A 46,976-nucleotide genomic window follows, 5' to 3' on the forward strand; every position below is an offset into this window, starting at 1 on the left:
CGAGTTTGTAGCAATCCTTGATTTAAAAGAAACAGTTACAACATTAGCTCCACGTACAGTTGGAATCGTTACAGTATTCTTAATTAGCTTCGCAAGTATTAGCCAAATTGGTGCAATTGTTGGTACAATCCGTGCCCTTTCTGAAAAACAAGGAAGCGTCGTATCTAAATTTGGTTGGAAAATGCTATTCGCGTCAACACTTGCTTCTATTTTATCTGCGACAATCGCTGGATTGTTTATCTAATAAAAAACTCCACCTTACTTCTATTTTTCTAAATGAAGTTTGAGTGGAGTTTTTTACTATCTTCTATATGTAAACTACTCCAAAAAAACGTAAGACTCCTTTCCGAATTATTCCAAAAATGTATTCCCCTATATATTCTATGATGATATGATGGACAAGGGTATAAGTGACTATAATTAAAACACAATAGAAGGATGATAGAATGAAAAAATATACATATATCGCTTTACTTTCCTCTGCTATTCTCGTAGGTTGTAACACTAGTAATGCTAGTGATAAACAAATAAAAGAAACAACAGCGGAACAAGCAGTTGAACCAAAAAAAGCACAAGCAAAAACAGTAGAAATCCCTTTAACGCAAGGGGCTATCACATGGGATTCGTATGAATATAACGCACAAAACACCACGCTTTATACAAAAAACTTAAGAGATTCATTTAAACAAGTACGTTACAATATTTGGCGTACTGCCGATGGACCTGAAAGCAAACAAACTTTTACTTCACAAGAAAAAGATCGTGATTTTGCCCTCCCACTTCATTTAAAAACATTTCATTTAAAACGTGGAGAATTTCAAATTGAAACAGTAGGGATTAAAGAAGATAATACGGAAACAAATCTAGTAACATCTAAAATTACATTCCAGCAACATGTACCATTTTTGATGTATCATGCGATTGAAAAATACCCTGGACCAGGTGATGGTGATTACGGCTTATACGTACCGCCTGAACAATTCGAAAAACATATGCAGTATTTAAAAGATAACGGTTATACGATGCTTACATTTGAACGTTGGAATGATATAAACCATGTTAATAAACCTATTTTTATAACAATGGATGATGGTCGAAAAAATAATATGAATGCTCTTCATGTTTTACAAAAATTAAAAGATGATACATTCCAACCTGCAGCAACTGAATTTCTTACTTCAAATGAGATAGACAAACCGAACCGTCTATCAACAGATGATATAAAACAAATGATAGATTCAGGTATTTTTTCTATTCAATCTCATACTGCAAATCATACAATGATGGCTCATTCAGGTAATTATGATGAGGAATTACGCGGTTCTAAAGAAAAAATCGAAACTCTTACCGGTAAAAAGATCATCGCTCTCGCCTACCCAGTAGGCTCTTATAATGACGCCGCTGTCGAAGAAACAAAAAAACATTATGAGTTCGCAGTAACTACTGATCACGGCAATCACATTACAAAAGGTACCCCAAACGAGCAACTCTTAATTAAACGCCATTTTGTAGGACCTGATATGTCCATGGAAAAATTCGCATCTCTTATAAAGTAAACCATAAGATATTTTAAATCTTACTAAAAAACGAAAGAAGAGATCTGTTTACAGTCACTAACCTATCCCCCATCTAAAAATGATACGATAAACAAGGGTAATTCCCCACCGCTCTTACAGCGGTGGGGATTTTAAATATAAGTAATGCAACATACTACACAATAGAAGGTGATTTTATGAGAAAATACGCAGCAATTGCTTTATGTACGTCTGCTATTCTAGCAGGATGTAATACTAGCACTGTAAGTCCAGAACCTAAAAAAGAGAAAAAGGTTCAAGAAGTTAAAAAACAAGAGGAGACTGTGCAAGAACAAGGTAAAATTTCTTATAATCCGATTACACACGATTCTACAAACACAAGTATCCATATTACAGAAATAAAAGATTCTCTAACCGAAGTACAATATAAAATTTGGCGCACTGCGGATGGAAAGGAACATGCTAAATCTTTTTCTTCTAAAGAAAAGGAGAAACAATTTACACTTCCATTTGACATAAAAGAATTTGAAGGAAAACGCGGTGAGTTCCAAATTGAAGCAACAGGAGTCAAGGAAGATGGAAAAATCATCTCACTCACAAAATCTGCTATTACTTTCGAGCAAAAGGTTCCCGTTCTTATGTACCATGCAATCGATGATTATCATGGACAAGGCATTAAAGATTTATTCGTATCACCTGCTAACTTTGAAGGCCAAATGAAATATTTAAAAGATAACGGTTATACATTATTAACGTTTGAACGCTGGGGCGATATTAATAAAGTCAACAAACCAATTTTTGTTACATTTGACGATGGTATGAAAAATAATATGAATGCATTTCATATTTTGCAAAAACTAAAAGACGATACTTTCAAGCCGACAGCAACAGAATATATGATTGTTGATAATGTCGATGTTGAAGGCTCTCTCTCTACAAATGAAATAAAGGAAATTGTTGATTCCGGTATTTTCTCAGTGCAGTCTCATACAGCAACACATGCTGATTTACCGAAGATTACAAACTACGAAGAAGAATTAAAAGAATCGAAAGAAAAGCTAGAAAAAATAACAGGTAAGCCTGTTATCGCAATTGCTTATCCATTTGGCCATGTAGATGATAAAGTCATTACAGAAACGAAGAAATATTATCAATTTGCGACGACAACAAAGCCTGGAAAGTTTATTACGAAAGGTGAACCAGATGAGTTGCTAAAAATGAAACGTGTTCGTATACACCATACAACTACAGTTGAACAGTTTGCTTCTTCCATTAAATAAATGTGAGAGCTCAATACATTTTGAGCTCTCTTTTTACTTTATATTTATATATATTTTTAGAATTTTCTTGTATTATATATAGTAAGAAATCTTTCAAACTAAAGGAGATTATACATATGTCATTTGAACAAACGTTAGAGAAGTATGCTGCCCTTGCAGTTAATGTTGGTGTTAATATTCAACCCGGACAAACTTTATCAATTAGCGCACCTCTTGAAGCTGTACAATTCGTACGCCTCGTTACAGAAAAAGCATATAAATCTGGTGCAAAACACGTATATGTTGATTGGAATGACGAGACGTTAACACGCTTAAAGTTCGATCTAGCTCCTGAAGAAGCATTCGCTGAATTCCCTTCTTGGAAAGCACATGCTCGTGAAGAATTAGCAAAAGAAGGCGCTGCATTTATGTCTATCTATGCAGAAAACCCTGATTTATTAAAAGGTGTAGAAGCAACACGTATCGCAACAGCTCATAAAGTAGCTGGTGAAGCGACGAAAGTATACCGTGATTACGTACAAGCCGATAAAGTAAGTTGGTGTGTAATTTCTGTTCCTACGAAAGAATGGGCTGCGAAAGTATTCCCTGACGTAGCGCCAGATGAACAAGAAGCAAAGTTATGGGATGCTATTTTCAAAGCTACTCGTGCTGATTTAGAAAATCCTGTAGAAGCATGGAAAGAACATGATGAAACATTACATACAAAAGTGGATTACTTAAACGAAAAGCATTATAAAGCTCTTCACTATACAGGTCCTGGAACAGATTTAACAATCGAACTTCCAGAAAAACATATATGGGCTGGTGCTGGTAGCTTAAATGAAAAGAACGTACCATTTATGGCTAATATTCCAACTGAAGAAGTATTTACAATGCCACTTAAAACAGGTGTAAACGGCCAAGTTTCTAGTACAAAACCGTTAGTATTTGCAGGTAATATTATCGATAATTTCACGTTAACATTTGAAAACGGACGTATCGTAGACTATAAAGCTGAAGCTGGTGAAGAAGCTTTAAAACATTTAGTAGAAACAGATGAAGGTTCTCACTTCTTAGGAGAAGTAGCTTTAGTACCTCATGACTCACCAATTTCAAACACAAATGTTTTATTCTACAATACACTATTTGACGAAAATGCATCTTGCCACCTTGCAATCGGAAATGCTTATGCATTTAACTTAGTTGGCGGAAAAACAATGTCTAAAGAAGAACTTGCTGAAAACGGAGCAAACGCTAGTATCACACACAACGACTTCATGATTGGATCAGCTGAGCTTGATATTGACGGTATTACAGCTGACGGCAGACATGAGCCTATCTTCCGTAAAGGTAACTGGGCGTTTTAAATTAATTACCATAAAGAAACACATTGGATAATCCAATGTGTTTCTTTATTTATTTATTTGGTTTCAATTCAAATTTTATCGTTCTATTTTCACGCGTAAACTCCGGTCTATACGTAGCGATATACGTATTTTCTTTCGCTACGTCAAATAGCATGATATCTTGAATTTTTTCATCTGGTGCTAATTTTTTACTAATAAAGCTATCAGGGTTATTATATTCTTTAAATCTTGTACCTTTCTTATCGGTAATCTCAAATTCATAAAATGCAAAAGGTATTTCCTTTTTACTATTATTTTCCACTTTGAAAATAATCCCCAAAATCTCTTCTTTCTTTTTATCCTCATCATAATCCGGATATCCTAATTTAACTGAATCTATAGTTACTTGCAAACCATCTACGTCTACTGTCTCCCCTATTTTATACACTTTATCTTGAACATCTTCTTGTTTACTTTCATTACTATCTTTAGTCTCAGTGCAAGCACTTAAACTAAAAGCTATGCCAAAAATTAAAACAATTTGACTCACCTTTTTTAACATACTCTTTCCTCCACATAAGACAATATTTCATATGTATCATAACAAAACGCTTTACTCTTTCTTGTCATATTTTGTCGTATTAATTGCTAACTGCACAAATAGAAAAAAGCTATCTTCTACAAAAGATAGCTTTCATGATGCCGATGAAACCTTAAGACCAATGACACCCAAAACAATAAAGAGAATACAAAATGCTTGGAATAAACTAATATGCTCTTTAAAAAAGTACACACTAATGATTGTAATAAGTAACGTTCCAACGCCAGACCAAATGGCATAAGCAATACTTAAATGAATCTTTTTAACGACGATAGCAAAGATACTGAAACAAATACCATAACAAACGAAAATAAGTACACTTGGAACAAGCTTTGTTAAGCCATTCGATAATTTCATCGCAATCGTTCCAGCTACTTCAAAAATAATTGTAACAAGTAATAATAGCCAATATATCATACTGGAATCTCCTTCTCTGTTACCTTATAGAGATTCTAGTGTATTACTTATAATCCTAATGAAATGTATTTGATTTCTAAATATTCCTCGATGCCGAAATGACCGCCTTCACGCCCGATACCACTTTCTTTAAATCCACCGAACGGTGCTTGTGCAACTGACGGAAGACCATCATTTAAACCGATAATACCGTACTCTAGCGCTTCACTAATTTGGAACGCTTGGCTAATATCCTTCGTAAAAATATACGCAGCTAAACCGTATGGTGTATTGTTTGCACGTTCAATTACTTCTTCAACTGTTTTAAATTTCGCAACTGGTGCAACTGGTCCAAATGTTTCTTCAGTCATACAAAGCATTGTATCATTTGCCAATCCAATTACAGTCGGCTGAATGAAATGTCCATCTAGCTCTGTAACCTGTTGGCCTCCATATAAGAGTTCTCCACCTTTTTGAACTGCATCTTCAATATGTTCTTGTACTTTTGAAACTGCACTCTCATCAATAAGTGGTCCTACAGTAGTTCCCGCACCGAATCCGTCTCCGACTTTAAGTTGCCCTACTGCCTTTTGGAACTTCTCTACAAATACTTCGTATACTTCTTCTTGAACGAATACTCGGTTTGTACATATACACGTTTGTCCTGCGTTACGGAATTTCGAACCAATAACGGCTTCTACCGCTTTATCTAAATCTGCATCATTCATTACGATAAATGGAGCGTGACCACCTAATTCTAATGAAACTTTTTTCATCGTTTGCGCAGCGCTAGCCATTAGCTCTTTCCCAATTTCCGTTGATCCTGTAAAGGACACTTTTCGAACGCGCTCATCTTCCATCCACGTATCAGCAATTGCTTTTGCACTACCTGTTACAATGTTTATTACACCTTTTGGAATGTCCGCTTCGTGTGCTAATTCAGCTAATTTCAATGCAGTTAACGGTGTTTGACTTGCAGGCTTTACAACGGCTGTACAACCTGCTGCAAGCGCTGGAGCTACCTTTCTCGTAATCATAGCCGCTGGGAAGTTCCACGGTGTAATAGCTGCCATAACCCCAACTGGTTGCTTCATAACTAAAATACGTTTGTTCGGATGAGAAGCAGGAATCATTTCACCGTATACGCGCTTCCCTTCTTCTGCATACCATTCAACAAAGCTATTTGCATAATTCACTTCACCAAGCGCTTCTGCAAACGGCTTTCCTTGCTCCTTCGTCATAATCGCTGCGATTTCTTCTTTATTTTCATCAATAAGTGTGAACCACTTTTTTAATTTCGTTGCACGATCCGCGGCTGTTAATTTTGACCATGTTTTAAAAGCCTCATGCGCCGCATCAACAGCTTGCTTTGCCTCTGTTATCCCGCCCTTTGGTACAGTTGCAAATATTTCTTTCGTTGCTGGATTGTTTACTTCAATTTGCTCTTGCAGTGTAATCCACTCACCATTTATATACATCGCTTTTTTCTCTACATTTACAAACGTCGCTTTTTTATCCAATGTTTTCTTCCTCCTCTATGAACTTCTTAATCTTCCTAGTAGCAGCAGATTGACTTATTTTTAGAAACTCTGCTACTTTATAGCTTGATCCACATGTTTTATACGCTTTTAAAATAATATTTCGTTCCACTTCTTCCAACATTTTATAGAGACTTTGACCTGACTGTTCAACTGTTGATTCCTGCATTGCTATTGGTAAATCCTCTATCGTAACGATATCGTCAGCAGTAATAACAATTCTTTCAATTACATTCTCTATTTCTCTATTGTTTCCTTCCCACGGGTATCCAACAAACATTTGTAACGTACTAGGTGCTAACTTTACATCACGTCCGTACTTTTTATTAAAGTGCTGTAAATAATGATAAACGAGTGGTAAAATGTCTTCTGTTCTTTCCCGAAGTGGTGGAATTGAAATCGGAATGACATTCAGACGATAATATAAATCTTTCCGAAATGTTCCTCGTTTCACCATCTCACTTAAATCTCTATTTGTTGCCGATACAATTCGAACGTCCACCTTTTTTAATTCTCTTCCGCCTATAGGACGAAATGTTTTTTCTTGCAATACTTGCAGAAGCTTCGCTTGAATTTCAAGCGGCATTTCACCAATTTCATCTAAAAAAAGAGTCCCTTTATGTGCTGACTCTAATAATCCCTTTTTCCCTTCACGATTTGCACCTGTAAAAGACCCACCTGAATATCCAAAAAGCTCCGATTCAATTAAATTTGTTGGCAAAGCCGCACAATTAATTTCATAGAAACTTTCATTCTTCCGGCGACTTACTTCATGTAGATGACGTACTAAGCGGCTTTTTCCCACGCCTGTCTCACCTAAAACGAGAACAGTACTATCTACCACAGATACTTTTTTAATCGTTTCTATTATTTTTTGCATAGCAATGCTTTTAAAAATAAGTCCTTCATGTTCATATGTTTCTCTTAATTCTTTTTTGTATGTTTTTAACTGATTATCCATTTCCTCTACCTTTTGTCGTAATTGATAGAGTTCAGTAAGATCTCGAGAATAACTAATCACTCTTCTTAAATTTCCCTCATCATCAAAAACTGGCCTCGTCCGAACATGTAAATACTCTCCCGATTTCGTCGTTTGAACGAGTTCAATCGGTCTCTTTTTTTCAATTACTTCTAATGTTGCGGATGGATAAAAGATCCCATCCTTTTGTAGTTCCTTTACATGTTTACCTACTAACTCTTCAGCAGCTAGTTGATAGTGCCTTTCGCATGTACTATTTACACGTACAACGATTCCCTGCTCATCTGTAACAAAAATTTCGTCAAACGCATATTCAAATACATCTTTTAAATCCATTAACACTCGTTCCTTTTCTGCAACCATCCTAGCCACCCCTAACTTCAGATCCATCGATTCACTTCACTACCTTTATTATAAAGTGAATTTTCTGCATTTTATATAGAGTCAGCTAGAATGTTTGCGATTTATCATTCAGTTTTTATACACGGGCGATATTTGCTTGCTCATAACAAGCTTGTAATGATTCTTCAATAATCGTTAAACCTTCCTCAAGTTGCTCATCTGTAATAACCAATGGCATTAATACACGGACAACATTTCCATATGTCCCCGCAGATAATAAAAGTAATCCTCGTTTATTTGCTTCCGCACACAAATTAGCTGTTAATGTTTTGTCAGGCACTTTCGTCTTACGATCTTGAACGATCTCAAATGCACACATTGCCCCTAATCCGCGCACATCACCGATGCAATTATATTTATTTTTCATCTCTTGGAATCGGTCCATTACGACTTTTCCTAATTCTATCGCTCTATCATTTAATGTTTCTTTTTCTATTACATCCAGAACCGCTAATGCAGCCGCACATCCTAATGGACTTCCTGCATACGTTCCACCGAGCTCTCCAGGTGCAGACTCATTCATAATTTCTTTACGTCCAATAACACCGCTTATCGGTACACCAGCTCCTAATGACTTAGACACTGTAATTAAATCTGGAACGACATCATAATGATCAATTGCAAAGTATTTTCCTGTACGGCTAAATCCAGTTTGAATTTCATCCGCTACAAATAAGATGCCATGTTCTGAACAAATATTGCGTACTTCTTGAACAAATTTCTTACTTGGGACGATAAATCCGCCTTCCCCTTGAACCGGCTCCATAACAACAGCTGCAATTGTTTCTGGTGCTACTTCTGATATAAAGAAGTTCTTAAACTCTTCAATGATAAAATCATCGTACTGCTCTTCCGTTAACCCCTCTGGACGACGGTATTCATATGGGAATGGCGCTTTATATACTTCTGGAGCAAATGGACCGAATCCAAATTTATATGGCTTTACTTTACTTGTCATCGTCATTGTCATCAATGTACGCCCGTGGAAACCTTTAGAAAACGCAATAATACCTGATCTTTTCGTATATTTACGGGCGATTTTCACTGCATTCTCTACGGCTTCAGCACCACTGTTTAAAAATAGTACTTGTTTATCAAAACTTCCTGGCGCTAATGCAGCAAGCTTTTCCGCTAATTCAATGTATGGCTCATACATCATGACATTAAATCCCGTATGAATGTATTGATCTACTTGTTTATGAAGTGCTTCTTTAACAGCCGGATGACAATGCCCTACATTAATTGTCCCTATTGCCCCAGCAAAATCAATATACTGATTACCATCAACATCTGTTACAAGAGCTCCATTTGCAGATTGTACAAACGTTGATATGCCATTACTTACTCCTTTTGGTACTATATTTTGGCGGCGCTCTAATAAAGTTGCTGCTTTTGGTCCTGGAATTTGTTCATTTACTTTAGCAAATTTTTTTGTGTTCATTGCGTACCCCATCCTTTTCTTTACATTGTTTTCTCTTTTTATTGCAAAATACATGCCAACTTTCCGTTCTAGTATTCATCCTATACTCTTTGTATCCAGGCATAAAAAATAAGTCTATAAAGACTCATCAAGAGTCTTTATAGACTTATTTCCCTTGCATACTAGACTTTCCTTGTTCCCAAATAAACTCACCTGAATGAGAAATAAACTCACCAACAGATTCTACGACTAAGTCCGCAAGTGGTTCTAAAGTTTTACGGTCTCCCGTACCAGATAGTACTCCAATAGCATAACAATCACCACCGTTTTTAGCTAAATATAGATCGGTTGGCGTATCTCCAACGACTGCCACCTCACATGCCTCTAAATGAAACCTTTCACAAAAGGATTCTATAATTCTTTTATCAGGTTTCTGTGCCGGAAACGTATCAGAAGCTACAATATAATCAAAAAAGGATTCTAATTGATATTGTTTTAAAAATAATTCTGTCGGCGCAAAATCATCAGCTGTAACAACACCTAAAATAACTCCTTTATCTTTTAAACTTTGTAAAATTCTTGGTAGATCTGCCGTCATTTTCATATAGGAACGATGCTCGTACATAAGCGAAAATAATTTTTCACTTACCCATTCATGCATCTCCTCTTCCTTAGATGACTTAATATACTTACAAAGCCCCTTTGCTACATCGAGGCTTGTTCCAGCCGCTAGTGCGCTACTTGGATGAACAAATACCCCATCCACACCAATCTCTTTTAATAAAGCTTGCTGCATTGACTCTGGTAATTGATATAAATTTATACATTCCGCTACAAGCTCTTCCGCTACTTTTATCCAAATTGAGTGAAAATCCATTAATGTCCCATCTTTATCAAATAGTATTGCTTTTACCTTCTCCATAGCACCCTACCTCTCATTTCTTATCCTCTTAAGTGTATCAATAAAATATGGATATAAAATAAACGAATTGTAAAAATACCATAAAAATCAAACTAACTTCCAATTTACAATTCTAATAAAAAAAGATGCCCTTACAGGGCATCCTCTTGATGTTCAGGAACAAATAATTCCAGACAATGATATATGTTTTCGAATTCCATCGGTGCATCCCCACCGTACTCACCATCTAAATTAATCATTAGTTTATCTGGTGAATGCACTTTAATTCGATTCGCTTGTGTGTATAGTACTTTCGGATTGTTAATATGTTCCCCACGTTGCGCTTGTGTTGCTGCTTTAATTAAATCAGCGATAGAACCTTTTTTCAGCACTAATAAGTCAAATAATCCATCGTTAATCGATGCATACGGTGCTACTTTTTCAAATCCACCAACTGAACGAGTATTTGTAATTAAAAACATCGTAATTTCTTCTTGTAATAACTTCCCATCATACTCGATTTCAACATATGTTGGATGTAATGATGGTAACATTTCTATTCCTTTTAAATAGTAAGCAAGTTGGCCTAATACTGTCTTTAGCTTGCTTGGTACTTCATATGTTAATTCTGTAATACGGCCGCCACCAGCAATATTAATGAAATATGTATCATTCGCTCTACCAAGATCTAAAGGAACTGTTTTCCCTTCACAAATAATATCGGCTGCCTCTTCTATAGCGCGAGGTACACCGATCGCACGTGCGAAGTCATTTGTCGTTCCAACTGGAATAATTCCAAACTTCGGACGATGCTCATGTCCTACTAAACCATTTACCACTTCGTTTAACGTACCGTCACCACCAGCGGCGATAACAACATCAAACTTACGATCTGCAGCTTGTCTCGCCGCTACAGTTGCATCTCCAGGACCAGTTGTCGCATGACAAGACGCTTCATATCCAGCTTGTTCTAATTTTTGTAATACTTCTGGTAAGCTCTTCTTAAATAGCTCACGCCCAGAAGTAGGGTTATAAATAATCCTTGCTCGTTTCATCATTTATTAGCACAGGAAATTCCTTATTCATTGAAAAAAAGAATACACCGAATTCTTATTCAGTATCCCTATGCCTACCTCCTCTCATCTTCCTATCCTTCTTTTATCCCGCTCAAACAGGCAGTAAGAACCCGATTGGTGAAGGCTAATAATCAACGGGGGATGAACACCCCCACTACTGATTAAAGTTTCACTTTATGTCTATCCATTCTTCCATAAAAATTTAAATATAACGAATAATAATTATCTATTATTTCATGAGATGAAAAAAAACCTCTATGTCTAGATTTATCATTATTCCCACCTTTTTGCAACTATCATACCATAGTTGCTATACAAACATTTTTTCACTTTTGACAGTTAATCAAACGTTTATTTAAATTATTTTTCACCATTTAAACAAACGTTTGATTAACTCAGAAAAAACACCCAAATAAGGGTGTTTTTCTGTTTAATCTTTAAGAATCTATACTATTTTAGCGTTCAAAAATAAGAATCTCTCTCTTATTTTATCGCTTATTAATCTCTTCAAGTAAGATTTTGTTAACAAGCGGTGGGTTTGCTTGTCCTTTTGTCGCTTTCATAATTTGACCAACTAAGAAGCCAATTGCACGGTCTTTACCGTTTTTGAAGTCTTCAATAGATTGTTCATTATTATCAAGGATTTCTGTTACGACTTTACGAAGTGTACCTTCGTCAGAAATTTGAACAAGACCTTTCGCTTTAACGATTTCTTCTGGATCTCCACCTTTTTCAATTAACTCGTTAAATACTTTCTTCGCGATTTTAGAAGAAATTGTACCTTTTTCAATTAATTGAACCATTTTAGATAAACCAGCAGGCGTTAATGCAACATCTTTTAATTCTTTTTGTTGTTTGTTTAAGTATGCAAGTACTTCACCCATTAACCAGTTTGATGTTAATTTCGCATCTGCTCCATCTGCAATTGTTGCTTCAAAGAAATCAGACATCTCTTTCGTTAATGTTAATACGTGTGCATCATAAGCTGGTAATCCAATTTCAGCAACGTAGCGAGCTTTACGTGCATCTGGAAGTTCTGGAATAGAAGCACGCACTTCTTCTTTCCACGCATCATCGATATAAAGTTCAACTAAATCTGGCTCTGGGAAGTAACGGTAATCGTCAGATCCTTCTTTTATACGCATTAAGATTGTTTTCTTCGTTGCTTCATCATAACGACGTGTTTCTTGTTGGATGATACCACCAGATAACAATTCTTTTTCTTGACGCACTTGTTCGTGCTCAAGACCTTTTTGTACGTAAGTGAATGAGTTTAAGTTTTTCAGTTCTGCTTTTGTACCGAATTTCTCTTGTCCAACTGGACGAAGGGAAATATTCGCATCACAACGTAGAGAACCTTCTTCCATCTTACAATCAGATACGCCAGTGTATTGAATGATTGATTTCAACTTCTCTAAGTATGCGTATGCTTCTTCTGGCGTACGCATATCTGGCTCAGACACGATTTCGATTAAAGGCATACCTTGACGGTTATAGTCTACTAATGACCCGTCAGCTGTATGCGTTGATTTACCAGCATCTTCTTCTAAATGAAGACGTGTAATACCGATACGTTTCTTTTTGCCATCTACTTCGATTTCAATCCAACCATTTTCTCCAATTGGCTTATCAAACTGAGAGATTTGGTAAGCTTTCGGATTATCTGGATAGAAATAGTTTTTACGGTCGAACTTCGTTTCCGTTGCGATTTCACAGTTTAATGCCATTGCAGCTTTCATTGCAAAGTTAACTGCTTCTTTATTTAAAGTTGGAAGTACCCCTGGGTATCCTAAGTCAATTACACTCGTTTGTGTATTTGGCTCTGCTCCGAATTCTGTTGGACTCGCAGAGAAAATTTTCGAATTTGTTTTTAACTCAACGTGAACCTCTAAACCAATAATTGTTTCTAAATTCATCTATGCTCGCCTCCTTACAGACTTGCTTTTTTTGTATGATAGTCTGTTGCTTGCTCAAACGCATGTGCAACGCGGTAAATTGTCGCTTCATCGAAGTGTTTACCAATGATTTGTAATCCAAGTGGCATACTATTAGCACCGAATCCACATGGAACAGAAATCGCTGGAACACCTGCTAAGTTTACTGGGATTGTTAAAATGTCGTTTGCATACATTGTCATTGGATCATCCACTTTTTCGCCTACTTTAAATGCTGGAGTTGGCGTTGTTGGTGCAATAATAACATCGTAGTTAGCAAATACATTTTCAAAGTCGTTTTTAATTAATGTACGTACTTGTTGTGCTTTTTTGTAATATGCATCATAGTAACCAGAGCTAAGTGCAAATGTACCCAGCATAATACGGCGTTTTACTTCGTCACCGAAACCTTCGCTACGTGTGTTTTTGTAAAGATCTAATAAGTTATTTACATTATCAGAACGAACACCGTAACGTACGCCATCAAAGCGTGAAAGGTTAGCAGATGCTTCAGAAGAAGATAATAAGTAATACGTTGCTAGAGCGTATTTAGAGTGTGGAAGAGATACTTCCTCCCAAGTTGCGCCCATACCTTCTAATACTTTTAAAGCAGCTAGTACTGACTCACGAGCTTCTTCGCCAACACCTTCGCCTAAGTATTCTTTCGGTACAGCAATGCGTAAACCTTTAACATCGCCTGTTAAACCAGCTAAGTAGTTTCCAACTTCAACATTTGCAGAAGTTGCATCCATGCGGTCAATACCTGAAATAGCTTGTAATAAGTATGCATTGTCTTCTACTGTACGTGTAATCGGTCCGATTTGGTCAAGTGAAGATGCGAATGCTACTAATCCGTAACGAGATACGCGTCCGTAAGTTGGTTTTAAACCTACAACACCGCAATATGCAGCTGGCTGACGAATAGAACCACCCGTATCAGAACCTAGAGAGAATAATACTTCTCCTGCTGCTACAGCTGCTGCAGAACCACCACTAGATCCGCCTGGAACGTAATCTAAGTTCCATGGATTTTTTGTAGCGTAGAAACCTGAGTTTTCATTTGAAGAACCCATTGCGAACTCGTCCATATTTAATTTACCGATTGTAACTGTGTCAGCAGCTTTTAACTTTTGCACAACTGTCGCATCGTAAATTGGATCAAAGTTTGCTAACATTTTGCTCGCACAAGTAGTACGAAGACCGTTAGTTACAATGTTATCTTTTACACCGATTGGCATACCGAATAACAAACCATTATCTTCAGCGCCGATCTTAGCATCTAATTCTTTCGCTTTCGCGCGTGCATTTTCTTCATCTAATGTAAGAAAAGCTTTTACGTTATCTTCAACATCCGCAATACGTTTGTAAGATTCTTCTACTAAATCCGTAACGGAAATTTCTTTGTTGTTTAACTTCTTATGTAACTCTGATACAGAATGATCAAATAATGACATCGAAATTCCCCTCCTCTATTCTAATACTGCTGGAACACGGATTTGATTATCTTTGTGATCCGGTGCATTTTTTAATACTTCTTCTACTGGTAAACCTTTTTCTGGCACATCTTCACGCATAACATTTTTCATAGTTAATACATGAGTTGTTGGTTTTACATCTGTTGTATCTAATTCATTTAACTGTTCTGCAAATGTAACAATTGCATCTAGTTGTTTTTGAAATTTTTCTGCTTCTTGATCAGTAATTGCAAGACGTGCTAAATGTGCTACGTGCTTTACATTCTCAACGGAAATTCTTGACACGGCTAGGCCACCTCCATAATATATCGTTCAATCTACAATACTATTGATGATACCAAATTTTCAGTACTTCAAGCAAGTCAACACATGGCACTTACGGCATTTTTACATAAAAAAAGAAAGGCAAACGCCTTTCTTTACAATTTACTCTTTATCTAACGGTTTATTTTTTGGAAATCTCTCGTTATCTTCTTCATTATCACGAATTGTTTTTTGTAATACAAAACAAGACATCGTTAAAAATAACGTTCCAATTAAATAGTACCCTTTTACACTAAGCGTTTCATCTAACGTGTAAATCCCAATTAGCATCCCTGAAAGCGCACAAACAAATGAAGTCCATGCTAAAAACGTGAACGCTTGCGTATTTCTTCTTCTCATCATTATCCCCCTTGTTAGATGCACATCCATTATAGATAAATATATTTACCGTTATGGATTTTTATGTAAAATTATTTTTCTATTTATTAATCTATCATAAAAAAATGCCATTTTAAAGATTGTTTTCTTTCTAATCTGAAAAATTAATTAAAATTATTGACATTTATTTCTATTCTGCATAAAATAAAAATAAATATTACGAACCTCGAAATATACGGGAGTGGAATTAATTGTTGCAATATGAACATTTTTTAGACTTACTGCTAGATAACGCCAAGAAACTTTTCTATCCTGAAGAATGGGTAAGCCTTGATTTAACACTTTCAAAGACAGAAGTATTTTGTTTACTTTGGATGGAGCGAAATACAGATATTACAATGACAAAAATTGCTGACCTTCTTGATATACCGATGAGTACAACGACAGGTGTTGTAAATCGCCTTGTAAAAAAGGGGTATATTGAACGGTACCGTGATGAAAACGATCGACGTATTGTATTAATTCGTTTAACAGAAAACGGCGTAATGCTCGTTCAAGAAGTAAAACAAAATGCAGCCCATTACTTTAGCTTAGTGACAGAAGCATTGTCAGAAGAAGAAAAAGCATTCTTACTACAAATCTTCCAAAAGATTATGAATCACATTGCTACGACACAGCAAAAAACAGAAGAAAAGGTTTCTACACCTAGAATGAAAAACATTCCGATTGAATAAAGTGAAACTTTAATCAGTGAGGGGTTTTCTCATCCCTCACTGATTATTAGTTGAACCAATCGGGCATTTACGGGCAGTTGACCTCCCACCTAATTTCTTTGCTCCAGCCGAATTTTTGGACGGAAGTCTTACTGCCCGTTAATGTGGGATAAAGCCCTAACTGGGTTTTTATTCACTTAAATACTTCGATGTTCGTAATATTTGATAACCGAAATAAAGGGGATAGAATGATGAGAGTTATTTTGTATACAGGTAAAGGCGGCGTAGGAAAAACTAGCATTTCAGCAGCAACAGCACTTCAAAGCGCAAAACAAGGATTAAAAACATTAGTAATGAGTACAGATCCTGCTCATAGTTTAGGAGATTCATTTGGTATAAAGCTATCTTCTGAGCCATTAGAAATTCGCGAAAACTTGTGGGCACAAGAGATTAATACGATTTATGAAATGGAAAAAGGCTGGGGAAAGTTACAGAAATACATTACCTTGTTATTCACTTCCAAAGCAGCTGATGATATTACAACAGAAGAATTAACGATGTTTCCTGGTATGGAAGATTTAATTAGCTTACTTCGCGTGCTCGATTATTATAAAAAAAACACATACGACGTTATCATCATTGATTGCGCTCCAACAGGAGAAACATTAGCAATGCTTAGTTTTCCAGACATGCTCGGCTGGTGGATGGAAAAAATATTTCCTATTAAAAGAAAAGTTTTAAAAGTCGTTCGTCCTGTAGCTCAACCACTTCTTGGTGTCCCCCTTCCAACCGATGATATTATGGACGAATTAACAAATACACTTGAACAGCTTGGAGAAATGAGAGATATTTTATCGAACCGAGAAATAACAAGTATCCGCATCGTTGTAAATCCCGAAAAAATGGTCATTAAAGAAGCTCAGCGTAGTTTTACTTATTTAAATTTATACGATTATAACGTAGATGCCATCATGATTAACCGTGTCATCCCTAACACTGTCACCGATCCTTATTTTCAAGCATGGAAAGATACGCAAAAGAAATATAAAACATTAATTCAAGATAGTTTTCAGCCGCTTCCTATTTACGAAGCTCCCATGTTTGAACAAGAAGTTGTTGGTTTACCTATGTTAGAGCGTGTAGGCAATGCTTTATTTAAATCCGATTCCTCTCCTACTAAAGTGAAATTCAATGGTCGCACACAATATGTGAAAAAAGATGGCGATGAATATATTTTCGTTCTATCCATCCCCTTCTCAAACAAAAGTGAACTTTCATTAAATCAAAAAGGTGATGAGCTTATTATTCGAGCCGGCTCTGTTAAACGGAACATCACATTACCAAAAACATTAACACACCTTTCTATTCAAGGAGCCAAGTTTGAAGAGGATGTACTAAACATTCGATTTGGAGGTGTGGTGCATGCATGAGGAATTACTACGAAAAGTAATTCGGACAAAAGTAAGATTCGGTATGCGTATATTAGAAGAGCTACCTACTCCAATCCAGCAATCAGCTAAGCAAATGCTAAGTATTTTGCAAGAGGAGCTAGCTGCTTATCCGAAAGAACGAGAGCATCATGAAGATAATTTAAAAAGTATCATAATTGAATAATCATCTCTGTATAGAGGGCCTTTTTAGGCTTTCTATACTTTATTGGAGTGATATAAGTTGCTAAAAAAACATTCCACTATTACGCTTTGGATCATTCCTTTATTATTTTTCATTCATAACCTTGAAGAAGCTTTCCAAATGCCACAATATCTTGCTAATCAATTTTCAATTCATCTTATAACTAGCCAACAATTTTTCATTGCCATTTCCATATTAACAATCTTCGTCGTACTTATCGTCTTTCTATATCAACTAAACTTCTTGTCTTCTATACACTGGATTATTTTTATACAAGGAGCCATTTTCTTTAACGCTGTGCAACATATTATTTTGTTTTTGATTTATCGCTCCTATAATCCTGGCGTAATATCCTCAGTTTTCATTGTTATCTTTTCTATTTTCTTTTTTTCATCCAAAAAACAATTAATTCATAAAAAGCAATTCGTAATTACACTCATTTTCAGCTTACTTTCTTATCCCATTATAATTTGGATTACCTTACTATTCGCTAGCTGCTTTCAGTAATAAAAAAAGACCAGGAAAACTCCCGGTCCATCACTCTACTTAACAAACATTGGATTCTACGTTATACAAAATTGGAAGGTACAAAATTAGGGTTTTGTTTGTTAAGTAGATTATATGTTGAACGAACTAACAGCGGAGGGGTTCCTTCTGTTAGTTCATTAAACCCAATGATTATTTTACGATTTTTTCAAGCTCCTCAAGTGAAAGATCTACTGAAATTGAACCATCCTTTGTTTCTTTCTTAACTGCATCTGTTACTTCTTTTGAATGATATAATTCAATTACTTTTTTCAGTGTTGGATCGTCTTTATCTTTCGTACGAGCTGCGAAAATATTAATATAAGGCTTCGCATTTTCATTCTTTGGATCTTCTAAGAAAATAGGATCCTTCGCTGGATCTAATCCAGCTTGACCAGCCACACCGTTATTAATAACTGAAGCTGCTACATCTTTTAATACACGAGGTGTTTGCTGTGCAATAACCGGTGTAATTTTTAACTTCTTCGGATTTTCAGCGATACCACTTGGATCCCCAAATAGACCAAAATCTTTTTTAAGTTTCAATAACCCCGCTGCATCAAGAAGTTTTAATGCACGTGCTTGGTTCGTTGGATCATTTGGAATAGCAATTTCTGAACCATCTGGGATTTCATTTGCTTTCTTATATTTTTCAGAGAATAAGCCCATTGGTGCAATTTGTGTTGTACCGACAGCTGTAATATCTAACTTATGCTCCTTTTTAAATTGCTCTAAGAAAGCAATATGCTGGAATGAGTTTAATTCAATATCTCCATCAGCTAACGCTTTATTTGGCGTTGTATAATCAGAGAACTCAACCAGTTTAATTTTAATCCCTTCTTTTTCAGCTTTTTTCTTCAAAATTTCCCAAACGTCTCCATCCGTTCCAGTTACACCGACGCGAACTACTTTCTCTTTTGCTCCTGCACCTGTGTCTCCACCTGAGCAGCCGCTTAGTGCTGAAATTCCTACAATCGCTGATAATGCAAATGCTAAAATTTTCTTCATTTTCTTTTCCCCTCTTCCTTTTTATGATCTGCGTAAAAAGACTTTCGCAAAGTAGTTTCCTAAATTTTGAGCTATCTGTACAAGAATAATAAGTAAAACGACCGTTACGAACATAACTGATGTATCAAAACGTTGATAACCATATGTCATTGCTAAGTCACCAAGACCACCACCACCGACAAGCCCAGCAACTGCAGAAAATTCAATTAAACCAACTGTCATAAACGTAACACCTAAGATCAATGGTGCTAACGCTTCTGGCACGAGAATTTCAAAAACAATTCTAAGTGGTGAAGCGCCCATCGCTTGTGCAGCTTCAATTACTCCTTTCGGAACTGAGACAAGATTTGTTTCAACCATTCTAGCAATACCAATAGATGCCACTAACGTCATTGGGAAGATTGCTGCCGCTGTTCCAATCGTCGTTCCGATCACGCTTCTTGTTAGTGGGCTTAAAGCTACTAAAAAGATAATGAATGGAACTGGACGAATTGTATTAATGATGACGTTAAGAATAGAAAAAACCCATTTATTTTCTAAAAAATTACCTTTTCTCGTTACATATAAAAGTAAACCTAGAGGTATACCAAGAATTGTAGCGAATATAAGGGTTACAATTACCATTAAGAGGGTGTCCCCCGTCGCATCTAATATACGAGGCCAAAATATACTCCAATCAACTCGCATGAGCTTCTACCTCCTTCAGCTTCACTTGCAGTCTTAGATGTTGTAATGCTTTTTGAATTTCCTTCTGTTCACCTTGCAATTCTACAAGAAGATTTCCAAATAGCACATTTTGAAGTTCAATAATATTTCCGTACAGTACATTTACATCGACGTTATAGTTTTTTGCGATATATGATAGTACCGGCTGTCCAGTCTCCTCACCAGTAAAAGTTAAGCGATAGATCTGACCACCATTTTGAATTTTCGCTAGAACACTTTCTGGCAAGTGGTCATTAATAACAGAACGTACAAAGTTTTGAGTTGTCTTTGTTTTTGGTTGTGTGAAAACATCAAACAGTTTTCCTTCTTCAATAACTTTTCCCTTCTCCATTACAGCTACACGGTGACAAATTTCTTTCACAACATGCATTTCATGTGTAATAAGAAGAATTGTTAAATTATATTCACGATTGACTTTCTTTAATAAGTTTAAAATCTCTGTCGTTGTTTCTGGATCTAAGGCTGATGTTGCCTCATCACATATAAGTATATCTGGTGATGTTGCAAGTGCCCTAGCAATCCCAACACGTTGCTTTTGTCCGCCTGATAACTGCTCCGGATAATAGTTTGCTTTATCTTCTAGCCCTACAAACTTCAGCAGTTCATTGACTCTTTCTTTTATTTCATTCTTTGGTACTTTCGCTAACTTTAATGGATACGCAATATTCCCAAACACTGTTCTTGAATTAAATAAATTAAAACTTTGGAAAATCATCCCAATTCTTTGTCTAAGTTTCCGTAATTCTTTCGTTGATAATGATGTAATATCTTTATCATCTATTGAGATCGTTCCTGCAGTCGGTCTCTCTAACATGTTTACTAGGCGTAATAAAGTACTCTTTCCAGCACCACTAAATCCGATAATGCCAAAAATTTCGCCCTTCTCAACTGATAATGTTACATCCTCCACAGCATGAACAGATTGCCCACCTGATTCATATACTTTACTTACGTTATTAAAAGAAATCATTTTCTTCCCTCCTATATGCTGTAAAAACTAGAAGTAGAGCTTTCGAGGTAAAATAAAAAGTGCTCTCCTTCTTATCAGTAATAAAAGATAAGAAGGAGAGCACTTATATGTACTCGTTCACATCTTCTCATCTTCCAAGCCTATAAAGACTTGCTGGAGTTAGCACGGTATTAAAAAACCCGTTGCTGAGGTATCGTAGGGCCAGTCCCTCCACCTCTCTGGATAAGAATGTATCGATTTAATTGTCGTTTAATTAATTCTCATTATAGAACTCAGAATAGTGAGAGTCAATACATTTTTTAGAAAAATATTAATTATTTCTTTATTAAAATTTTCAAATAAAAATTCATAATTAAATAGTAATCTTGAAGGTTATGTAAAATTCTTCTCCCTCATATTTTTTAAAAGGATTATTTTTTCTATGAATTGAATACTATTATTTGAATATGAAATCAGAGGAAGGTGAATATATGAAAACAGCTCTATTACTCGTTGATATCCAAAATGATTATTTTCCAAATGGAAAGATGGAATTGCGCAATCCGGTAGAAGCAAGTGAGTATGCCAGTGAGCTACTAAAACACTTTAGAATGAACGACGAACCTATTTTTCATATCCAGCATGTAGCAATAAAAGATGATGCTACTTTTTTCCTACCTAATACAGAAGGTGTCCATATTCACGAGAATGTCCGTCCGCTTAGAGAAGAAACTGTTATACTCAAACATTATCCAAATAGCTTCCGAGAAACTAATCTTTTAGAACAATTACAACGTTTAGACATTGAACACATCGTCATATGCGGGATGATGACTCATATGTGTATTGATGCTACCGTAAGAGCTGCTTTTGATTTCGGCTTTCATTGTACCGTTATACACGATGCTTGTGCTACAAAAGATCTTTCTTTTAAGAATGCTACTATACCAGCTGTTTATATTCACAATACAATTTTGGCCAGTTTAAATGGAGTATATGCAAATGCAATGAGTACAGAGGAATTTTTGGTTACAAAAAAACACTCCATTCAGTGAGCAAAACCGAAAAGAGTGTTTCTTGTCAAACCATAGATTTTCTTTCAAATTGTATTATACAGGAAATTCTTAAAATGAATACTAAAAAATGCGACTAATAAATCAACTTTTCCCGTCACTTTATTTCTATTTACATGTTTGTCCCGCTATTAATAGGGTTTAGCTCGTCCTCTTCGCATAATAGTAATATATGGGATTCTAATTTAAAAAGGAGCTCTTCACATTCTGTGAAAAGCTCCTCTACTATTTCTTATAAAGTTTCAGAAGTAGTTTTTGCTTGCATGTGAAGTGCTAAGTAATCTGGGCCACCAGCTTTAGAGTCTGTACCAGACATGTTAAAGCCACCGAATGGTTGGTAACCTACGATTGCACCAGTACATCCACGGTTGAAGTATAAGTTACCTACATGGAAGTCTTCACGTGCTTTTTCAATATGGTCGCGGTTATTAGAAACAACTGCTCCTGTTAAACCGTATTCTGTATTGTTTGCAATTGCAAGTGCATGATCGAAGTCTTTTGCTTTACAGAATGCTACTACTGGTCCGAAGATTTCTTCTTTCATTAAGCGAGCATCTTCTGCAACATCAGCAACGATTGTTGGTTGGATGAACCAGCCTTTAGAATCGTCTCCTTCGCCACCTGCTAGGATTCTACCTTCTTCTTTACCAATTGCAACATAGCTCATTACTTTATCGAATGCAGCTTGGTCATTAACAGGACCCATATTTGTACCTAATACAGCTGGGTTATCAACTGTTAATTCTTTTGTTAATTCAACAGCACGATTTAATACGTGATCATATACATCTTCGTGGATTACAGCACGAGAACATGCAGAACATTTTTGTCCTGAGAATCCGAATGCTGATGCAACGATAGATTTAGCTGCTAATTCAAGATCTGCTTCTTTATCAACAACGATTGTATCTTTACCGCCCATTTCAGCGATAACACGTTTTAACCAGATTTGACCTGGATTTACTTTCGCTGCACGCTCATAAATGCGGATACCTACATCACGAGATCCAGTGAAGCTTACGAAACGTGTACGAGGATGATCTACTAAGTAGTCACCAACTTCAGAACCATTACCTGGCACGAAGTTTACTACGCCAGCTGGTAAGCCAGCTTCTTCTAATACTTCCATGAATTTCGCAGCTACTACAGGAGTTGTACTAGCTGGTTTTAGTAATACTGTGTTACCAGAAACTAAAGCAGCTGTTGTCATACCTGCCATAATTGCGAATGGGAAGTTCCAAGGAGAAATGATAACACCTACTCCTAATGGAATGTAAGAGAAACGATTATATTCAATTGGACGGCTTTCTACTGGAATACCGTCTTTCAATTTCAACATTTGACGAGCATAATATTCCATAAAGTCGATTGCTTCCGCTGTATCAGCATCTGCCTCATTCCATGGTTTACCTGCTTCTTTTACAAGGATAGCAGAGAACTCATGTTTTCTACGACGAACAATTGCTGCAGCACGGAATAAAATGTCTGCACGCATTTCTGGTTTTGACTTTCTCCAAGTTTGGAATGTTGCATCCGCTACTTGCATTGCTTTTTCAGCTAATTCACGGCTTGCTTTTGAAACACGACCAACAAGTTCCTCTTTATTTGCAGGGTTTACAGAAACAATTTTATCTTCTGTAGTGATTTTTTCTCCCCCAATAATTAATGGATAGTCTTGTCCAAGATAAGATTCTACTTTCTTTAAACCTTCTTCAAACGCTAATTTGTTAGCCTCTACTGAAAAATCTGTAAATGGCTCATGTTTGTATGCTACTACCATTCTTTTTAGCCTCCCCTTAGAAAAACGTTTACATTTTACAACATTATTCTACACGATAATTTAGATTTATTCAAATATTCCTAGACTTATATTTTAAAAATTAATAAATTTTTAAAATATAATAAAAAAAAGAGATTCATACATGCGTATGAATCTACAAAATATGAGTATATTCCAAAACATTTTTTCCGATCAATAATATAGTAACTAATAAAAATAAAGTCCTTACATATCCAACGCCTTTTTGAACTGCAAACTTCGATCCAAAATAAGCACCTAAAATCATTGATAATCCCATAATAATACCGTATTCAAAATGAATTATATCTAAAAATAAAAAAGTAATTAAAGATACGATATTACTAACAAAGTTCAAAAGTTTTCCAGATGCCGCTGCTTGAATAAAATCCAAACCTATTAATAAAAATGCAAAAATTAAAAAGGATCCTGTCCCTGGTCCAAAAAAACCATCATAAAACCCTATCATTAAAATAACAAAGAAAAATATTAATGTTTTCCTTTTCGTCATCTTCTTATAGGTAGATACGCTTCCCCAATCCTTTTTTGCAATAATATAAATGGCAATAAACACCAACATTACAAGTACTAATGGACGTAAAATATCCGGTGGAATAAATTTTACCACTAAAGCACCTGCGACCGCTCCAATAATAGTTAACGGGATTAACTTTCCTACAATTTTAAAATCGACTTTTCCTGATCGAATAAAATAAATTGCACTCGTAAACGTCCCCATCGTTGCAGCTAATTTATTCGTTGCAATTGCCGAAGCTGGTGACAAACCGACAAACATTAGTGCAGGAAGCGAAATTAATCCTCCACCTCCAACAACTGAATCAATAAAAGCTGCTAAAAATCCGAATGCAATTAATAAAATAATGACTTGAAGACTTAGTTCGTCCATGACCTTTACCCCTTATCCCCTTATTTATAACATTTAAAATTATAACAAAATTCCTCAAGAAAAAAAGCTGTTCCTTCGTGGAACAGCTTTTATCTTTAATCTAAAATTTTTACGAGTGGCTCATCTTGCTTCGCTTCACGTATAATAATCGCTTCTGGACGTTCTACAGATTTAATCGTTACTTGTACTCTCATATAATTTGGGAAGTATTCCATAACAAGCCCTGCTACATATTGTGTAAAACCAATTATTTCCGCTTTTCCATTAAACTGGACAGGAATATCCAGCTTCATTTCTTTTAATTCCTCGTCTCTATACATACCAGTACCGATAACAGCGGAATAATCGCCTTGGAAATAATCGCTTAGTTTTGCTTTGAAGTTAGATACCCTTGCAAGATCTTCACGCTTATTGTCTGTTTTTGCTTGTTCAGACGGGAACAAATAGTATTTCTCGTTAATTTGTTTCCAATCTTCAACCGTTTCACTACCTTTTTCCACATTAGCATAAGAAACATAGTTTCCTGGCACAAGTGCAGACTTTGGAGATTGACGATAAATCGCAAATGTAATCGGAACGTTTTTTATGTCGGGCTTTTTTTGGTGCATAACTTTCAAGATTTCTTGCGCCATTTTTTTCCCTTCAGCTAACATTTTTTCGTCCTCGATTTTAGCCTCACGCGGATAACCATGCTCTTCATTAAAATATTGAACAGAATTCATTGCTAAACCAACTACAATACCACCAAGTTCAACATCTTTATCGCCTTTTTTCACATAATAATTATGCTCTAAAATATTTGAAATATATATTGGATTTTTTTTATTTTTCACTTCTAGTGATTCTGATCCTTCGCCTAACGCTGGATTGAGCCCTATATTCGGAAATTTAACTGCATCTTTTTTTAATTTGCTCTCTAGTTCCTTTTGTTCGGCATCTGTACGCTTTCTTTTTACAAGCATTTTTACGGTTTGATCATCTAGAGTACTTCCACCTTTAAAGAAATAATCTTTCGTATTAAATGATTCTTTTGCAATACGCATTAATCCTGTTTCAAATTCATCTATATCAAGACGATTATTTAATCCCTGCACAACTAATCCACGTGCAGATCCTGCATCAAATGGAACAGTCGTCTTATAATATTCATCCGAAATAGCATACTTCGGAACGACTGCTTGCTCTTTTGCTTTCCCTGATTTCTCAGCCACTTTTTCATCTTTGTCGGCACCTGCGCTACAACCACTTACAAGTAGGCCAAGACTTAATACCGCTAATGCTATTTTTTTCATGGTAAGTTTGCACCTCTTACTTATTTAGCTCTTGTAAGAACCTCTCTTCATTCCAAACTTCAACATTGTGCTTCTCTGCTTGCGCTAATTTTGAGCCAGCAGCTTCACCAGCAACAACTAAATCCGTACTTTTACTAACACTTCCTGTTACTTTTCCACCTAATGCCTCAATCTTCTTCTTCGCTTCACTGCGTCCCATCACTTCTAATTTCCCAGTTAAGACGACAGTTTTCCCTGCAAAGTAAGATTCAACATTTTGTAAATCTGCACTTTTTATGCCTTTGTATGTCATGTTCACGCCATACTCTTTAAACTGTTGTAATAGCTCTAATACATCTTCATTATCAAAATATGTTACAACGGATTGCGCCATTTTTTCACCAATTTCATTAATTGATTTTAGCTCCTCTTCCGTCGCTTTCACAAGTGCATCCATCGTTTCAAAATGCTCTGCAAATGTACGTGCTGCTTTCGCTCCGACATGGCGAATTCCAAGGCCAAATAATAATCGCTCTAACGAGTTTTCCTTCGAATTCTCAATTGCTTGTATTAAATTTGTTGCTGATTTTTCACCAAAACGCTCTAGCTGTAGTAATTGTTCTTTCGTCAATGCATATAAATCTGCAAACGTACGAATATAATCTGCATCAAAGAGCTGTGTGATGACACGCTCGCCAAGTCCGTCAATATTCATTGCATTTCTTGAAACGAAATGAATTAATCCCTCGCGAATTTGGGCAGGACAAGTTGGATTTATACAACGAAGTGCAACCTCTTCTTCTAAACGAACTAGTTCACTCTCACATGCCGGACAATGCGTTGGCATGCGGTATTCTTCTTCCTCACCAGTACGCTTATCAAAAATAACGTTCACAACTTCAGGAATAATATCTCCAGCCTTTTTCACAACAACGTAGTCACCAATTCGAATGTCTTTTTCACGAATTAAATCCTCGTTATGTAAGGAAGCACGACGAACGATCGTACCAGCCACTCGTACTGGCTCTAACTCTGCAGTCGGCGTTACAACCCCTGTACGGCCAACACTTAATTCAATGCCCGTTAATCTCGTTACAACTTCTTCAGCCGGGAATTTATAAGCAATCGCCCATCTTGGACTCTTTGCAGTAGTTCCTAGGCTTTCTTGAAGAGCAACATCGTCTACTTTTATAACGATCCCATCAATCTCATAATCAAGATTCGGACGTTTTTCCTGCCATTCTTCTACATAAGCTATAACCTCTTCAATTGTTTCACATGTACGGCGATTTGGATTTGTCTTAAACCCCAGTTCACCTAAGAAATCAAGTGATTCGCTATGCGATGAAATTGTTTTTTCTTCTACATTTGCAAGACCATATACAAACATGGATAGGTTACGCTTTGCTGCAATTTTCGTATCAAGTTGACGTATTGAACCTGCTGCCGCATTACGCGGATTCGCAAATACATCTTCACCGTTTTGCTCTTTTTCTTCATTTAGTTTAACGAATGAACGCTTCGGCATATAAGCCTCGCCTCGCGCTTCTAACGTTACCTCTTCATTTAATCGAAGTGGAATTGCTTTAATCGTTTTCAAGTTTTGGGTAATATCTTCACCTGTTATACCATCACCACGTGTTGCACCTTGAATAAAGCGTCCTTTTTCATAATGAAGTGAAACAGCAAGTCCGTCAATTTTTAATTCGCATATATATCTTACATTCGCATCATCAATTCCTTGACGTACTCTTCGGTCAAAATCACGCAAATCTCCTTCGTTAAATGCATTTCCTAAACTTAACATCGGTGACTTATGCGTTACTTTTTCAAATATATCAAGAACAGTTCCCCCAACGCGCACGGAGGGAGAGTCTTCACTCATGAACTCTGGATTCTCTGCTTCTAATTTTATAAGCTCCTGCATATTACGGTCATACTCCGCATCAGAAACAGAAGGATTGTCTAATACGTGATATTGATAGTTAAATGTATTTAACAAATCACGTAGTTCTTCTATACGTTTTTTTGCTATCTCTTTTGACATATCCTCATTCCTTTCCTATTGTTTCGTCACAGGTGCAAATTTTGCTAATAAACGTTTAACACCAATCGGGCTTGGGAACGCGATATCTAATTCTTTTGAATCACCTTCGCCTTTTACACTTACAACTGTACCGACTCCCCATTTTTGGTGGGAAGCTTTATCGCCTACTGCCCAGCCAATTTGCTCGCCGCCTGTTGTCTTAACAGCCGGACGTACGAAAGCTGAACGAGAGCGTGTTGTTGCCGCAGCTCCTGTCGTTCTTCCTTTTGCACCAAACGAAGTTTCACGCTTCGGCGCTGTTTCATTTAATGGTTCCACCAGCTCTGCCGGGATTTCTGTAATAAATCGAGATGCTGCATTCATACTTGTCCTACCAAATAAAGTACGCATTTGCGCATTCGATAAGTATAATTCTTCTTCTGCACGAGTAATACCTACATAAGCAAGACGACGCTCTTCTTGCATTTCATCTTCTTCCATAAGAGAACGCGTATGCGGGAATATTCCTTCCTCTAAACCAACGATAAAGACTACAGGGAACTCTAGCCCTTTTGCTGAGTGCATCGTCATTAAAATAACTTCTTCACCAGCAGTTGGATCTTCATCTACACGATCAATATCCGCGACAAGAGCTAAGTCTGTTAGGAATGCAACAAGGCTCTTATCTTCACTTTGAGATTCGAACGTTTGCGTAACAGATAAAAACTCATCTAAGTTTTCTAAACGGCCTTCTGCTTCTAAAGAACGCTCATTTTTCAACATCTCGCGATATCCTGTTTTTTCAATGACTTCTTCTACTAATTCTGTAACAGATAAGTACTCTTGCATATTTACCCAGTTGTGTAGTAAACTTGCGAATTCTTTTACTGCCTTTGTAATTTTTGCACTTACACCAACATGCTCAATTTCATCAAATACAGCCGTTAATGAAATTCCGTTTTGCACACCGTAATTAATAATTTTATCGATAGAAGTCGCACCAATCCCGCGCTTCGGCATGTTAATAATACGTGCGAAACTAATCTCATCATCAGGATTCCCAATTAAACGTAAGTACGCCAAAATGTCTTTAATTTCTTTACGGTCGTAGAACTTCGTACCGCCGACAATTTTATAAGGGATATTAGATTTCAGGAAAATCTCCTCAACCATACGAGACTGAGCATTCGTACGATATAATACTGCAAAGTCAGTATATTTTCGGTTCCCCATTTGAATATCATCACGAATTTTTTTCGCAACAAAATACGCTTCGTCCTTTTCAGTTGCAGCACGATAATACGAAATTTTGCTCCCAACTTGGTTGTCTGTCCATAATTTTTTCGGTTTACGATTCGTATTTTTTTCAATAACAGCATTGGCTGCATTTAAAATATTTTGTGACGAACGATAGTTTTGTTCTAACAGAATAACTTGCGCATTCTCATAGTCTTTTTCAAATGACAAAATGTTAGAAATATCCGCACCACGCCAGCGATAAATAGACTGATCTGAGTCACCCACAACACAAAGGTTTTTAAAACGTGCTGCTAAATGTTTAACAAGAAGGTACTGCGCTTTGTTCGTATCTTGATACTCATCCACGTGAATATATTGGAACTTACGCTGATAAAACTCTAGTACTTCTGGAACACGTTCAAATAGCTGAATCGTTGTCATAATTAAATCATCAAAGTCTAATGAGTTATTTTTCAAAAGACGTTTTTGATATTCTGTATATACATCGCTCGTTAATTTTTCATATGGATCAGCGATTGTAATTTTTTTTGCATATTTATCTGCAGATAACAGTTCATTTTTCGCATTACTAATACCGGCTAAAATAGCGCGCGGCTCAAATTTCTTCGGATCAATATTACGCTCTTTCATAATTTTTTTGACTACAGTTAACTGATCGCCTGAATCTAAGATTGTAAAGTTACGATTAATACCAATACGATCGATATCACGTCGTAAAATACGTACACACATAGAGTGGAACGTAGAAATCCAAATATCTTCTGCTTCTGGTCCGACAAGTGTATCAATACGCTCGCGCATTTCACGAGCAGCCTTATTTGTAAAGGTAATAGCTAGTACATTCCATGGCGCTACACCTTTTTCACCAAGTAAATATGCAATACGATGTGTTAACACACGTGTTTTACCACTACCCGCTCCCGCCATTAATAGCAGCGGTCCATTCGTTGTTTGCACTGCTTTTTGTTGCTGTGGATTTAAACCATTTAATAACTTATCCGTCATACTCATATACGCCTGCACCTACTCTCCTTTTACTGCTTTAACTGTTTTTAACGCCGATTTTATATCATCATAAATAACATTTCCAACAACTACTGTATCGGCATACTGCGCTACTTCTTTCGCTTGTTCTGCATTAGAAATGCCACCGCCATAATATAACTTAGCTTGTTTCAATTCTGCTTTTACATTTTTAACAAGTTCAATATCTCCATACGTACCGCTATATTCTAAATAGAATATCGGTAAATGTAATAGCTTGTCTGCTAAACGCGCGTATGCAATAACGTCATCTTCTGTTAAATCACATTTTGCATCTGTAAGCTGGGCTACTTTCGCTTCAGGATTTAAAACACAATACCCTTCCATGAAAATTTCGTCCCAGTCCATAATATCCCCAAATTCTTTCAATGCCTCGTGATGAACACCTGTTACCCATTCTACTTTTCGGCTATTTAATACGCTTGGGATGTAATAAAAATCAAAGCCTGGTGTGATTGCTTCCACATCAGAAACCTCTAACACGCAAGGAACTGCATATCTACGAATGCTAACTAGCATGTGTAATACGTTATCAATTGTAACTCCATCACTTCCGCCTACAATAACAGCATCGGTTCCAGACTCACAAATCATTTCTAAATGTTCATCGCTTAACTCCTTATTTGGATCAAGCTTAAATACATGTTTCCATCCGGAAATATCGTACATGAAAACACCCTTTCTTTTCTCTAGTTATATCTATAGTTCTGTTTAAAATAACAGTTAGTTTTCATCTTGTTTTTTTTAAATAGCTATTAAATATTTTTCAAAAAGAAGGATTTCATTTTACCTTCTTTTTATGCATTCTTTCATTATAACAAAAAAAGCTACTGACACACACGCCCATTCCAACATCTTTTTCAACGTCAAATGTTGGATTACATATCCCCAAAATCACACGGAATACTAATAAGAGAAGTAGTATTTACTATTTCAATTTTCATAAAAAGGAGTGTTTTTCTAATGAAGCAAAACATCGGGACAATAAACGCTCTAATTCGAATTACACTTGGTCTTGTCCTCTTCGGATGTAGTGCAACTAAACTTGTACGCAATCCGTGGTGCACTTGGTCTAACATTTTTCTATGGATTGGTGCAATGAAAGTTGCAGAGGGAATTGTTCGCTTCTGCCCTATTGTTGAAGCATGGAAATTTGGAAAATACATGAATATGGGCGCATTTAAAATGCCTGGCATGAATTTTACTGAAAAAGGACATGCTAAAGAAGAAGTGAATCAAACTTCCGCTCATGACAAGCCAAAGTCAAAGGGAAGTTATGATGCTTCTGACAAAGAGATTGAGTCAGCGATTGAAGAAATAATCCTGGCAAAACCGCTTTGAATCATTTGTCACGATGCAAGATGCTCTCAAAGGGACTTAGCTGCTGCAGTGGGCGGTTAAGTCCTCTTTATTTTACCACAAAACAGAACGTACATTCCTTTTCATCCCTAACACGTACATAAAAAATACCAAATAAAAAAATTCAGAAGATTAGGTATGAATCCCTTGCTTAAAATGATATAAAAGTGATATCATTTTTATATCAGGAGGCGATCATATGAAAGAAAAACAAGTATTTTATGTAAATGGATTTCTGGGTGTTATTGGAATTTTAGTTTTAGCCGCTATCGGTGTATTTTGCCTTGTACAAGAAATGTTTGTAATAGCTATTTTAGCTCTTATATTAGCATCTGTTTTGGCTACAGGCATCGGTATCGTTCAACCGAATCAAGCGAAAGTTATTACGTTCTTCGGTAATTATTTAGGAACAATTCGTCAAAACGGTTTATTTTTAACAATTCCATTTGCATTCCGTCAAACTGTATCTTTACGTGTTGAAAACTTTAATAGTAAGAAATTAAAAGTAAATGATGTCGAAGGAAATCCAATTGAAATTGCAGCTGTTATCGTATATAAGGTGGTTGATTCTGCAAAAGCAATGTTTGGTGTTGAGCATTACGATCGATTCGTAGAAATCCAAAGTGAAACAGCAATCCGCCACGTGGCAACAAAATATCCTTATGATAATTTCCAGGATGAAACTTGTATTACGTTACGTGGAAATACTGAGGAAATTTCAGAAGAGCTAAAACGCGAATTAGAAGCGCGTCTTGAAATTGCTGGTGTAGAAGTATTAGAAACTCGTTTAACGCATTTAGCTTACGCAACAGAAATTGCCCATGCAATGCTACAACGTCAACAAGCAAAAGCAGTGTTAGCTGCTAGAAAAGAGATTGTTGAAGGTGCTGTGAAAATGGCCAAAGATTCAATCCATATGTTGGATGAAGAAGGCGTGCTGGAACTCGATGACGAGCGTAAAGCAAATATGGTAAACAACTTATTGGTTGCCATCGTTTCAGATAAAGGTGCGCAACCAGTTATTAATACAGGAAGCCTATACTAATAGGTTGTAAATAATTATGGCTAAAAAGAAAAGCTTTCCATTACGTATTGATCCTGAATTACACGCAGTCATCGAAAAATGGGCGAATGATGAGTTTCGTAGCGTCAATGCACACATCGAGTATTTACTTCGAGAAATGGCAAAGCAAAAAGGAAAATTGAAGAAAGATAAAGATGCATAAAAATCCCGCTGAGAAATCAGCGGGATTTTTTATACATTAGCTTCTCGTCATCTCATGCCCAATTGCACGATATCCTATATCACTTCGATAAAACAGACCATCACTTTCAATTTTACCGATTTCTTTATATACTTTATCTTTTGCTTCTTGTAAACTATTCGCCTTGCAAGCAACAAATAATACACGACCACCATTTGTTACAAAATCACCGTGTTTCATTACTGTCCCCGCATGGAAAACAATCACATCTTGCAATGCATCTAATCCGTTAATAACTTCACCTTTTTTATACGCTTCTGGATATCCTTTAGAAGCAAGTACAACACCGATAACAGCATCTTCTGACCATTGTAAAGTTAGTTCACTTTCATCTAACACAGCGTTGCATACATCAACTAAATCATTCTCTAAGCGAGGTAATACAACTTCCGTTTCAGGATCACCAAAGCGAGCATTAAATTCAATTACCTTTGGACCATCATTTGTTAAAATAAGCCCTGCATATAAAATACCTGTAAACGAACGATTTTCTTGGATCATCGCTTTAGCAGTTGGATGTAATACTGTTTCAATCGCCTCTTGAACTGCTGATTCTGGAATTTGTGGTACTGGAGAATATGCGCCCATTCCACCTGTATTAGGACCCTTATCGCCATCAAAAGCTCGTTTATGGTCTTGAGCAATTACCATCGGATGTACAGTTGTTCCATTTACAAATGCCATCAATGAAAATTCTTGTCCATCTAAAAACTCTTCAATAACGACCTTCTTACTTGCCACGCCGAATTTCACATCTTGTAGCATTTCTTTCACAGCTTGTAATGCCTCTTCAAGCGTCATTGCTACCGTTACACCTTTACCAGCAGCTAATCCATCAGCTTTAATAACAATTGGCGCACCAACTTTTTGAATGTACTTTACTGCTTCATCATAGTCTGTAAAAGTTTCGTATGCAGCAGTTGGTATATTATACTTTTTCATCAACTCTTTCGTAAAAGCTTTACTGCCTTCAATAACAGCAGCCGCTTTATTCGGACCAAATACGCGAAGTCCTTCTTCTTTAAAACGATCAACAATTCCATTCATAAGCGGAATTTCTGGCCCAACGAAAGTTAATTCAACATTATTCTCTTTGGCAAATAAAACTAATGCATCAAAATCATTTTCATCAATATCAACTGGTGTTGCAACATCTCGCATACCTTCATTACCTGGTGCTACATACACCTTCTCCACCTTTTCAGATTGTGCAAACTTCCAAGCTAAAGCATGCTCACGCCCACCGCGGCCAATTACTAAAACATTCATATTTCATCCCCCAATAATTAAATAGGTACAAACTAGAAGCTATGCTCCTAGTTTGCTTTTTCATATCAATAGAAGTTTAAAAGGGAGGATCGAGAGAACCGAGCAGGTCGAGGCGCATTTTCCAAGAGGATACGGAGTATAGTTTTCCTACATGAGTACCGCACTGGCATTGCAACGACGACATGCGAAGATTATCTCGACCGGACCTTTTAGACATCCTCTATTAGTGTTTGAAATGACGTACGCCAGTGAACACCATCGTAATCCCATACTTATCTGCCACTTTAATAGAATCCTCATCACGAATTGATCCACCTGGTTGGATAATTGCTGTAATACCAGCTTTTGCTGCTTCTTCTACTGTATCTGGCATTGGGAAGAAAGCATCAGATGCAAGTGCGCTACCTTGTGCTTTTACGCCAGCTTGTGTAATTGCAATTTTTGCAGAGCCTACACGGTTCATCTGTCCCGCGCCTACACCAACCGTCATGTTATCATTCGCTAAAACAATTGCATTTGATTTCACATGTTTTACAACTTTCCAAGCTAGTTTTAAATCTTTCCACTCTTGCTCTGATGGTTCACGTTTCGTTGGAATTGAAATTGTGTTCTCATCTAATGATAACGTATCTTCCTCTTGAACAAGAAGACCACCTTGTACAGAAGTTAGTTTTTTGCTTGCACTTGTCGCTTTTTCAATATTTACAGTTAGTAAGCGTAAGTTCTTCTTGCTTTGCAACACTTCTAAAGCTTCTTGCGAGAACGAAGGAGCGATAACAATTTCTAAGAAAATTTCGTGTAACTTTTCTGCTGTAGCTTTATCAATTTCACGATTTGCTGCAATAATACCGCCGAAGATTGATACTGGATCCGCTTCATAAGCACGAGTATATGCCTCGTGAATATCAGTTCCTACTCCAACGCCACATGGATTCATATGTTTTACTGCTACTACTGCTGGTTCTGTAAATTCTTTTACGATGCTAAGCGCTGCGTCTGCATCATTAATATTGTTATAAGATAATTCCTTACCATGTAATTGTTCTGCATATGCAACAGAAGAAGTTGCAGCAAATGGTGCTTTATAGAAAGTAGCCCTTTGATGTGGGTTCTCTCCATAACGTAAGTCTTGCTTTTTCTCAAACGTCACAGTTAACGTTTCTGGACTTTCTTCACCCATTTGTTCTGTTAAGTAGTTAGAAATTAACGCATCATATGCCGCTGTATGACGGAATACTTTCGCTGCTAATTTACGTTTCGTCTCTTCTTTTACTTCGCCGTTCTCTTTCAGTTCTGCTAATACAACATCATAATCTACTGGATCTACGATTACCGATACAAATTTATGATTTTTCGCAGCAGAGCGAATCATTGTTGGGCCACCGATATCAATATTTTCAATTGCATCAGCAAATGTTACATCAGGCTTAGCGATTGTTTCTTTAAATGGGTATAAGTTAACAACAACAAAGTCAATTGGTTGAATGCCTAATTCATTCATTTGCGCTACATGTGTTTCATTATCACGAACTGCTAATAGACCACCATGAATATTTGGATGTAATGTTTTTACACGGCCATCCATAATTTCTGGGAAACCAGTTACTTCAGAAATACCGATTACTTGTAAACCATTTTCTTCTAGTAATTTTTTCGTACCACCTGTTGAAATAACTTCAATCCCTTGTTCTAGTAAACCTTTAACAAATTCTACTACTCCTGTTTTATCTGAAACACTTACTAATGCACGCTTTTTCATTTATCCTTCACCCCTGGTTGTATGTTAGTTAACAGTTGGTTCTTTCACAGACTGAACAATTTGATTCACTGTATTTACGTATAATTTATGTTCAACTTGTTGAATTTTCTTTTGTAAGCTTTCTCTCGTATCACCTTCAGAAACAACTACTGCTTCTTGCGCAATAATTGGACCTGTATCCATACCTGCATCTACATAATGAATTGTTACTCCAGTTACTTTCACACCTGCTTCTAACGCTTGACCGACAGCATCTTTCCCTGGGAAACTCGGTAGTAGTGATGGATGAATGTTAATAATCTTCCCACCATATGCTTCTAGTAAAGTTGGCCCAATTAAACGCATATATCCAGCTAAAATAACATAATCAATTTCATACTCTTCTAGCTTCTTTAATATTTCTTTTTCAAATGCTTCTTTTGACTCATATGCTTTCGCTGAAAAAGCGAAACATGGGATATGATGATAATGTGCCCGTCCAATAACGCGTGCTTCTGGTTTATCACATACTAATAAACTAATATCTGCATCCAATCTCTTTTCTTCTACCGCATTAACGAGAGATTGAAAGTTAGATCCGCTTCCAGAAGCAAAAACTGCTAATCTACTCATAGTGCTGTGCCCCCATTGAAGGTAACGCCATCCCCTTGTACAGTACGACCAATAATACGAGCTGTTTCTCCTTGCTCTTCAAGAAGACGAACAATATCTTTTGCATCTTCTTCCCTTACCGCTACTACCATACCAATACCCATGTTAAAAATATTGAACATTTCTTTCTCTTCTAGTTTCCCAACTTCTTGAAGCAAATTGAAAATCGGCTGAATTTCCCAAGATCCAAGTTCAATCTCAGCACCAATTCCTTCTGGCAACATACGTGGAATATTTTCAATGAATCCACCACCTGTAATATGAGCCATACCGTATACTTCATGTTTTTTCAATAGTTCTAAAATAGGTTTGACATAAATTTTCGTTGGTTTTAATAACTCCTCACCAAGAGGTAGTTCTAAGCGTCCATAAATACGATCTAAAGATAGTTCTCCATCTTCTAGTAACACTTTTCGTACTAAAGAGTAACCATTACTATGAATACCGCTAGATGCTAAGCCAATTAATACGTGACCAGCTTCAATCTTTTCACCTGTTACAATTTTCTTTTTATCAACAATCCCAACTGTAAAACCAGCTAAATCGTATTCTTCCGTAGAATACATTCCTGGCATTTCAGCTGTTTCCCCACCAATTAATGCACAACCAGCTTGGCGACAGCCCTCTGATATACCTTTGACGATGTTTTCAATTTTACTAGGTTCAGCTTTACCACAAGCAATATAATCAAGGAAGAAAAGCGGCTCTGCCCCTTGGACAACAATATCATTTACACACATCGCTACTGCATCAATACCAATTGTGTCATGTTTATCTGCCATAAAAGCGAGCATCAATTTTGTTCCCACGCCATCTGTTCCAGATACTAATACAGGTTCTTCTAATGCAAATTTTGATAGATCAAACATACCTCCAAAACCGCCTAAACCGCCTAGTACTTCTTTTCTCATTGTTGTTTGTACGTGTTTTTTCATGCGAGATACCGCTTCATATCCAGCTTCAATATCTACTCCTGCTTGCTTATATGCATTCGCCATCGTTATTTACACCTCGTCTTTTAATTTCTCCCCATCCAGGGCGGCCGTTTTTAAGAAAGAAGCTAGCTTCTACATCAAAAGAAGTAGAAGCTTTTTTCACTTTCTTATTTCATACTTTCTAAAAGCTCTTGCTCATAATCATAAAGAGCTGTTGGATAGTCTCCATTGAAGTAAGCCATACATAGGCCGCCATATTTCCCTTCATATGGACGTCCAATTGCATCTACTAATCCATCTTCACTTAAAAATGTTAAAGAATCCGCTCCGATCATTTCACGGATTTCTTCTACTGTATTATTTGCTGCAATTAATTCTTTTCTCGTTTGAATATCAATACCATAGAAACATGGATATTTTAGAGGCGGTGAAGCAATTCTTACATGAACCTCTGTCGCTCCAGCTTCACGAAGCATACGAACAATTCGTTTGCTTGTCGTTCCTCTTACGATAGAGTCGTCAATCATAACAACTCGTTTCCCCTCAACTACACCTCTTACTGCGGAAAGCTTCATCTTTACCCCTTGCTCTCGCAATTCTTGAGAAGGTTGAATAAACGTACGTCCAACGTAACGATTTTTAATTAATCCTAACTCATATGGAATACCTGTCGCCTCAGCATAACCGATCGCAGCTGAAATACTAGAATCTGGTACACCAGTAACAACATCAGCTTCAATAGGAGCTTCTGCCGCTAAACGTTTCCCCATGTTTTTACGTGCTGCGTGGACATTAATACCAGCGATATTAGAATCCGGACGCGCAAAGTAAATGTACTCCATACTACAAATTGCATGATCTACTTCATTTGTAAAACGATCTACGTGAATTCCTTCATCATTGATGATAAGTAATTCACCCGGTTCTACATCACGAATGTATGTTGCACCTACTACATCGAAAGCACATGTTTCTGATGCTACAACGTAAGCATCACCCATCTTTCCAATTGAAAGAGGACGGAACCCATTCGGATCTAGCGCAACAATCATTTCATTCCCAGTTAGTAAAAGATATGCAAACGCACCTTTCACTTTATTTAGTGCCTCTTTTACACTTTCAATTAAAGAATCTTTCGTACTACGCTTAATAAGATGTAAAAGTACTTCTGTATCTGAACTCGTTTGAAAAATACTTCCCTCTGCCTCTAATTCGCGGCGAAGCATTTTTGCATTAATTAAATTTCCGTTATGAGCTAATGCCATACTATGATCAGAAAAACGGAATAATAATGGTTGAACGTTAGCTACTTCACTTCCACCAGCCGTCGCGTATCGTACGTGTCCGATTGCTGATTTTCCGTCCAATCCTTCTAGCTCACCTCTTGAAAACACTTCCGATATTAAACCTAATCCCTTGTGACCGACGATTTTTTCCCCATTATTTACAACAATGCCTGCGCCCTCTTGCCCACGGTGCTGCAAACTGTGCAATCCGTAGTACGAAACTTGTGCCGCATTTTCATGCCCCCAAATTCCAAAGACGCCACATTCTTCATTTAACCCCTTTATTTCAGCAAGCATGGGATTGCCCCTTTCCAAGCCTGTCTCATTTCATCTACATTTGCTGTAAGTAATACTTCATTTTCTTCATTATGAATTGTTACCTCATTTGTATCTGTCACTGCTCCAACTTGAATTGCTTCGACGACTTTCTCGAACGCTTCTTTGTTTTCACGTTTTACAGTTAGAACGAAGCGAGATTGTGATTCCGCAAATAATACCGCCGTTGCTTCACCGTCTAATTTCACAGTAGCACCTAAACCGTTAGCACCAATTGCACTTTCAGAAATTGCAACTGCTAAACCACCTTCAGCAACATCATGTGCCGATTGAACAAGGCCAGCTTGAATTGCTTCTAATACTTGTTTTTGGCGTTTTAATTCTACATCTAGATCGATACTTGGTGATTGGCCGAAAATTTTGCCGTGGACCATTTTCTGTAATTCACTTCCACCAAATTCAGCTTTCGTCTCTCCAATTACGTACACTAAATCGCCAGCTTGCTTAAATTCTTGTGTTGTTACATGTTTTAAATCATGGACAAGACCAACCATCCCAACAGTCGGTGTTGGATATACCGCTTCACCACTACGCTCGTTATACATCGATACGTTTCCGCCAATAACTGGCGTTTGTAATGTGCGACAAGCTTCACTCATACCATCTACCGATTTCTCAATTTGCCAGAAGATTTCCGGTTTTTCTGGGTTACCAAAGTTTAAGCAATCTGTAATTGCAAGTGGCTCTCCACCAGAACATACGATATTACGCGCTGCCTCTGCTACTGCAATTTTACCGCCCGTTTCTGGATCTAAGTAAATATAGCGAGAGTTACAATCTGTCGTCATTGCTAATCCTTTTTCTGTACCGCGTACACGTACAACCGCTGCATCTGAACCTGGTGTAACAACTGTGCTTGTGCGTACTTGATAATCATATTGATCATATACCCACTCTTTACTTGCAATTGTCGGTTGTTGTAGTAAAGCGAATAACGTTTCTTTATAATCTTCTACTTGCGGTGTTTCCACTTTCATCTGCTGGAACTCAGCAAAGTATGCTGCTTCTTTTGATGGTTTATGATAAATTGGCGCTTCTTCTGCAAGAGCATCTGCTGGTACTTCAGCTACCATTTCACCTTTATGGAATAAGCGAAGCATTTTGTCTTCCGTTACTTTCCCCATCGTAACTGCTGCAAGACCATACTTCTCAAATAAATCTACTATTTCTTGCTCTCTACCTTTTTTGATAACAATTAACATACGCTCTTGTGATTCAGATAGCATCATTTCATATGGTGTCATTCCCGTTTCACGCTGTGGTACATCATCTAAGTACATTTCAATACCCATACCTGCTTTACTTGCCATTTCTGCAGAAGATGAAGTTAAACCAGCAGCTCCCATATCTTGAATTCCAACAAGTGCATCAGACTGAATAAGTTCTAAACATGCTTCGATAAGAAGTTTCTCCATAAATGGATCTCCTACTTGAACTGCCGGACGTTTCGCTTCTGAGCTTTCAGATAGTTCTTCAGATGCGAATGTTGCACCGTGAATACCGTCACGACCAGTTGATGCTCCTACGTACATTACTGTATTGCCAGCACCGTGTGCTTGCCCTTTTTTAATATCCTCGTGGTTAATTAAACCTACGCACATTGCATTTACAAGTGGATTTCCTTCGTAACATGGATCGAATTGTACTTCGCCACCAACAGTAGGAATACCGATGCAGTTACCGTATCCTGCGATTCCTGCTACTACTTCTTCGAATAAATATTTCACACGTGGTGATTGTAGTTCACCGAAGCGAAGTGAGTTTAATAGAGCTACTGGACGTGCTCCCATAGAGAATACGTCACGGATAATACCACCAACGCCTGTTGCTGCTCCTTGATATGGTTCAATAGCAGAAGGATGGTTATGGCTTTCCATTTTAAATACAACCGCTTGATTATCACCGATATCTACAATTCCAGCGCCTTCTCCAGGGCCTTGCAGGACACGCTCACCTGTTGTTGGGAACTTGCGAAGAACTGGTTTTGAATTTTTATAACTACAATGTTCAGACCACATTACAGAGAATAAACCTGTTTCTGTATAATTCGGCAAACGGCCTAGAATCTTTTCAACCATGGCAAACTCTTCGTCTGTTAGCCCCATTTCCGCATATATACGCTCTTCTTTAATTTGTGTTGGATTTGGTTCAAGCATTAACGACATATGTTTCCCTCCACTGTTTTAAGATAGATTGAAAGACTTTTAACCCTTCAGCACCACCAAGCAATTCATCTACAGCACGCTCTGGGTGTGGCATCATACCAAGTACATTTCCCTTTTCATTTACAATACCAGCAATATCTGAAACGCTACCGTTCGGATTTTCTACATAACGGAATGCGATTTGATTATTCTTTTCTAATTGTTTAAGAGTTACTTCATCACAATAGTAATTCCCTTCACCATGTGCAATTGGAATATTGATTACTTCATCTTTTTCATATTGTGATGTAAACATCGTTTCGTTATTTTCAACACGTAACTGAACAGTGCGACACATAAATTTTAAGTTTTCGTTTCTTATTAGTGCTCCTGGTAGTAATCCTGATTCAACAAGAATCTGGAATCCATTACACACTCCTAAAATTGGTTTTCCTTGCTCAGCAGCTTTTTGCACTGCTTTCATTGCGTTAGCAAAGCGAGAAATAGCACCACAACGTAAATAGTCACCGTAAGAGAATCCACCAGGTAGTAAAATTGCATCATATTCATCTAAATTCTCTCTATCGTGCCAAACGTAATCTACTTCTTCACCAAGCTCATCTTTAATTGCATGGAACATATCGACATCACAGTTCGAACCCGGAAATACTATTACGGCAAATTTCACTGTGCGACAACCTCCTCAACTTCATAACGGAAGTCTTCCATTACAACGTTTGCTAATAATTTTTCACACATTTCCTTTACCTTTGCGTCAAGGTCAGATACAGATTTATCAATTGTTAGTTCCATGTACTTTCCGATTCGAACATCCTGTACTTCTGTAAATGAAAGACTATGAAGTGCCCCTTTTACTGCTGTTCCTTGTGGATCTAATACGCTTTCTCTTAACGTTACATATACCTTAACTTTATACATGTGAAATTCCCCCTAAACGTTTTAAAATCTCTTCATAAGCTTCTGTTAAATTTCCAAGATCGCGACGGAATACGTCTTTATCAAACTTTTCATTGCTCGTTTCATCCCATAAACGGCAAGTATCTGGTGAGATCTCATCCGCTAATATGATTTCTCCTTCTTCCGTTACACCAAACTCTAATTTAAAATCTACTAATCTTACACGACAGCTTGCGAAATGCTCAATCAATACTTGATTGATTTGTAGAGCCATATCTCGTAATACGCTTACTTGCTCTGGTGACGCAACATTTAATACACGAATATGATCTTCCGTTACAAGCGGATCTCCTAAATCATCATCTTTGAAGTAAAATTCTACGATTGGTTCTGCAAGTACAGTTCCCTCTTCCATTCCTAATCGCTTTGAAAGGCTTCCTGCAATTACATTTCTTGTGACAACTTCTAAAGGAATAATACTCACTTTTTTTACAAGTTGCTCTGTTTCAGATAACTTCTCAACAAAATGTGTTTTTATTCCTACTTCTTGTAACTTTCTGAACAATAAAGTTGTAATCTCATTGTTCAAACGACCTTTTCCTGTAATCGTCTCTTTTTTCTCCCCATTGAAAGCAGTCGCACTATCTTTGTACTCTACCCAAACCATATCTGCTGATTCTGTACGATAAATTCTTTTTGCCTTACCTTCATACAGCAATTCTAGCTTTTGCATTTCGCAAGCCCCCTGTAGTTTGAAAAATGTGAATAATATTTTTATAAAGAATGGCACAGAATGACTCTATTCTGTGCCATATAAAATTTTACGCTTCGTTTAATCCTAGGCGTTCAAAGATTGTATCAACATGTTGCATATGATGCTCATAGTTGAAGCATTCGTTAATTTCCTCTTGCGTTAATTTGCTCGTAATACGCTCATCAGCTTCTACAAGCTCTTTAAATTGTACTTGTGTTTCCCAAGCTTCCATCGCTTTAGGCTGTACGATATCATAAGCTTCTTCACGTACCATACCTTTGTCGATTAGTGTAAGCATTACGCGCTGAGAGTAAATTAAGCCGTATGTTCTTGTCATATTGCGTTTCATATTCTCCGGGTATACAGTTAAGTTTTTAACGATATTACCAAAGCGATTTAACATGTAATTTAATGCGATTGTAGCATCTGGTAGAATTACGCGTTCTGCTGAAGAGTGAGAAATGTCGCGCTCATGCCATAATGGAACATTCTCGTAAGCCGTCATCATATAACCGCGGATAACACGAGCTAAACCAGTCATATTTTCAGATCCAATTGGATTACGTTTATGTGGCATTGCAGAAGAACCTTTTTGACCTTTTGCGAAAGCCTCTTCAACTTCACGTGTTTCACTCTTTTGTAAACCACGAATCTCAACTGCCATCTTTTCAATAGATGTTGCGATTAGCGCAAGTGTTGACATGTAATGTGCATGACGATCACGTTGCAATGTTTGTGTTGAAATTGGTGCCGCTTCTAATCCTAAGTTTTCACAAACAAATTTTTCTACGAATGGATCAATGTTCGCGTATGTACCAACTGCACCAGATAATTTACCAACGCGAACTGTATCCGCAGCTTGTTTGAAACGCTCTACGTTACGTTTCATTTCTTCATACCAAAGACCAAGTTTTAAACCAAATGTCGTTGGCTCTGCATGAACACCGTGCGTTCTTCCCATCATAATCGTGTATTTATGCTCTTTCGCTTTGTTAGCTAAAATGCTAACGAAGTTTTCTAAGTCTTTTAACAAGATTTCATTTGCTTGTTTTAAGATGTAAGATAAAGCTGTATCTACTACGTCTGTAGATGTTAAACCGTAATGAACCCATTTGCGTTCTTCACCTAATGTTGGTGTTTCTGATACAGCACGAGTGAAAGCAACTACGTCATGACGTGTTTCTTTTTCAATTTCATAAATACGATCAATATCAAATGATGCATGCTCACGAATTTTTTTAACATCTTCTTTTGGAATATCGCCAAGCTCAGCCCATGCTTCACAAGCTAAAATCTCAACTTCTAACCATGCTTTAAATTTATTCTCTTCCGTCCAAATAGCACCCATTTCAGGGCGTGTATAACGATTAATCATCTTTTTCCCTCCAACAGTTGTTCTTGATGGTCCCAAATATGCAAACTCTTCGCTTTTTCTAGAGCGACTTCAATATTATCATTTAAAATATTAACATGCCCCATTTTTCGCTGCGCTTTTGCTTCTTCTTTTCCATACAAGTGTAAATAGCACCCGGTTAATCTATTCACTTGTCCTAGGACCCCTTCTATATGTTCGCCTAAAATGTTTACCATGACAACTGGTTTTAACAAATTTGTTTCTCCAAGAGGTAAATTACAGATTGCTCGAATATGTTGACCAAATTGACTCGTTTCACATGCATCCTGTGTATAGTGTCCTGAATTGTGAGGTCTTGGTGCTAATTCATTAATGTAAATCTCACCATTAGCTGTAGCAAACATCTCTACCGCTAGTGTTCCCACAAGTTCTAATTCATCCGCAAGTACCTTTGCGTAAGCAATTGCTTTTTGAGAAAGTTCTTCTGTAATGCGAGCTGGAACGATAGATTCATGTAAAATGTTATTCACATGAATATTTTCCGCTACTGGAAACACTTTCGTTTCACCACTTACACTACGAATGACAATAGCTGATACTTCTTTTTCAAAAGGCACCCATTTTTCTAGAATGCATTCTGCTTCATTCGCAAGATTTCGTGCCTTCTCAACATCAGCTTCACTTCTTAAAACAACTTGCCCTTTCCCATCATATCCACCTGTCGTTGTTTTTAAGACGGAAGGATATGATAACTCAGCAATCGCTTTAGTAAGCTGCTCTTGATTTTGAACTAATCTATACGTCGCTACCGGTAACCCGGCTTTTTCAATTGCATTCTTTTCTGTAAAACGATTTTGCGTTTTATTTAACAACTGACTACCTTGTGGTAAGTAAGCATGTTTTTCAAGCCATTGTAAACATCTATAATCAATATTCTCAAATTCATATGTGACAACATCACTTATCTCTGCTAAATGCTGAATTGCTTTTAAATCGTCATATGGTGCAACAATTTCAACATCAGCAACTTGTGCACATGGTGAATGCTTTGTAGGATCTAAAACAGCAATTTTATATCCCATCTCCTTAGCTGCCAATGCCATCATTCTTCCAAGCTGGCCGCCTCCAATAATGCCGATTGTTTTTCCAGGTAAAATGATTCTCGTCATACTAGCTCACTACCTTCACGCACATCTTTTTCAATTGCTTCTCGTCTCAATTCCAATGCATCATGTATATCATCATGGAATGATCCAAGTATTTGTGCAGCAAGTAATCCAGCATTTGTTGAACCAGCTTTACCAATTGCAACAGTTGCAACTGGAACCCCTCCTGGCATTTGGACGATGGATAATAATGAATCTAATCCGTTTAACGCTTTTGATTGAACTGGAACGCCAATTACAGGAAGATTTGTCTTCGCTGCAACCATTCCTGGTAAATGCGCTGCTCCACCAGCTCCAGCAATAATAACTTTCAATCCACGTTCACGAGCCGTCTCTGCATATTCAAACATATAATCCGGAGTCCGATGAGCGGATACAACTTTTTTCTCATACGGTATATTTAATTCATCTAAAATGTCACAAGCAAATTTCATTGTTTCCCAGTCTGACGTACTTCCCATTATGACTCCAACTAGTGATTTCATATTAGAATCCCCCCGATTCAAATAAAAAAAGCCTGAAATAGAACAGTTTCTCTTTTACTATGAGAGAAAGCGCTCTACTCAGGCATACGTATCCCTTGTGAATAGAAAAATACCGAGTGACTTTCCCTCATAGTCTAACGAATAACGGTCGTTAGGTAGAGACTTGCAGGCCATATCCCCGCGATTATATGAGGTCTTATATATTATTGTTTCTATGGCTATATTAACAATATTTTATAAACAATGTCAATAAATAATCGAATGTTTTTTTACTAGTTACCAATAACGTTCGTGTTTTAGTTATATTCAAAAGAAGAATTGCAACTATATGCAAGAAGGAAAGGGAATTAGAATATATATTTCTAGAGATCTATTTTACGTACAATTGTTTATATGGTACTTCAGTACATTTTAATAAAAGTATATAAACTCTTATTCTCTATACATCAATAGAACTTATATTATAGCGATTTAATTTTTAGGGGGAGAATAACCGTGAAAAAAAATAACTATGCTATTATCTTATTTATTTTTCTCTATCGCAGTAATTGCTATAATGATTGAATACTTATTTATATCATCCCATTTTTTCTACTCTCATTTTTTAAAATATATACTTATAATAGAAATAATGTTTCCTGTTCTTAAGTATTATTTTAGGGCAGTCGGAAAATCAGGAACACCAAAAATCATTGCCATTATTTTAAACAGTCTCTATTTCATTCTTTTTTCATTTTTGGCGTTATTAAATTTATGGATTATGACATTTGGTAAATAAAAATAAACACAAAAAAGACGAGTCATTCTGACTCGTCTTAAGCTTGCTTGGCGACGTCCTACTCTCACAGGGACAAGGTCC

The 46,976-nt window shown here is 36.8% G+C and carries 45 protein-coding genes and 2 riboswitches; of the genes, 13 read left to right on the forward strand and 32 right to left on the reverse strand.

The features are described from left to right. The 4 genes from JDS92_RS17920 to JDS92_RS17935 form a co-directional block, all read left to right on the forward strand. Positions 1 to 244, forward strand: a 244-nt coding sequence (locus JDS92_RS17920; RefSeq protein WP_274606215.1) for a nucleoside transporter C-terminal domain-containing protein, incomplete at its 5' end; no start/stop codon positions are given. A gap of 202 nt (positions 245 to 446) precedes the next feature. Further along, positions 447 to 1,556, forward strand: coding sequence for a polysaccharide deacetylase family protein (locus tag JDS92_RS17925; RefSeq protein ID WP_098711264.1), 1,110 nt, complete (start codon positions 447 to 449; stop codon positions 1,554 to 1,556). 176 nt (positions 1,557 to 1,732) lie between these two features. Next, a complete protein-coding gene (locus tag JDS92_RS17930; protein ID WP_199632238.1) occupies positions 1,733 to 2,815 on the forward strand; it encodes a polysaccharide deacetylase family protein in 1,083 nt (360 codons plus the stop codon). Positions 2,816 to 2,931: 116 nt separating this feature from the next. Next, positions 2,932 to 4,161, forward strand: coding sequence for an aminopeptidase (locus tag JDS92_RS17935; protein ID WP_199632239.1), 1,230 nt, complete (start codon positions 2,932 to 2,934; stop codon positions 4,159 to 4,161). Between the two features lie 49 nt (positions 4,162 to 4,210). On the opposite strand, the gene JDS92_RS17940 is transcribed toward JDS92_RS17935, so the two are convergent. The 11 genes from JDS92_RS17940 to JDS92_RS17990 form a co-directional block, all read right to left on the reverse strand. Next, positions 4,211 to 4,702 carry a DUF4352 domain-containing protein gene (locus JDS92_RS17940; RefSeq protein WP_000915104.1) on the reverse strand — a complete coding sequence of 164 codons (492 nt, stop codon included), beginning with the start codon at positions 4,700 to 4,702 and terminating at the stop codon, positions 4,211 to 4,213. Between the two features lie 132 nt (positions 4,703 to 4,834). Continuing rightward, positions 4,835 to 5,158 (reverse strand): DMT family transporter, encoded by a 324-nt coding sequence (locus tag JDS92_RS17945; RefSeq protein WP_000641001.1) that lies wholly within the window; start codon positions 5,156 to 5,158, stop codon positions 4,835 to 4,837. 47 nt (positions 5,159 to 5,205) lie between these two features. Continuing rightward, a complete protein-coding gene (gabD, locus tag JDS92_RS17950; protein WP_000358100.1) occupies positions 5,206 to 6,657 on the reverse strand; it encodes an NADP-dependent succinate-semialdehyde dehydrogenase in 1,452 nt (483 codons plus the stop codon). Further along, positions 6,650 to 8,017: a sigma-54 interaction domain-containing protein gene (locus JDS92_RS17955; RefSeq protein ID WP_199632240.1), complete on the reverse strand. Its 1,368-nt coding sequence runs from the start codon at positions 8,015 to 8,017 to the stop codon at positions 6,650 to 6,652. Before JDS92_RS17955 ends, gabD begins: the two co-directional genes overlap by 8 nt. Before the next feature lie 115 nt (positions 8,018 to 8,132). Next, on the reverse strand, positions 8,133 to 9,497 hold the full coding sequence (gene gabT, locus JDS92_RS17960; protein ID WP_001093029.1) for a 4-aminobutyrate--2-oxoglutarate transaminase: 1,365 nt from the start codon (positions 9,495 to 9,497) through the stop codon (positions 8,133 to 8,135). A gap of 145 nt (positions 9,498 to 9,642) precedes the next feature. Continuing rightward, entirely contained in the window at positions 9,643 to 10,398 is a 756-nt protein-coding gene (locus JDS92_RS17965) for an HAD family hydrolase (RefSeq protein ID WP_199632241.1), read from the reverse strand. 131 nt (positions 10,399 to 10,529) lie between these two features. Next, positions 10,530 to 11,435: a diacylglycerol kinase gene (locus tag JDS92_RS17970; protein WP_000977668.1), complete on the reverse strand. Its 906-nt coding sequence runs from the start codon at positions 11,433 to 11,435 to the stop codon at positions 10,530 to 10,532. Between the two features lie 506 nt (positions 11,436 to 11,941). Then, positions 11,942 to 13,369 carry an Asp-tRNA(Asn)/Glu-tRNA(Gln) amidotransferase subunit GatB gene (gene gatB, locus JDS92_RS17975; RefSeq protein ID WP_001047675.1) on the reverse strand — a complete coding sequence of 476 codons (1,428 nt, stop codon included), beginning with the start codon at positions 13,367 to 13,369 and terminating at the stop codon, positions 11,942 to 11,944. A 14-nt stretch (positions 13,370 to 13,383) separates the two neighbouring features. Then, entirely contained in the window at positions 13,384 to 14,841 is a 1,458-nt protein-coding gene (gatA, locus tag JDS92_RS17980; protein WP_199632242.1) for an Asp-tRNA(Asn)/Glu-tRNA(Gln) amidotransferase subunit GatA, read from the reverse strand. A gap of 15 nt (positions 14,842 to 14,856) precedes the next feature. Beyond that, positions 14,857 to 15,147: an Asp-tRNA(Asn)/Glu-tRNA(Gln) amidotransferase subunit GatC gene (gene gatC / locus JDS92_RS17985; protein ID WP_000086999.1), complete on the reverse strand. Its 291-nt coding sequence runs from the start codon at positions 15,145 to 15,147 to the stop codon at positions 14,857 to 14,859. A gap of 141 nt (positions 15,148 to 15,288) precedes the next feature. Continuing rightward, a complete protein-coding gene (locus JDS92_RS17990) occupies positions 15,289 to 15,525 on the reverse strand; it encodes a YiaA/YiaB family inner membrane protein (protein ID WP_001254393.1) in 237 nt (78 codons plus the stop codon). Positions 15,526 to 15,755: 230 nt separating this feature from the next. Here JDS92_RS17990 and JDS92_RS17995 point away from each other — a divergent pair, with 230 nt between their 5' ends. The 4 genes from JDS92_RS17995 to JDS92_RS18010 all read left to right on the forward strand — a co-directional run bounded on the left by JDS92_RS17995 (position 15,756) and on the right by JDS92_RS18010 (position 18,356). Next, the gene (locus JDS92_RS17995) at positions 15,756 to 16,238 is read left to right on the forward strand and encodes a MarR family winged helix-turn-helix transcriptional regulator (protein WP_000942485.1); all 483 of its coding nucleotides are present in this window, start codon (positions 15,756 to 15,758) and stop codon (positions 16,236 to 16,238) included. A gap of 227 nt (positions 16,239 to 16,465) precedes the next feature. Beyond that, positions 16,466 to 17,647 carry an ArsA family ATPase gene (locus JDS92_RS18000; protein WP_199632243.1) on the forward strand — a complete coding sequence of 394 codons (1,182 nt, stop codon included), beginning with the start codon at positions 16,466 to 16,468 and terminating at the stop codon, positions 17,645 to 17,647. Then, positions 17,640 to 17,831, forward strand: a complete 192-nt coding sequence (locus tag JDS92_RS18005; RefSeq protein WP_098711262.1) for a DUF3926 domain-containing protein — start codon at positions 17,640 to 17,642, stop codon at positions 17,829 to 17,831. The genes JDS92_RS18000 and JDS92_RS18005 overlap by 8 nt, the downstream gene beginning before the upstream one ends. Positions 17,832 to 17,888: 57 nt before the next feature. Next, the gene (locus JDS92_RS18010; protein WP_015001211.1) at positions 17,889 to 18,356 is read left to right on the forward strand and encodes an HXXEE domain-containing protein; all 468 of its coding nucleotides are present in this window, start codon (positions 17,889 to 17,891) and stop codon (positions 18,354 to 18,356) included. A 171-nt stretch (positions 18,357 to 18,527) separates the two neighbouring features. Here JDS92_RS18010 and JDS92_RS18015 read toward each other — a convergent pair whose 3' ends face one another. The 3 genes from JDS92_RS18015 to JDS92_RS18025 are packed head-to-tail and all read right to left on the reverse strand — an operon-like array spanning position 18,528 to position 21,078. After that, a complete protein-coding gene (locus JDS92_RS18015) occupies positions 18,528 to 19,382 on the reverse strand; it encodes a MetQ/NlpA family ABC transporter substrate-binding protein (protein WP_000721582.1) in 855 nt (284 codons plus the stop codon). Between the two features lie 21 nt (positions 19,383 to 19,403). Beyond that, positions 19,404 to 20,069: a methionine ABC transporter permease gene (locus JDS92_RS18020; RefSeq protein WP_016107417.1), complete on the reverse strand. Its 666-nt coding sequence runs from the start codon at positions 20,067 to 20,069 to the stop codon at positions 19,404 to 19,406. Beyond that, complete coding sequence (locus JDS92_RS18025; protein ID WP_000622986.1) at positions 20,059 to 21,078, reverse strand: methionine ABC transporter ATP-binding protein; 1,020 nt, start codon at positions 21,076 to 21,078, stop codon at positions 20,059 to 20,061. The genes JDS92_RS18020 and JDS92_RS18025 overlap by 11 nt, the downstream gene beginning before the upstream one ends. A 124-nt stretch (positions 21,079 to 21,202) precedes the next feature. Continuing rightward, positions 21,203 to 21,307, reverse strand: a riboswitch (SAM riboswitch). Positions 21,308 to 21,548: 241 nt separating this feature from the next. Between JDS92_RS18025 and JDS92_RS18030 the strand changes: the two genes are divergently transcribed. Continuing rightward, positions 21,549 to 22,112, forward strand: a complete 564-nt coding sequence (locus JDS92_RS18030) for a cysteine hydrolase family protein (protein ID WP_000844918.1) — start codon at positions 21,549 to 21,551, stop codon at positions 22,110 to 22,112. Positions 22,113 to 22,362: 250 nt separating this feature from the next. Here JDS92_RS18030 and pruA read toward each other — a convergent pair whose 3' ends face one another. From pruA to pcrB, 6 genes are all read right to left on the reverse strand, one after another. Further along, positions 22,363 to 23,910 carry an L-glutamate gamma-semialdehyde dehydrogenase gene (gene pruA, locus JDS92_RS18035; RefSeq protein WP_000259542.1) on the reverse strand — a complete coding sequence of 516 codons (1,548 nt, stop codon included), beginning with the start codon at positions 23,908 to 23,910 and terminating at the stop codon, positions 22,363 to 22,365. 154 nt (positions 23,911 to 24,064) lie between these two features. Beyond that, on the reverse strand, positions 24,065 to 24,835 hold the full coding sequence (locus tag JDS92_RS18040) for a TSUP family transporter (RefSeq protein WP_000343983.1): 771 nt from the start codon (positions 24,833 to 24,835) through the stop codon (positions 24,065 to 24,067). A 95-nt stretch (positions 24,836 to 24,930) separates the two neighbouring features. Further along, a complete protein-coding gene (locus tag JDS92_RS18045) occupies positions 24,931 to 26,127 on the reverse strand; it encodes a CamS family sex pheromone protein (protein WP_097959765.1) in 1,197 nt (398 codons plus the stop codon). 16 nt (positions 26,128 to 26,143) lie between these two features. After that, the gene (ligA, locus tag JDS92_RS18050; RefSeq protein ID WP_000031436.1) at positions 26,144 to 28,153 is read right to left on the reverse strand and encodes an NAD-dependent DNA ligase LigA; all 2,010 of its coding nucleotides are present in this window, start codon (positions 28,151 to 28,153) and stop codon (positions 26,144 to 26,146) included. A gap of 15 nt (positions 28,154 to 28,168) precedes the next feature. Then, complete coding sequence (gene pcrA / locus JDS92_RS18055) at positions 28,169 to 30,415, reverse strand: DNA helicase PcrA (RefSeq protein ID WP_098911529.1); 2,247 nt, start codon at positions 30,413 to 30,415, stop codon at positions 28,169 to 28,171. After that, complete coding sequence (gene pcrB, locus JDS92_RS18060) at positions 30,416 to 31,105, reverse strand: heptaprenylglyceryl phosphate synthase (protein WP_000272082.1); 690 nt, start codon at positions 31,103 to 31,105, stop codon at positions 30,416 to 30,418. Between the two features lie 294 nt (positions 31,106 to 31,399). On the opposite strand from pcrB, the gene JDS92_RS18065 reads away from it, so the two are divergent. The 3 genes from JDS92_RS18065 to JDS92_RS18075 all read left to right on the forward strand — a co-directional run bounded on the left by JDS92_RS18065 (position 31,400) and on the right by JDS92_RS18075 (position 33,021). Next, complete coding sequence (locus JDS92_RS18065; RefSeq protein ID WP_000812355.1) at positions 31,400 to 31,777, forward strand: YgaP family membrane protein; 378 nt, start codon at positions 31,400 to 31,402, stop codon at positions 31,775 to 31,777. Between the two features lie 217 nt (positions 31,778 to 31,994). Next, positions 31,995 to 32,840: an SPFH domain-containing protein gene (locus JDS92_RS18070; RefSeq protein ID WP_000660692.1), complete on the forward strand. Its 846-nt coding sequence runs from the start codon at positions 31,995 to 31,997 to the stop codon at positions 32,838 to 32,840. A gap of 16 nt (positions 32,841 to 32,856) precedes the next feature. Continuing rightward, positions 32,857 to 33,021 (forward strand): type II toxin-antitoxin system antitoxin, encoded by a 165-nt coding sequence (locus JDS92_RS18075; protein ID WP_001085171.1) that lies wholly within the window; start codon positions 32,857 to 32,859, stop codon positions 33,019 to 33,021. A gap of 36 nt (positions 33,022 to 33,057) precedes the next feature. Here JDS92_RS18075 and purD read toward each other — a convergent pair whose 3' ends face one another. From purD to purE, 12 genes are all read right to left on the reverse strand, one after another. Continuing rightward, a complete protein-coding gene (gene purD, locus JDS92_RS18080; protein ID WP_016107413.1) occupies positions 33,058 to 34,329 on the reverse strand; it encodes a phosphoribosylamine--glycine ligase in 1,272 nt (423 codons plus the stop codon). A gap of 223 nt (positions 34,330 to 34,552) precedes the next feature. Next, the gene (purH, locus tag JDS92_RS18085; RefSeq protein ID WP_199632244.1) at positions 34,553 to 36,088 is read right to left on the reverse strand and encodes a bifunctional phosphoribosylaminoimidazolecarboxamide formyltransferase/IMP cyclohydrolase; all 1,536 of its coding nucleotides are present in this window, start codon (positions 36,086 to 36,088) and stop codon (positions 34,553 to 34,555) included. A gap of 24 nt (positions 36,089 to 36,112) precedes the next feature. Beyond that, the gene (purN, locus tag JDS92_RS18090; RefSeq protein WP_000088570.1) at positions 36,113 to 36,700 is read right to left on the reverse strand and encodes a phosphoribosylglycinamide formyltransferase; all 588 of its coding nucleotides are present in this window, start codon (positions 36,698 to 36,700) and stop codon (positions 36,113 to 36,115) included. Continuing rightward, on the reverse strand, positions 36,697 to 37,737 hold the full coding sequence (gene purM, locus JDS92_RS18095) for a phosphoribosylformylglycinamidine cyclo-ligase (RefSeq protein WP_001262428.1): 1,041 nt from the start codon (positions 37,735 to 37,737) through the stop codon (positions 36,697 to 36,699). Before purM ends, purN begins: the two co-directional genes overlap by 4 nt. A gap of 104 nt (positions 37,738 to 37,841) precedes the next feature. Beyond that, a complete protein-coding gene (gene purF, locus JDS92_RS18100; RefSeq protein WP_097959768.1) occupies positions 37,842 to 39,257 on the reverse strand; it encodes an amidophosphoribosyltransferase in 1,416 nt (471 codons plus the stop codon). Then, a complete protein-coding gene (gene purL / locus JDS92_RS18105; RefSeq protein WP_000055552.1) occupies positions 39,242 to 41,461 on the reverse strand; it encodes a phosphoribosylformylglycinamidine synthase II in 2,220 nt (739 codons plus the stop codon). The genes purF and purL overlap by 16 nt, the downstream gene beginning before the upstream one ends. After that, positions 41,445 to 42,128 carry a phosphoribosylformylglycinamidine synthase subunit PurQ gene (gene purQ / locus JDS92_RS18110; RefSeq protein WP_000666770.1) on the reverse strand — a complete coding sequence of 228 codons (684 nt, stop codon included), beginning with the start codon at positions 42,126 to 42,128 and terminating at the stop codon, positions 41,445 to 41,447. Before purQ ends, purL begins: the two co-directional genes overlap by 17 nt. Then, complete coding sequence (gene purS, locus JDS92_RS18115; RefSeq protein WP_000278820.1) at positions 42,125 to 42,379, reverse strand: phosphoribosylformylglycinamidine synthase subunit PurS; 255 nt, start codon at positions 42,377 to 42,379, stop codon at positions 42,125 to 42,127. Before purS ends, purQ begins: the two co-directional genes overlap by 4 nt. Further along, positions 42,372 to 43,091, reverse strand: a complete 720-nt coding sequence (gene purC / locus JDS92_RS18120) for a phosphoribosylaminoimidazolesuccinocarboxamide synthase (protein ID WP_001170546.1) — start codon at positions 43,089 to 43,091, stop codon at positions 42,372 to 42,374. The genes purS and purC overlap by 8 nt, the downstream gene beginning before the upstream one ends. Positions 43,092 to 43,179: 88 nt before the next feature. Continuing rightward, positions 43,180 to 44,487 carry an adenylosuccinate lyase gene (gene purB, locus JDS92_RS18125; RefSeq protein WP_000610752.1) on the reverse strand — a complete coding sequence of 436 codons (1,308 nt, stop codon included), beginning with the start codon at positions 44,485 to 44,487 and terminating at the stop codon, positions 43,180 to 43,182. Next, positions 44,484 to 45,635: a 5-(carboxyamino)imidazole ribonucleotide synthase gene (gene purK, locus JDS92_RS18130; RefSeq protein WP_000196786.1), complete on the reverse strand. Its 1,152-nt coding sequence runs from the start codon at positions 45,633 to 45,635 to the stop codon at positions 44,484 to 44,486. The genes purB and purK overlap by 4 nt, the downstream gene beginning before the upstream one ends. Continuing rightward, positions 45,632 to 46,117 (reverse strand): 5-(carboxyamino)imidazole ribonucleotide mutase, encoded by a 486-nt coding sequence (gene purE / locus JDS92_RS18135; protein ID WP_000839361.1) that lies wholly within the window; start codon positions 46,115 to 46,117, stop codon positions 45,632 to 45,634. Before purE ends, purK begins: the two co-directional genes overlap by 4 nt. 110 nt (positions 46,118 to 46,227) lie before the next feature. Continuing rightward, a riboswitch (purine riboswitch) is annotated at positions 46,228 to 46,329 on the reverse strand. 299 nt (positions 46,330 to 46,628) lie between these two features. Here purE and JDS92_RS30950 point away from each other — a divergent pair. After that, positions 46,629 to 46,895 (forward strand): hypothetical protein, encoded by a 267-nt coding sequence (locus JDS92_RS30950; RefSeq protein WP_000927496.1) that lies wholly within the window; start codon positions 46,629 to 46,631, stop codon positions 46,893 to 46,895. Positions 46,896 to 46,976 lie beyond the last annotated feature (81 nt).

Source organism: Bacillus cereus group sp. N12 (assembly GCF_016483575.1).
Lineage (GTDB): Bacteria > Bacillota > Bacilli > Bacillales > Bacillaceae_G > Bacillus_A > Bacillus_A toyonensis.

Bases quoted from the DNA above. Each gene is read 5' to 3' on its own strand.
- JDS92_RS17925 (WP_098711264.1), top strand. From the start codon at position 447: ATGAAAAAATATACATATATCGCTTTACTTTCCTCTGCTATTCTCGTA.
- JDS92_RS17930 (WP_199632238.1), top strand. From the start codon at position 1,733: ATGAGAAAATACGCAGCAATTGCTTTATGTACGTCTGCTATTCTAGCA.
- JDS92_RS17935 (WP_199632239.1), top strand. From the start codon at position 2,932: ATGTCATTTGAACAAACGTTAGAGAAGTATGCTGCCCTTGCAGTTAAT.
- JDS92_RS17940 (WP_000915104.1), bottom strand. From the start codon at position 4,702: ATGTTAAAAAAGGTGAGTCAAATTGTTTTAATTTTTGGCATAGCTTTT.
- JDS92_RS17945 (WP_000641001.1), bottom strand. From the start codon at position 5,158: ATGATATATTGGCTATTATTACTTGTTACAATTATTTTTGAAGTAGCT.
- JDS92_RS17955 (WP_199632240.1), bottom strand. From the start codon at position 8,017: ATGGTTGCAGAAAAGGAACGAGTGTTAATGGATTTAAAAGATGTATTT.
- gabT (WP_001093029.1), bottom strand. From the start codon at position 9,497: ATGAACACAAAAAAATTTGCTAAAGTAAATGAACAAATTCCAGGACCA.
- JDS92_RS17965 (WP_199632241.1), bottom strand. From the start codon at position 10,398: ATGGAGAAGGTAAAAGCAATACTATTTGATAAAGATGGGACATTAATG.
- JDS92_RS17970 (WP_000977668.1), bottom strand. From the start codon at position 11,435: ATGATGAAACGAGCAAGGATTATTTATAACCCTACTTCTGGGCGTGAG.
- gatB (WP_001047675.1), bottom strand. From the start codon at position 13,369: ATGAATTTAGAAACAATTATTGGTTTAGAGGTTCACGTTGAGTTAAAA.
- gatA (WP_199632242.1), bottom strand. From the start codon at position 14,841: ATGTCATTATTTGATCATTCTGTATCAGAGTTACATAAGAAGTTAAAC.
- JDS92_RS17990 (WP_001254393.1), bottom strand. From the start codon at position 15,525: ATGAGAAGAAGAAATACGCAAGCGTTCACGTTTTTAGCATGGACTTCA.
- JDS92_RS18000 (WP_199632243.1), top strand. From the start codon at position 16,466: ATGATGAGAGTTATTTTGTATACAGGTAAAGGCGGCGTAGGAAAAACT.
- JDS92_RS18005 (WP_098711262.1), top strand. From the start codon at position 17,640: ATGCATGAGGAATTACTACGAAAAGTAATTCGGACAAAAGTAAGATTC.
- JDS92_RS18015 (WP_000721582.1), bottom strand. From the start codon at position 19,382: ATGAAGAAAATTTTAGCATTTGCATTATCAGCGATTGTAGGAATTTCA.
- JDS92_RS18020 (WP_016107417.1), bottom strand. From the start codon at position 20,069: ATGCGAGTTGATTGGAGTATATTTTGGCCTCGTATATTAGATGCGACG.
- JDS92_RS18025 (WP_000622986.1), bottom strand. From the start codon at position 21,078: ATGATTTCTTTTAATAACGTAAGTAAAGTATATGAATCAGGTGGGCAA.
- JDS92_RS18030 (WP_000844918.1), top strand. From the start codon at position 21,549: ATGAAAACAGCTCTATTACTCGTTGATATCCAAAATGATTATTTTCCA.
- pruA (WP_000259542.1), bottom strand. From the start codon at position 23,910: ATGGTAGTAGCATACAAACATGAGCCATTTACAGATTTTTCAGTAGAG.
- JDS92_RS18040 (WP_000343983.1), bottom strand. From the start codon at position 24,835: ATGGACGAACTAAGTCTTCAAGTCATTATTTTATTAATTGCATTCGGA.
- JDS92_RS18045 (WP_097959765.1), bottom strand. From the start codon at position 26,127: ATGAAAAAAATAGCATTAGCGGTATTAAGTCTTGGCCTACTTGTAAGT.
- ligA (WP_000031436.1), bottom strand. From the start codon at position 28,153: ATGTCAAAAGAGATAGCAAAAAAACGTATAGAAGAACTACGTGATTTG.
- pcrB (WP_000272082.1), bottom strand. From the start codon at position 31,105: ATGTACGATATTTCCGGATGGAAACATGTATTTAAGCTTGATCCAAAT.
- JDS92_RS18065 (WP_000812355.1), top strand. From the start codon at position 31,400: ATGAAGCAAAACATCGGGACAATAAACGCTCTAATTCGAATTACACTT.
- JDS92_RS18070 (WP_000660692.1), top strand. From the start codon at position 31,995: ATGAAAGAAAAACAAGTATTTTATGTAAATGGATTTCTGGGTGTTATT.
- JDS92_RS18075 (WP_001085171.1), top strand. From the start codon at position 32,857: ATGGCTAAAAAGAAAAGCTTTCCATTACGTATTGATCCTGAATTACAC.
- purD (WP_016107413.1), bottom strand. From the start codon at position 34,329: ATGAATGTTTTAGTAATTGGCCGCGGTGGGCGTGAGCATGCTTTAGCT.
- purH (WP_199632244.1), bottom strand. From the start codon at position 36,088: ATGAAAAAGCGTGCATTAGTAAGTGTTTCAGATAAAACAGGAGTAGTA.
- purN (WP_000088570.1), bottom strand. From the start codon at position 36,700: ATGAGTAGATTAGCAGTTTTTGCTTCTGGAAGCGGATCTAACTTTCAA.
- purM (WP_001262428.1), bottom strand. From the start codon at position 37,737: ATGGCGAATGCATATAAGCAAGCAGGAGTAGATATTGAAGCTGGATAT.
- purF (WP_097959768.1), bottom strand. From the start codon at position 39,257: ATGCTTGCTGAAATAAAGGGGTTAAATGAAGAATGTGGCGTCTTTGGA.
- purL (WP_000055552.1), bottom strand. From the start codon at position 41,461: ATGTCGTTAATGCTTGAACCAAATCCAACACAAATTAAAGAAGAGCGT.
- purS (WP_000278820.1), bottom strand. From the start codon at position 42,379: ATGTATAAAGTTAAGGTATATGTAACGTTAAGAGAAAGCGTATTAGAT.
- purC (WP_001170546.1), bottom strand. From the start codon at position 43,091: ATGCAAAAGCTAGAATTGCTGTATGAAGGTAAGGCAAAAAGAATTTAT.
- purB (WP_000610752.1), bottom strand. From the start codon at position 44,487: ATGATTAATCGTTATACACGCCCTGAAATGGGTGCTATTTGGACGGAA.
- purK (WP_000196786.1), bottom strand. From the start codon at position 45,635: ATGACGAGAATCATTTTACCTGGAAAAACAATCGGCATTATTGGAGGC.
- purE (WP_000839361.1), bottom strand. From the start codon at position 46,117: ATGAAATCACTAGTTGGAGTCATAATGGGAAGTACGTCAGACTGGGAA.
- JDS92_RS30950 (WP_000927496.1), top strand. From the start codon at position 46,629: ATGCTATTATCTTATTTATTTTTCTCTATCGCAGTAATTGCTATAATG.